The organism is Streptomyces erythrochromogenes (genome assembly GCF_040684695.1).
In the GTDB taxonomy this organism is placed as follows: Bacteria; Actinomycetota; Actinomycetes; order Streptomycetales; family Streptomycetaceae; genus Streptomyces; species Streptomyces erythrochromogenes_C.
This window is the reverse complement of the sequence record NZ_JBFBGM010000014.1, coordinates 55,874-112,961: the sequence shown is the minus strand read 5'-3', so window position 1 is coordinate 112,961 and position 57,088 is coordinate 55,874. Positions and strand designations below refer to the sequence as shown.

47 protein-coding genes, 1 tRNA gene and 1 pseudogene (1 of these 49 only partly in view) are annotated in these 57,088 nt (G+C 72.0%); 28 read left to right on the top strand and 21 right to left on the bottom strand.

Features of this window, described 5'->3' with window-relative positions; genetic code table 11:
* Positions 1–110 precede the first annotated feature (110 nt).
* Positions 111–608: pseudogene (locus AB0O53_RS21415) on the top strand (GNAT family N-acetyltransferase); the annotation flags it as partial.
* Here the strand turns inward: AB0O53_RS21415 and AB0O53_RS21410 are convergent.
* Complete coding sequence (locus tag AB0O53_RS21410) at positions 559–1,560, bottom strand: EamA family transporter (RefSeq protein ID WP_350995234.1); 1,002 nt, start codon at positions 1,558–1,560, stop codon at positions 559–561. The pseudogene AB0O53_RS21415 and the gene AB0O53_RS21410 overlap by 50 nt on opposite strands.
* A gap of 89 nt (positions 1,561–1,649) precedes the next feature.
* Between AB0O53_RS21410 and AB0O53_RS21405 the strand changes: the two genes are divergently transcribed.
* Both AB0O53_RS21405 and AB0O53_RS21400 read left to right on the top strand, forming a co-directional pair.
* Complete coding sequence (locus AB0O53_RS21405) at positions 1,650–2,555, top strand: LysR family transcriptional regulator (protein ID WP_350995232.1); 906 nt, start codon at positions 1,650–1,652, stop codon at positions 2,553–2,555.
* Positions 2,556–2,651: 96 nt separating this feature from the next.
* Positions 2,652–4,472, top strand: coding sequence for a glycoside hydrolase family 3 protein (locus tag AB0O53_RS21400; RefSeq protein ID WP_365197464.1), 1,821 nt, complete (start codon positions 2,652–2,654; stop codon positions 4,470–4,472).
* Between the two features lie 95 nt (positions 4,473–4,567).
* Here AB0O53_RS21400 and AB0O53_RS21395 read toward each other — a convergent pair whose 3' ends face one another.
* Positions 4,568–6,001, bottom strand: a complete 1,434-nt coding sequence (locus AB0O53_RS21395; RefSeq protein WP_350995228.1) for an aminopeptidase — start codon at positions 5,999–6,001, stop codon at positions 4,568–4,570.
* 84 nt (positions 6,002–6,085) lie between these two features.
* Positions 6,086–6,340 carry a hypothetical protein gene (locus AB0O53_RS21390; protein ID WP_350995226.1) on the bottom strand — a complete coding sequence of 85 codons (255 nt, stop codon included), beginning with the start codon at positions 6,338–6,340 and terminating at the stop codon, positions 6,086–6,088.
* Positions 6,341–6,734: 394 nt separating this feature from the next.
* On the opposite strand from AB0O53_RS21390, the gene AB0O53_RS21385 reads away from it, so the two are divergent.
* Positions 6,735–7,289, top strand: a complete 555-nt coding sequence (locus tag AB0O53_RS21385; RefSeq protein WP_350995224.1) for an EF-hand domain-containing protein — start codon at positions 6,735–6,737, stop codon at positions 7,287–7,289.
* 47 nt (positions 7,290–7,336) lie between these two features.
* Here the strand turns inward: AB0O53_RS21385 and AB0O53_RS21380 are convergent, their stop codons facing one another.
* From AB0O53_RS21380 to speB, 3 genes are all read right to left on the bottom strand, one after another.
* Positions 7,337–11,194, bottom strand: coding sequence for an ABC transporter ATP-binding protein (locus tag AB0O53_RS21380; protein WP_365197460.1), 3,858 nt, complete (start codon positions 11,192–11,194; stop codon positions 7,337–7,339).
* A 203-nt stretch (positions 11,195–11,397) separates the two neighbouring features.
* A complete protein-coding gene (locus tag AB0O53_RS21375; RefSeq protein WP_350995220.1) occupies positions 11,398–13,083 on the bottom strand; it encodes a thiamine pyrophosphate-binding protein in 1,686 nt (561 codons plus the stop codon).
* Between the two features lie 18 nt (positions 13,084–13,101).
* Entirely contained in the window at positions 13,102–14,064 is a 963-nt protein-coding gene (gene speB, locus AB0O53_RS21370; protein ID WP_030655465.1) for an agmatinase, read from the bottom strand.
* Between the two features lie 116 nt (positions 14,065–14,180).
* On the opposite strand from speB, the gene AB0O53_RS21365 reads away from it, so the two are divergent.
* The 3 genes from AB0O53_RS21365 (at position 14,181) to tesB (ending at position 17,746) form a co-directional block, all read left to right on the top strand.
* Positions 14,181–15,581, top strand: coding sequence for a helix-turn-helix domain-containing protein (locus AB0O53_RS21365; RefSeq protein ID WP_350995218.1), 1,401 nt, complete (start codon positions 14,181–14,183; stop codon positions 15,579–15,581).
* 125 nt (positions 15,582–15,706) lie between these two features.
* Entirely contained in the window at positions 15,707–16,864 is a 1,158-nt protein-coding gene (locus AB0O53_RS21360) for an acyl-CoA dehydrogenase family protein (RefSeq protein WP_031145399.1), read from the top strand.
* Between the two features lie 6 nt (positions 16,865–16,870).
* Entirely contained in the window at positions 16,871–17,746 is an 876-nt protein-coding gene (gene tesB, locus AB0O53_RS21355; RefSeq protein WP_364845009.1) for an acyl-CoA thioesterase II, read from the top strand.
* Positions 17,747–17,774: 28 nt separating this feature from the next.
* On the opposite strand, the gene AB0O53_RS21350 is transcribed toward tesB, so the two are convergent.
* The 3 genes from AB0O53_RS21350 to AB0O53_RS21340 all read right to left on the bottom strand — a co-directional run bounded on the left by AB0O53_RS21350 (position 17,775) and on the right by AB0O53_RS21340 (position 20,177).
* On the bottom strand, positions 17,775–18,635 hold the full coding sequence (locus AB0O53_RS21350) for a DUF4253 domain-containing protein (protein ID WP_365197456.1): 861 nt from the start codon (positions 18,633–18,635) through the stop codon (positions 17,775–17,777).
* Between the two features lie 85 nt (positions 18,636–18,720).
* A complete protein-coding gene (locus AB0O53_RS21345) occupies positions 18,721–19,542 on the bottom strand; it encodes a phosphatase (RefSeq protein WP_350995212.1) in 822 nt (273 codons plus the stop codon).
* A 56-nt stretch (positions 19,543–19,598) separates the two neighbouring features.
* Positions 19,599–20,177: an SACE_7040 family transcriptional regulator gene (locus AB0O53_RS21340; RefSeq protein WP_350995211.1), complete on the bottom strand. Its 579-nt coding sequence runs from the start codon at positions 20,175–20,177 to the stop codon at positions 19,599–19,601.
* 98 nt (positions 20,178–20,275) lie between these two features.
* Between AB0O53_RS21340 and AB0O53_RS21335 the strand changes: the two genes are divergently transcribed.
* From AB0O53_RS21335 to AB0O53_RS21320, 4 genes are read left to right on the top strand one after another with little or no spacing between them, the layout of a single operon-like run.
* Positions 20,276–21,907 carry a carboxyl transferase domain-containing protein gene (locus tag AB0O53_RS21335; protein WP_350995210.1) on the top strand — a complete coding sequence of 544 codons (1,632 nt, stop codon included), beginning with the start codon at positions 20,276–20,278 and terminating at the stop codon, positions 21,905–21,907.
* A 24-nt stretch (positions 21,908–21,931) separates the two neighbouring features.
* A complete protein-coding gene (locus AB0O53_RS21330; RefSeq protein WP_350995208.1) occupies positions 21,932–23,953 on the top strand; it encodes an acetyl-CoA carboxylase biotin carboxylase subunit in 2,022 nt (673 codons plus the stop codon).
* Between the two features lie 11 nt (positions 23,954–23,964).
* Entirely contained in the window at positions 23,965–24,882 is a 918-nt protein-coding gene (locus AB0O53_RS21325) for a hydroxymethylglutaryl-CoA lyase (protein ID WP_350995420.1), read from the top strand.
* Positions 24,883–24,889: 7 nt separating this feature from the next.
* Positions 24,890–26,050, top strand: a complete 1,161-nt coding sequence (locus AB0O53_RS21320; protein ID WP_365197452.1) for an acyl-CoA dehydrogenase family protein — start codon at positions 24,890–24,892, stop codon at positions 26,048–26,050.
* Positions 26,051–26,107: 57 nt separating this feature from the next.
* Here AB0O53_RS21320 and AB0O53_RS21315 read toward each other — a convergent pair whose 3' ends face one another.
* The 8 genes from AB0O53_RS21315 to AB0O53_RS21280 form a co-directional block, all read right to left on the bottom strand.
* The gene (locus tag AB0O53_RS21315; RefSeq protein WP_403139228.1) at positions 26,108–26,812 is read right to left on the bottom strand and encodes a twin-arginine translocation signal domain-containing protein; all 705 of its coding nucleotides are present in this window, start codon (positions 26,810–26,812) and stop codon (positions 26,108–26,110) included.
* 22 nt (positions 26,813–26,834) lie between these two features.
* The gene (locus tag AB0O53_RS21310) at positions 26,835–27,155 is read right to left on the bottom strand and encodes a hypothetical protein (RefSeq protein ID WP_365197448.1); all 321 of its coding nucleotides are present in this window, start codon (positions 27,153–27,155) and stop codon (positions 26,835–26,837) included.
* Positions 27,156–27,184: 29 nt separating this feature from the next.
* Positions 27,185–29,389, bottom strand: coding sequence for a glycoside hydrolase domain-containing protein (locus tag AB0O53_RS21305; protein ID WP_350995200.1), 2,205 nt, complete (start codon positions 29,387–29,389; stop codon positions 27,185–27,187).
* A 68-nt stretch (positions 29,390–29,457) separates the two neighbouring features.
* Complete coding sequence (locus tag AB0O53_RS21300) at positions 29,458–30,651, bottom strand: ABC transporter permease (protein ID WP_350995418.1); 1,194 nt, start codon at positions 30,649–30,651, stop codon at positions 29,458–29,460.
* 77 nt (positions 30,652–30,728) lie between these two features.
* Positions 30,729–31,418, bottom strand: a complete 690-nt coding sequence (locus tag AB0O53_RS21295) for an ABC transporter ATP-binding protein (protein ID WP_350995198.1) — start codon at positions 31,416–31,418, stop codon at positions 30,729–30,731.
* Positions 31,415–32,866, bottom strand: a complete 1,452-nt coding sequence (locus tag AB0O53_RS21290) for a permuted SH3 domain-containing protein (protein ID WP_365197445.1) — start codon at positions 32,864–32,866, stop codon at positions 31,415–31,417. Before AB0O53_RS21290 ends, AB0O53_RS21295 begins: the two co-directional genes overlap by 4 nt.
* A gap of 39 nt (positions 32,867–32,905) precedes the next feature.
* Positions 32,906–33,382 (bottom strand): hypothetical protein, encoded by a 477-nt coding sequence (locus AB0O53_RS21285; RefSeq protein WP_350995194.1) that lies wholly within the window; start codon positions 33,380–33,382, stop codon positions 32,906–32,908.
* A gap of 121 nt (positions 33,383–33,503) precedes the next feature.
* Complete coding sequence (locus AB0O53_RS21280) at positions 33,504–34,397, bottom strand: hypothetical protein (protein ID WP_350995192.1); 894 nt, start codon at positions 34,395–34,397, stop codon at positions 33,504–33,506.
* Positions 34,398–34,630: 233 nt separating this feature from the next.
* Between AB0O53_RS21280 and AB0O53_RS21275 the strand changes: the two genes are divergently transcribed.
* From AB0O53_RS21275 to AB0O53_RS21250, 6 genes are all read left to right on the top strand, one after another.
* Entirely contained in the window at positions 34,631–35,671 is a 1,041-nt protein-coding gene (locus AB0O53_RS21275; RefSeq protein ID WP_350995190.1) for an ABC transporter substrate-binding protein, read from the top strand.
* 106 nt (positions 35,672–35,777) lie between these two features.
* Positions 35,778–36,677 (top strand): siderophore-interacting protein, encoded by a 900-nt coding sequence (locus tag AB0O53_RS21270; protein ID WP_365197440.1) that lies wholly within the window; start codon positions 35,778–35,780, stop codon positions 36,675–36,677.
* Positions 36,678–36,824: 147 nt separating this feature from the next.
* Positions 36,825–38,315 (top strand): pyridoxal phosphate-dependent decarboxylase family protein, encoded by a 1,491-nt coding sequence (locus AB0O53_RS21265; protein WP_350995186.1) that lies wholly within the window; start codon positions 36,825–36,827, stop codon positions 38,313–38,315.
* Positions 38,299–39,600: a lysine N(6)-hydroxylase/L-ornithine N(5)-oxygenase family protein gene (locus tag AB0O53_RS21260; protein WP_350995184.1), complete on the top strand. Its 1,302-nt coding sequence runs from the start codon at positions 38,299–38,301 to the stop codon at positions 39,598–39,600. The genes AB0O53_RS21265 and AB0O53_RS21260 overlap by 17 nt, the downstream gene beginning before the upstream one ends.
* The gene (locus AB0O53_RS21255) at positions 39,597–40,184 is read left to right on the top strand and encodes a GNAT family N-acetyltransferase (protein WP_365197436.1); all 588 of its coding nucleotides are present in this window, start codon (positions 39,597–39,599) and stop codon (positions 40,182–40,184) included. The genes AB0O53_RS21260 and AB0O53_RS21255 overlap by 4 nt, the downstream gene beginning before the upstream one ends.
* A gap of 2 nt (positions 40,185–40,186) precedes the next feature.
* A complete protein-coding gene (locus AB0O53_RS21250) occupies positions 40,187–41,968 on the top strand; it encodes an IucA/IucC family protein (protein WP_350995416.1) in 1,782 nt (593 codons plus the stop codon).
* 136 nt (positions 41,969–42,104) lie between these two features.
* Here the strand turns inward: AB0O53_RS21250 and AB0O53_RS21245 are convergent, their stop codons facing one another.
* Positions 42,105–43,694 (bottom strand): beta-N-acetylhexosaminidase, encoded by a 1,590-nt coding sequence (locus AB0O53_RS21245; RefSeq protein WP_350995180.1) that lies wholly within the window; start codon positions 43,692–43,694, stop codon positions 42,105–42,107.
* 52 nt (positions 43,695–43,746) lie between these two features.
* Here AB0O53_RS21245 and AB0O53_RS21240 point away from each other — a divergent pair, with 52 nt between their 5' ends.
* The 3 genes from AB0O53_RS21240 (at position 43,747) to glmS (ending at position 46,896) form a co-directional block, all read left to right on the top strand.
* Positions 43,747–44,634, top strand: a complete 888-nt coding sequence (locus AB0O53_RS21240; RefSeq protein WP_350995179.1) for a DUF4429 domain-containing protein — start codon at positions 43,747–43,749, stop codon at positions 44,632–44,634.
* A 97-nt stretch (positions 44,635–44,731) separates the two neighbouring features.
* Positions 44,732–45,007: a hypothetical protein gene (locus tag AB0O53_RS21235; RefSeq protein ID WP_030025937.1), complete on the top strand. Its 276-nt coding sequence runs from the start codon at positions 44,732–44,734 to the stop codon at positions 45,005–45,007.
* A gap of 71 nt (positions 45,008–45,078) precedes the next feature.
* On the top strand, positions 45,079–46,896 hold the full coding sequence (gene glmS / locus AB0O53_RS21230; RefSeq protein ID WP_350995178.1) for a glutamine--fructose-6-phosphate transaminase (isomerizing): 1,818 nt from the start codon (positions 45,079–45,081) through the stop codon (positions 46,894–46,896).
* 75 nt (positions 46,897–46,971) lie between these two features.
* Here glmS and AB0O53_RS21225 read toward each other — a convergent pair whose 3' ends face one another.
* Both AB0O53_RS21225 and AB0O53_RS21220 read right to left on the bottom strand, forming a co-directional pair.
* A complete protein-coding gene (locus AB0O53_RS21225) occupies positions 46,972–47,541 on the bottom strand; it encodes an acetate uptake transporter (RefSeq protein ID WP_350995176.1) in 570 nt (189 codons plus the stop codon).
* A 98-nt stretch (positions 47,542–47,639) separates the two neighbouring features.
* Positions 47,640–48,173, bottom strand: coding sequence for a universal stress protein (locus AB0O53_RS21220; protein WP_030655530.1), 534 nt, complete (start codon positions 48,171–48,173; stop codon positions 47,640–47,642).
* A gap of 435 nt (positions 48,174–48,608) precedes the next feature.
* On the opposite strand from AB0O53_RS21220, the gene AB0O53_RS21215 reads away from it, so the two are divergent.
* The 4 genes from AB0O53_RS21215 to AB0O53_RS21200 all read left to right on the top strand — a co-directional run bounded on the left by AB0O53_RS21215 (position 48,609) and on the right by AB0O53_RS21200 (position 51,362).
* Entirely contained in the window at positions 48,609–48,926 is a 318-nt protein-coding gene (locus AB0O53_RS21215; protein WP_350995174.1) for a hypothetical protein, read from the top strand.
* A gap of 376 nt (positions 48,927–49,302) precedes the next feature.
* Positions 49,303–50,475: a helix-turn-helix domain-containing protein gene (locus AB0O53_RS21210; protein ID WP_031145357.1), complete on the top strand. Its 1,173-nt coding sequence runs from the start codon at positions 49,303–49,305 to the stop codon at positions 50,473–50,475.
* A gap of 105 nt (positions 50,476–50,580) precedes the next feature.
* Positions 50,581–51,183 (top strand): oligoribonuclease, encoded by a 603-nt coding sequence (gene orn / locus AB0O53_RS21205; RefSeq protein WP_350995172.1) that lies wholly within the window; start codon positions 50,581–50,583, stop codon positions 51,181–51,183.
* A gap of 106 nt (positions 51,184–51,289) precedes the next feature.
* Positions 51,290–51,362, top strand: a tRNA-His gene (locus tag AB0O53_RS21200).
* An 88-nt stretch (positions 51,363–51,450) separates the two neighbouring features.
* Here the strand turns inward: AB0O53_RS21200 and AB0O53_RS21195 are convergent.
* The gene (locus AB0O53_RS21195) at positions 51,451–52,494 is read right to left on the bottom strand and encodes a LacI family DNA-binding transcriptional regulator (protein WP_350995170.1); all 1,044 of its coding nucleotides are present in this window, start codon (positions 52,492–52,494) and stop codon (positions 51,451–51,453) included.
* 105 nt (positions 52,495–52,599) lie between these two features.
* Between AB0O53_RS21195 and AB0O53_RS21190 the strand changes: the two genes are divergently transcribed.
* The 4 genes from AB0O53_RS21190 to AB0O53_RS21175 form a co-directional block, all read left to right on the top strand.
* Positions 52,600–53,949, top strand: coding sequence for an ABC transporter substrate-binding protein (locus AB0O53_RS21190; RefSeq protein ID WP_350995168.1), 1,350 nt, complete (start codon positions 52,600–52,602; stop codon positions 53,947–53,949).
* Positions 53,950–54,046: 97 nt separating this feature from the next.
* Complete coding sequence (locus AB0O53_RS21185) at positions 54,047–54,952, top strand: carbohydrate ABC transporter permease (RefSeq protein ID WP_350995414.1); 906 nt, start codon at positions 54,047–54,049, stop codon at positions 54,950–54,952.
* Positions 54,949–55,773, top strand: a complete 825-nt coding sequence (locus tag AB0O53_RS21180) for a carbohydrate ABC transporter permease (RefSeq protein ID WP_350995166.1) — start codon at positions 54,949–54,951, stop codon at positions 55,771–55,773. Before AB0O53_RS21185 ends, AB0O53_RS21180 begins: the two co-directional genes overlap by 4 nt.
* Positions 55,770–57,088, top strand: partial view of a GH1 family beta-glucosidase gene (locus AB0O53_RS21175; protein WP_350995164.1) — the 5' portion only. The gene runs 85 nt beyond the window's last position; only the first 1,319 of its 1,404 coding nucleotides appear in the window; its start codon is at positions 55,770–55,772; its stop codon lies beyond the right edge, outside the window. Before AB0O53_RS21180 ends, AB0O53_RS21175 begins: the two co-directional genes overlap by 4 nt.

The following is a 57,088-nucleotide window of genomic DNA, read 5'->3' as shown; positions in this document are numbered from 1 at the left end:
CGCGGGGCGGGCCCGCGGGGCATCCCCCCGGCCCGGCCCGCGCGCTATCCTCGGGCGCCATGGACACGCCCGCGGCACCCCGGACATCTGCGGACCCCGAGGCGAAGGGGGTCCGCCTGCGCGACCCGGGGCCCGGCGAACTGGGCTGGATCGTGCAGCGGCACGGCGCGCTGTACGCCGCCGAGTACGGCTGGAACGCGGAGTTCGAGGGCCTGGTGGCCCGGATCGTCGCGGACTTCGCCGAGGACCACGACCCGTACCTGGAACGGGTCTGGATCGCCGAGCTGGACGGCCGCCCGGTGGGCTCGGTGATGTGCGTGCGGGAGGACGGCGCACCCGGCACCGCCCGGCTGCGGCTGCTCCTGGTCGACCCCGAGGGGCGCGGCCGCGGCATCGGCGGTCTGCTGGTCGCCGCGGTGGTCGCCTTCGCCCGCTCGGTCGGCTACCGCGAGCTGGTGCTGTGGACCAACGACGTACTGGCCGACGCCCGCGAGCTCTATCTGCGGGCCGGGTTCACCCTGGTCGCGGAGCGCCCGCACCGCTCGTACGGGGTCTCCCTCATCGGCCAGGACTGGCGTCTGCCGCTGCAGGACGACTCCCGGCGCTGACGGCCGCGGCCGCGGCGGCCTGCGTACGGGCCTCCGAAGGGCAGGGCGCAGGGGCGGACGTACGGGCGGGCGCAGGGGCGGGCGTACGGGCCGTCGGCCGCGCGGGGGCCAGCGACGTCAGCGCCACCCCGCCGACCAGCAGCACCGCCGCCGCCCAGCGCAGGCCCGACACCTGCTCCCCCAGCACCAGGGCCGCCGAGGACATCCCGAAGACCGGCACGAGCAGGCTGAACGGGGCCACCGACGAGGCCGGGTAGCGGCGCAGCAGGTAGCCCCAGGCCCCGAACCCGAACACGGTCGAGACCCACGCGACGTACGCGATGACGCCCACCCCGGACCAGTCCAGGGACCGCAGCGCGGCCAGGTCCCGCTCGGGCCCCTCCAGCAGCAGGGACAGCCCGAACAGCGGCAGCACCGGCACCGTGCACACCCACACCATGAAGTTCAGGGCGTCGGGCGGGGAGGCCTTGCGGGTCAGCACGTTGGAGACGCCCCAGCAGGCGGCGGCCGCCACGACCAGGGTGAAGCCGAGCACCGGCCCGGAGGTGCCCCCGTCCACGGCGGCGACGGCGATCCCGGCCAGTGCCACGGCCATGCCGACCAGCCGCACCCGGCCGGGCCGCTCGCGGAGCACGACCGCGGCCAGGACGGCGGTGAAGACGGCCTGGACCTGGAGGACGAGGGAGGAGAGCCCGGCCGGCATGCCCGCGTCCATGCCGGTGAAGAGCAGGCCGAACTTGGCGATGCCGAGGGCGACCCCGACCCCGACGATCCACTTCCAGGCGACCTTGGGCGGACCGACGAAGAACACGGCGGGCAGGGCGGCGACGAGGAAGCGCAGCGCGGACAGCAGCAGGGGCGGGAAGTGGCCGAGTCCGATCTCGATGACCACGAAGTTGAAGCCCCAGACGGCGGCGACGAGCACGGCGAGTGCGGTGTGTACGGGACGCATGGACCGAGCATCGGCCCGGCCGACCATGTAGCACCAGCGCGGATCTCTTCATCCATGGATGAAGCACTGCTAACGAATAAGATGGGGGCATGCTCGATCTCGCCCGGCTGCGCGCCCTGCACGCCGTATCCGTCCACGGCTCGGTCGCGGGCGCGGCGGCCGCCCTCGGCTACACCCCCTCCGCGGTCTCGCAGCAGATCGCCAAGCTGGAGCGGGAGACCCGCACCACCCTGCTGGAGCGGCGCGGGCGCGGGGTCGCCCTCACCGAGGAGGCCCGCCACCTGGCGGACACCGCGCAGGAGTTGCTGGCGATCGTGGAGCGCGCCGAGACCACCCTGGAGGAGCGGCGCGGACAGCCGAGCGGGCTGCTGACGGTCGCCGCGTTCGCCTCGGCCGCGCGCGGGCTGCTGCCGGGGGTGCTGGCCGATCTGGCCCGCCGGCACCCGGCCCTGGACGTACGTCTCACCGAGGTGGACCCGCACCTGTCCGTGGACCTCGTGGCCCGCGGCGTCACCGATCTGGCCGTGGCCCACGACTGGGACATCGCCCCGCTGCCCGCGCCCGAGGGGGTCGAGCAGGCCCTCATCGGGGACGACCTCTGCGACCTGGTCGTGCCGGCCGGCCACCCCTTCACCACCCGCGGGACCGTCCGGCGCTCGGACCTCGGCGGCCAGCGCTGGGTGTGCCAGCCGCCCGGACGGGTCTGCCACGACTGGCTGATGCGGACGCTGCGCACCGCCGGCTTCGAGCCGGACATCGCGCACGTCGCCGAGGAGAACCACACCATCGTCGCCCTCGTCGCGGCCGGACTCGGGGTCGCGGTCGTCCCCCGGCTGGGCACCGGCACCCTGCCGCCGGGGGCCGTGGCCGTACCCCTGGAACCGGGCCCCGTCCGCAGGCTGTACGCCCTCTGGCGCACCGGGGCCGCCCGCCGCCCGGCCATCACCGAGACGGTCCGGACCCTCCAGGAGCACTGGGCGGCGCCCGCACCGTGACGACGGCTCGGCCGGGCCGTCGCACGGCCGGCCGCCGAGGGGCGACACGCCGCGACACGCCCGGCCGGGGCGGACGGCAGGGGTAGGGTCCGGGCCGTGCCGAACCACGCCTCCCGCCGGACCCTGCTCGCCGCGGCCGTCGCCGTCGCCGCCACGGCCGCGGGGGCGGCCGCCTCCGCCTCGGGCCCCGCCCGCACCACCGCCGCCGACGACGCCGTCAACCCGGACGGGCCCGCGGGCCGCCGGCCCGACCGGGACCGGCTGCGCCGCGCGGTGGACCGGATGAGCCTCGCCGAGAAGGTCGGGCAGCTCTTCGTCTCCCGGGCGTACGGGCATTCCGCGACCGACCCCGACCCGGCGGACGCCGAGCAGAACCGGGCGGCGTTCGGCGTGCCCACCGCCGCCGAGCTGGTCTCCCGCTACCACCTCGGCGGGATCGTCTACTTCGCCTGGGCCCACAACACCCGCGCCCCGCAGCAGATCGCGGCCCTGTCCTCCGGTCTCCAGCAGGCCGCCCTCACCACCGGCGCCCGGATCCCGCTCCTGCTCTCCACCGACCAGGAGCACGGCGCCGTCGCCCGGATCGGCCGGCCCGCGACGCTCTTCCCGGGGGCGATGGCGCTCGGCGCCTCCGGTTCCGCCGCCGACGCCCGGCGCGCCGCCCGCATCGCGGGCACCGAGCTCGCCGCCCTGGGCATCCGGCAGGACTACGCACCGGTGGCCGACGTCAACGTCAACCCCGCCAATCCGGTCATCGGCGTGCGCTCCTTCGGCTCCGACCCGCACGCCGTCGCCGAACTGGTCGCCGCCCAGGTGCGCGGTTACCAGGCCGCCGGGGTGGCCGCCACCGCCAAGCACTTCCCCGGCCACGGGGACACCGAGACCGACAGCCACGTCGGCCTGCCCGTCATGCGGCACACCCGCGCCGCCTGGGAGGAGCTCGACGAGCCGCCCTTCCGGGCCGCGGTGGAGGCCGGCGTGGACGCCATCATGACGGCCCACATCGTCTTCCCCGCCCTGGACCCCTCCGGCGACCCGGCGACCCTCTCCCGGCCGATCGTGACCGGCATCCTGCGCGAACGCCTCGGCTTCCAGGGGGTGGTGGTCACCGACGCCCTGGACATGGCCGGGGTGCGCCAGAAGTACGGCGACGACCGCGTGCCCGTACTGGCCCTCCTGGCGGGCTGCGACCAGCTGCTGAACCCGCCGGACCTGCCGCTGGCCCACCGCAGCGTGCTGGAGGCCGTCGCGTCGGGAGAGCTGACCGAGGCCCATGTCGAGGAGTCGGTGCTGCGGATCCTGGAACTGAAGTACCGCCGCGGGCTGTTCGACGAGGCCCGCCCCTCGGCGGCGACGGTGGACGCGATGGTCGGCGCACGCGAGCACCTCGACGCCGCCGACCGGATCGCGGCCGCCACGACGACCCTGCTGGCGAACCCCGGCAAGGTACTGCCCTTCGACGCCGGGGCCGCACCCCGGCTGCTGGTCACCGGGACGGACCCGGCCTCCCCCAGCGCGAGCACCGGCCCGCCCACGGTCGTCCTGGCCCGGGAGCTGACCGCGCTGGGCTGCCGGGCCGCGGCGGTGGCGCCCGCCCGCGCGGTGGCCGCGGCGCCGGGGAACGCGGCGGTGCTGGTGTGCACGTACAACGTCCCCGAGGGGGACGGTCCGCAGCGCGCCCTGGTGACGGAGCTGCTCGCCACGGGCGTGCCCGTGGTCCTGGTGGCGCTCCGCAACCCCTACGACCCGGCCCGGCTGCCGGCCTGCGCGGCGGAGCTGGCGACGTACTCCTGGGGGGACGCGGAGATGCGCGCGGCGGCCCGGGTCCTCACCGGGGCGGCCCGGCCCACGGGCCGGCTGCCCGTCCCGGTCCCGGGCCGCTACCCGCTGGGCCACGGGCTCCCGCTCGGCTCCTGAGGCTCCGCGACGGCGGGAGGGCGTGCCCGCGGGATGCGGACACGCCCTCGTCGTTCACCTGCGTCGCGTTCTTACGTCCTCACGCCTTCACGTCCCTACGGGCGCAGCTGCGGCTCGCGCTCCAGGTCGCGGCGGTCGAGCTCGGCGTCCGGGGCCGCCAGCGGGGCCGCCCGGCCCGTGTCGGCGAGCGCGGCGGCCGGAGCCACCCCGGCCCACTGGAGGATCTTGGCGGTGGCGAGGGTCTTCTCGCCGTCGAGGAGCTTGGCGACGTTCGCCCCGTGGTTGGCGCCCGGTGCGATCATCACGTAGCTGTCGCGCGCCGTGTACCCGATGCGGAACGGCTCGGCGCCCCACGGGTCGTTCTGGCCGTAGACGAACAGCATCTGGTGGGCGTTGTCGCGGACCCACTTGTCGATGTCCGCCATGGCTCCCGGCTGGAAGGTCATGGGGATGTCGCGGGGCACGAAGTTGCGCGGCGGCTGGTAGCCGTAGCGGCTCAGGTTGCCCAGGTGCGGCTGCTTGATGTCCGGGGAGCCGAGCTGGGTGCCCGCCTGGTAGTAGTACGGCGTGTACGTCTCCAGGCCCTGGTCGGAGTAGGCGGAGAAGCCGGAGATCGCGTCGATCGAGTCCCAGATCTCCTGGTCGGTGGCGGTGGCCGCGGCCGGGACGGAGGCGCAGTCGGCGAGCAGGCTGTACTGCCAGAAGGCCCACACGTAGTCGAGGACGACGGCCTCGTAGGCCTTGTCGAGGTTGCCGACGGTGGTGAAGGTCCAGCCGTTCTCGGCGGCGGCCGCCGCGTACTTGGCCTCCAGCGGCTCGCGGCGCACGAGCGCCTCGCGCTGCACCGCGTTCAGCCGGTCGCGGCACTCCTTGGTGCCGACCTTGGCGAAGAACCGGTCGTAGGCCGAGTCCTCCTTGTTGACGACGTCGTTGGGCGCGACGTAGGCGACGACGCCGTCCATGTCGCGCGGGTAGAAGCGCTCGTAGTACGTCGCCGTCATGCCGCCCTTGCTGCCGCCGGTGGCCAGCCAGTTCTTCTTGTAGATCTTCTTCAGGGCGGTGAAGATGCGGTGCTGGTCGCTGGCGGCCTGCCAGATGTCCAGGTTGGCCCAGTTGGCCGCGTCGGGCCGGGAGGGAGTGAAGAACCGATACTCCATGGACACCTGGTTGCCGTCGATGATGGTCGTCGGCTCACTGCGGCGCGGGCTGGTGTTGACGTTGTAGCCGGAGGTGAAGAACACCGACGGCCGCGAGACGTCCTTGTGCAACAGGGTCAGGCGCTGCTTGAAGGTGCCCTTCCACGGCTGCCGGTGGTCGACCGGCTGCTCGTAGTTGAGCACGAAGAATCGGTAGCCGGGGTACGGCTTCTCCTCGATCAGGCTCATCCCGGGAATGCCGAGAATCTGGTCCTTGATGTCCGCGGCGGCCGCCGGCTCCGCGGCGGTGGCCGCTTGTGCCGTGGATCCGGCCGCACCCATGGTGCCGATGAGCACCACGAGCGACAGCAGCCATCCGAGCGTCTTGCGCATTCGCCCTCCCCTTGAGTTCACTTCGGTCGCCGTGAACCTAGCCGGGCCAACACGCAGCTGAACAGACCCAGTTGGGACTGTCCCTCAGCACAGGATCCAGCCGGAGTCGGCCGAGCCCGCTCCCACGCTCCCCTTTACATACACACAGCGGCTGATGGCCCCCACGGTGACGGGCCCGGCGTAACGGGTGAATCGCCCCGCGTCGCGCACCGGAGCACCGCCGCGCGGCTGGATGCTGACCGCCATCCGCCGCCGTTCGCCGGGCGTCCGGGCCACGGCCGTCGCGCAGGCCCGGGTGCGGCTCTTGTAGACGCGCAGCTCGCCCGCGTCGAACGACACCGTCCGCACCAGCCGGCCCGCGCACCCGCCACCGCCCGCCGCCTGAACGGGCGCGCCGGCGAACAGCCCGCCGACACAGAGCCACAGGGCCGTTGTGAGCGCTCCCAGCGACGCGGCGCGACGACCCCGCCCGCTTTGCCCCTTCATCATCCAGTCCCCCGATCGGTCGTACGCACGGAGTGCGCACGCACGTACGACGCCGCGGCGCCCCGAAAGGTTGCCGTCGCCAAGGACCCGGCCGCACCGCCGCGGCCCGGCCCTCCCTCGTACGGGTGCTTCCACAACTCCCCGGCGTGACTGCGGGAGTTCACGATCCGCCGGGACATTACGCTAGGTGACCGCAAGCCCGCACCACGTATCCGCAGACGCGGACGCCGCCGTGAAAGGCACTCTCATGACCAACGACCTGCTCGACCGCAAGCTGGCGCGCGCCTTCACGCACCTGGACGCCGACCGGAGCGGGGTGATCGACGCCGACGACATCATCGCGCTCGGCACCCGGCTGCTGACCGCGCTCGCGGAGCCGGCCGACTCCCCCAAGGCCGCACTGGTGATGGGCGGGCTGGCCGACTTCTGGCAGGACCTCTTCACCGAGCTGGACCTGGACCGCGACGGCAAGGTCACGCCCGAGGAGTACAAGCAGGGCATGACCCGGCTGTACGCGCAGGGCGGGCCGGCCTACGACCGCTCCTTCCGCCCGATGATGCGGGCGATCCTCACGATCGTGGACACCGACGGCGACGGGGTCATCAGCCCGGAGGAGTTCCACCGGGCCCAGGAGGCCTTCGACACGGACCTGGGCCCCGCCCACACCGAGGCGCTGTTCCGGCGGATCGACGCGGACGGGGACGGCACCCTGACGGTGGACGAACTCCTCGGCGCGGTACGCGAGTACTACACCGGCACCGACGAGGACGCCCCGGGGAACCTGCTGTTCGGCGAGTTCTGACCCCCGGGGCCCGGTCCGACCGGGTCCGACCCGGCCCGGTCCGCGGCTTAGGCCGCGGCGCGCTCGTCCTCCCCGACGAAGGTGCGCCACAGCTCGGCGTACCGGCCGCCGCGCGCCAGGAGTTCGGCGTGCGAGCCGTCCTCGACGACGCGGCCGCGGTCCATGACGACGACCCGGTCGGCGCGCGCGGCGGTGGTCAGCCGGTGCGCCACCACCAGCGTGGTGCGCTTGCCCGCGAGCCGGTCCGTGGCCTGGTTGACCTGGGCCTCGGTGGCGAGGTCCAGGGCGGCGGTCGCCTCGTCGAGCAGCAGCACGTCCGGGTCGACGAGCTCGGCGCGGGCCAGCGCGATCAGCTGGCGCTGTCCCGCGGAGAGGTTGCGGCCGCGCTCGGCGACGGTGTGCAGGTAGCCGCCGTCGAGGGTGGCGATCATGGCGTGGGCGCCGACCGCGCGGGCGGCGGCCTCCACCTCGGCGTCGCTCGCGGCCGGCCGCCCGTAGGCGATGGCGTCGCGCACGGTCCCCGGGAAGAGGTAGGACTCCTGGGGGACGACGCCCAGCCGGTGGCGGTACGCCGTCAGGTCGAGCTCCCGCAGGTCCGCGCCGTCGGCGGTGATCCGGCCGGCGGTCGGGTCGTAGAACCGGGCCACCATCTTGACCAGCGTGGACTTTCCGGCGCCGGTCTCGCCGACGAAGGCGACGGTCTGTCCGGCGGGTATGCGCAGGCTGATGCCGGCCAGGGCGTCGCCCTTCTCGCCGCGTTCGGCGGCCGTCCCGTACTGGAAGCGGACGTCCTCGAAGGCGATCTCGCCGCGCAGCCCGGGCAGCTCGCGCGGGTCCTGCGGCCGCGGGGTGGTGGTGGGCTCGCGCAGCAGCGCCTGGATGCGGCCGAGGGAGACGGTGGCCTGCTGGTAGCCGTCGAAGACCTGGGAGAGCTGCTGGACCGGGGCGAAGAACAGGTCGATGTAGAGCAGGTAGGCGACCAGCGCGCCGGTGGTGAGCGTCCCGGCCTCCACCCGGCCCGCGCCGACGATCAGCACGGCGGCCGCGGCGGCCGAGGACAGCAGCTGGACGAACGGGAAGTAGACCGATATAAGCCACTGGCCGCGAACCCGGGCCTCGCGGTAGGAGTCGCTGCGCTCGGCGAACCGGGTGGCGCCCGAGCCCTCGCGGCGGAAGGCCTGGACGATCCGCAGGCCGGAGACGGACTCCTGGAGGTCGGCGTTGACCAGGCTGACCCGGTCGCGGGCGAGCTCGTAGGCGGCGACGGACCTGCGGCGGAAGACGATCGTCCCGACGACCAGGACGGGCAGGGTCGCGAAGACGATCAGCGCGAGTTCGACGTCGAGGACGAGCAGGGCGACCAGGATCCCGAAGAAGGTGAAGACGGAGACGACGGCCGTGACCAGCCCGGTCTGCAGGAACGTGGACAGCGAGTCCACGTCCGTGGTCATCCGGGTCATGATCTTGCCGGTCAGCTCGCGCTCGTAGAAGTCGAGGCCGAGCCGCTGGAGCTGCGCGAAGATCTTGACGCGGAGGGAGTACAGGACCCGCTCGCCGGTGCGGCCGGTCATCCGGGTCTCGGCGAACTGCGCGGCCCACTGGGCGACGACGACCACGAGGGCGAGCCCCGCGGCCGCCCAGACCGCGCCGAGCACGGCCGCTTCCACGCCCTGGTCGATGCCGTGGCGGATCAGGATCGGCAGGAGCAGTCCGGATCCCGCGTCCACGGCGACGAGGGCGAGGCTGATGGCGAGCGGCGCCCAGAACCCCTTGAGCAGGCGGCGCAGGCCGTAGCTCTCCTCGGCCGCGGCGGCGCGGTCCTCGTCCACGTCCGGCCGGTCGTCGGCGGGCGGCAGCACGGCGACCTGCGCCAGCAGCTCGGGGGTGGCGGGGGTCCCGGCCACCGCGCCGGCCATGGAGTGTCCGGCTCCGGGCGCCCTCGCCCCGGCGGCGGGAGCGGTGGCGGGGCCCGCCACCTGATCGGGCTCCTCGCGGCGGCGCCAGAGTTCGGGGGTGATCCCGGCGGGGACCCGGCGCTTGGCGTTGACGGGCTCGGAGTCGATCTCGGCCTCGAGCTCGATGTCCCGTTCGAGGTCGCGGTCGAGCTCGCTCTCGAACTCGGCGATCGCGAGGGCGTCCGGGGTCCGCGGCGAGCCGGCGCCCAGCGCGTCGGGGTCGGTGAGCAGCCTGCGGTAGAGCGGCGAGCGCTTCTGGAGCTCCTCGTGCGTGCCGATCTCGGCGAGGCGCCCGTGGTCCAGTACGGCGATCCGGTCGGCCAGCGCGAGCGTGGAGCGGCGGTGGGCGATCAGCACGGTGGTCCGGCCGGCCATGACGGCGCGCAGGGCCTCGTGGATCTCGTGCTCGACGCGGGCGTCCACGGCGGAGGTGGCGTCGTCGAGGAGCAGCAGCCGGGGGTCGGTGAGGATGGCGCGGGCCAGGGCGATGCGCTGGCGCTGGCCGCCGGAGAGGGTCAGGCCCTGCTCGCCGACCTTGGTGTCGTACCCGGCGGGCAGCACCCGGACGAAGCCGTCGGCCTGGGCGGCGCGGGCGGCGGCCTCGATCTGCTCGTCGGTGGCGCCGGGGTGCCCGTAGGCGATGTTGGCGCGGATGGTGTCGGAGAAGAGGAAGGAGTCCTCGGGGACGAGGCCGATCGCGCCGCGCAGGGAGCCGTAGGTCAGCTCGCGCACGTCGTGGCCGCCGATGCGGACGGTGCCGCGGTCGGCGTCGTAGAAGCGCGGCATGAGGAGCGAGACGGTGGACTTCCCGCTGCCGGAGGCGCCGACGACGGCGACGGTCTCGCCCTCCGCGACGGACAGCGAGAACCCGTCGAGGACGGGCCGTTCGGGGTCGTAGCCGAAGTGGACGTCCTCGAACTCCACGGTGGCGGGCGCGTCGGCGGGCAGCTCGCGCGCGCCCTCCCGGATCGCGGGCTCCGTGTCGATGAGCTCGAAGACGCGGTCGGCGCCGGCGCGGGCCTGCTGGGCGACGGTGAGGACCATGGCGAGCATGCGGACGGGGCCGACGAGCTGCGCGAGGTAGGTGGAGAAGGCGACGAAGGTGCCGAGGGTGACCCGCCCCTCGGTGGCCAGCCAGCCGCCGAGCGCCAGCATGGCGACCTGGGCGAGCGCGGGCACGGCCTGGAGGGCCGGGGTGTAGCGGGAATTGAGCCGGATGGCCCGCATCCGTCCGGCGAACAGCCGGCGCCCGGCCTCGCGGAGCTTGCCGGTCTCCTGCTCCTCCTGGCCGAAGCCCTTGACGACGCGTACGCCGGTCACGGCTCCGTCGACGACGCCCGCGACGGCGGCGGCCTGGCTCTGCGCGTACCAGGTGGCGGGGAAGAGCTTCTTGCGGCTGCGCTTGGCGATGAACCACAGGGCGGGGGCCATCAGCAGCGCGACGACGGTCAGCAGCGGCGACAGCCACAGCATGATCCCGAGGGATATCCCGAAGAGCAGGAAGTTCCCGATCGTCATCGGGAGCATGAAGAGGAGGCCCTGGATGAGCTGGAGGTCGGTGGTGGCGCGTCCGACGACCTGCCCGGTGGACAGCTCGTCCTGCCGCCGCCCGTCGAGGCGGGAGATGGTGTCGTACATGTCGGTGCGCAGGTCGTGCTGCACGTCGAGGGCGAGGCGTCCGCCGTAGTACCGGCGTATGTAGGTGAGGACGTACACGAGCAGGGCGGCGGCTATGAGCATCCCGGCCCAGGGGCCCATGGGCTTGGTGTGGTCCCCGATGACGTCGTCGATGATCACCTTGGTGACCAGCGGTACGAGCGCCATGACGGCCATGCCCGCCAGGGACGAGCCGAGCGCGAGCAGCACGTTGGCCTTGTACCGCCACGTGTAGGCGGTCAGCCGCCCGACCCAGCCCTGTTTCTCCCCCGCCGCTGTCTGTCCCGCCGCCACGTAGGCCTCCCCGTTCGGTCCTGTCCTGCCGGAAGCGGGAACGCCCCGACCGGCGGATTTCATCCCGCCGCAACAATTCGAACGTGTACGCCGGTCGCCTCCGGCGCACGCGGAGAGGCCCGGCACGTGGGCCGTCCGGGTCGTACGCCGCCCCGTGCGCCCTCCCGCGCGGCCGGGCCGGACGGCGCGGGAGGGGAGGGGGCTCAGAGGTGGGTCGGGGCGAACATCCTGAGGGTGGCCGCAAGGACCAGGACCGACGGGCCCGGGGTGGCGAGGGCCTTCTTGAGGTCGGCCGTCAGGGATTCGGGGGTGGTCGTGGCGGCCGGGACGCCGAAGGACTCCGCCAGGGCGACGAAGTCGGGGCGGACGAGCTCGGTGCCCGTGGTGCGGCCCTCGAAGGCGTCGGTCATGTACTCGCGCAGGATGCCGTAGCCGCCGTCGTCCACGATCAGCCAGGTGACGTCCAGGTCGTGCTGGCGGGCCGTGGCCAGTTCCGCCAGCGAGTACATCGCACCGCCGTCCCCGGAGACGGCGAGCACCGGGGTGTCCGGCTCCGCGACGCAGGCGCCGAGCGCCGCGGGGAAGGCGTAGCCGAGGCCGCCGGCGCCCTGGGCCGAGTGCATGGTGTTGGGGTGCTTGGCGTCGAAGGCCGACCACGCCCAGTAGGACAGGATCGTCATGTCCCAGAAGGACGGGGACCGGGCCGGCAGCGCGGACCGGATCGAGGTCAGCAGGGACTGCTCCAGCGCCAGGTCCTGGTCGGCGAGGCGGGCCGCGATGTCCTCCAGGACCATGCGGACCCGCTCGGGGGCGTGGTCGTCCTGCCGTTCGGTCACGGTCTCCAGCAGGGCCTGGAGGGCGAGGCGGGCGTCGGCGTGGATGCCCAGGGCCGGGTGGTTGGACTCCAGCTTGCCGAGGTCCGCGTCGATCTGGACGATCCGGCCCGTGGGGAAGAAGGTGTGGTAGTTCGACGACAGTTCGCCGAGGCCCGAGCCGACGACGAGGAGTACGTCGGCGTCCTCCAGGAAGTCCGTCATGTGGCGGTCCTCCAGCCAGGACTGGAGGGACAGCGGGTGCGTCCAGGGGAAGGCGCCCTTGCCGCCGAAGGTGGTGACCACGGGGGCGGACAGCCGTTCCGCGAGCTGCCGGAGCTTGCCGGAGGCGTCCGAGCGGACGACCCCGCCGCCCGCGATGATCACGGGGCGGGAGGCCCGCGAGAGCCAGTGGGCCGCCACCGCGGTCAGCTCGGGGCGGGGGGCGAGCTCGTGCGGGGTCGCGTCCATGCCCGTGACCTGCGGAATGACCGTCTCCGACCGCAGGACGTCCTCCGGGATCTCCACCCAGACGGGCCCGTGCGGGGCCGTGAGCGCGGACTCCCAGGCCTCGGCGACGACCGAGGGGATCTGCGAGGCGGTGCGCGCCTCGTGGACCGACTTGACCACGTCCCGGAAGGACGCGGCCTGGTCACGCAGCTCGTGCAGGTGGCCGCGCCGCCCGCCGCCGAGGCCCGCGACCGGCACCTGGGAGGAGATGGCGAGGACGGGGGCCGAGGCCGCCGCCGCCTCCGCCAGGGCCGGCAGGGCGGTGAGGGCGCCGGGGCCGGTGGACAGCAGGAGGGGCGCCGCCTCGCCGGTGATCCGGCCGTACGCGTCGGCCGCGAAGCCGGCGTTGTTCTCCACGCGGAGGGTGACGAGGCGCAGATCGGAGCGCCCCACCGCGTCGAAGAGGCCGAGGGCGTGCTGCCCCGGCAGTCCGAACACGGTGGTGGCGCCCAGCGAACGCAGCGTCTCCACGACCAGGTCCCCGCCCGTCCGGCCCGGCGGCGGGGCCAGGGCGGCGGCCGTCTGGGCCTCGGTGGGACGGAGTACCAGGTCGTGGTCGTGCGTCACGGGGGTGTGGTGCCCTTCTTACTTCGCCTTCGCCGCCGCGATCTGGCGGCTCATGATCGTGGTGAGCTCGTACGCGGTGTGCGAGGCCGCGACCGAGGTGATCTCGGCGTGATCGTACGCCGGGGCGACCTCGACCACGTCGGCGGAAACGAGGTTGCAGGAGGACAGTCCGCGGATGATCTCCAGGAGCTCGCGGGAGGTCATGCCGCCGGCCTCGGGGGTGCCGGTGCCGGGGGCGTGCGCCGGGTCCAGGACGTCGATGTCGATGGAGATGTAGAGCGGGCGGTCTCCGATGCGCTGGCGCAGCTGGTCGGCGACCTCGTCGGCGCCGCGGCGGTAGACGTCCGCCGAGGTGACGATGCCGAAGCCCATCTTCGCGTCGTCGTCGAGGTCCTGCTTGCCGTACAGCGGGCCGCGGGTGCCGACGTGGGAGAGGGCCTCGGTGTCGAGGATGCCCTCCTCGACGGCGCGGCGGAACGGGGTGCCGTGGGTGTACTCGGCGCCGAAGTAGGTGTCCCAGGTGTCCAGGTGCGCGTCGAAGTGCAGCAGGGCGACCGGGCCGTGCTTCTTGGCCACGGAGCGCAGCAGCGGCAGGGCGATGGTGTGGTCGCCGCCGAGGGTCATCAGGCGGGAGCCGTTGCCGAGGAGCTCGTCGGCGGCGGCCTCGACCGTCTCGACGGCCTCGTTGATGTTGAAGGGGTTCACCGCGATGTCGCCGGCGTCCGCGACCTGCGCGAGGGCGAAGGGGGAGGCGTCCTGCGCCGGGTTGTAGGGGCGCAGCAGGCGCGAGGCCTCGCGGATGGCGTTGCCGCCGAAGCGGGCGCCGGGACGGTAGGAGACGCCCGAGTCGAAGGGCACGCCGACGACGGCGACATCGGCGGAGCCGACCTCGTCGAGGCGGGGCAGCCGGGCGAAGGTCGCCGGGCCCGCGTAGCGCGGGATGCGGGAGGAGTCGACGGGTCCGCGCGGCTGCGTGCTCATGGCTGTGCCTCTTTCTCTGGCCTGACGTGTGCGGTCCTTCGAGCGTAAGCGCGCCGCCGGAGGGTGGGGAGTGTACGTTTCATCCATCTGGCCCTGCTGATGTGTACGGAGTATCCATGCCTGCCGGTCCCCGTGATCCGGAGTACGGCCACGGGCCCGCCGGGGAGCCGCTCACCCCGCCGGTGCCCCTCGCCTCGCTGCTCGCCGACCGGGACCTCGGCCTGCGCCACCTCGCCGGTCCGGCCGCCGCCGGGGTGCACGGCGTGCACGCCTCCGAGATGCCCGACCCCACCCCCTACCTGCTGGGCGGCGAGCTGCTCCTGACCGCCGGGGCGGGCCCCGCCGAGGATCCCGACGGGTACGCGGCCCGGCTGGCCGGGGCGGGGGCGGCCGCCCTCGGCTTCGGCGTGGCCCCGGTGCACGAGGAGGTCCCGGCCGCGCTGGCCGAGGCCTGTGCCCGGCACGGGCTGCCGCTGCTGGAGGTTCCCCCGCGGACCCCGTTCTCGGCGGTCGCCCGCGCGGTGGGGCGGCTCACGGCGGAGGCCCGGACCCGAGAGCTGCGCCGGACCACCGAGGCCCAGCAGGCCCTGGCGGCGGCCGCGGCCCGGCCCGATCCGGTCCCGGCGGTGCTGGCCCGGCTCGCCGCGAGCCTGGGCGGCTCGGTCGCCCTGTGGCCGGGCGGCCGGACCGCGGGCCCGGACCTGCCCGAACCGGCCCGGGAGGCGCTGTCGGCGCTGCTGGCCCGGGTGGGCCGCGAGGGCGGGCCCGCCACGGCCACGGACCGGGCGGGCGGACACCACCTGGCCGCCTATGCCCTGACCGGGCGGGCCGCGCTGGGCACCGCGACCCCGGCCCGCACGCCCGGCGACCACACCGTGGCCTCGGTGGCCGCGGTCCTGCTGACCCTGCTCACCGCCGAGCGGCCGGCCGGGACGGAGGCCGCGGCCCTGACCCGGCTGCTGCTGGACGGGGATCCGGCCGCGGCCCTGACCGCCGGGCCCTGGTACGCCGTCCACGCCCGCGGCACCGGGGATCCGCGGGCCCTCGCGGCCGCGCTGGGCACCGTACTGCTGGACCCGCACGAGGGCGGCGCGCGGCTGCTGACCGACCGGGAGCCGGGGGGCGCGCAGCCCGGATGGCGGCTGGGGGTGAGCGCCCCGGCGGGGCCGGAGGCCCTGGCCGCGGCCGACGCCCAGGCCGGGCGGGCCCTGCGGCGCGCGGAGGCGGCCCGTACCCCGCTGGCCCGGCACGCCGACGCCGGCCTCGCGGGCCTGGTCGGGCAGGCCGAGGCCCGCGCCCACGCCGAGGCCCTGCTCGGCCCGCTCTCCCCCGCGCTGCGCGAGACCCTGCGGGCCTGGCTGGCGCACCACGGCAGCTGGGACCGCACGGCGGCCGCCCTGGGGGTGCACCGCAACACCGTGCGCCAGCGTGTGGCGCGCTGCGCGGTCCTGCTGGACCGGGACGTGGACGACCCGGACGTGCGGATGGAGCTGTGGTTCGCGCTGCGCCGGGAGTGATCCGGCCGGGGGTGTGACGTACGCGCGTGCGACCGAGTCTGGACAGCCTGGTCAACTCGTCGGTAACTTAGTCTGAGCAAGCGCTTAATTTAGGCGGCGGACCGCCGCGACGAAGGGAGCCGGCCGTGCGCCGTACGGTGTTCAACGAGGACCACGAGGCGTTCCGCGAGACCATCCGCGCCTTCATCGAGGCCGAGGTCGTCCCCGTCTACGACGAGTGGTTCGCCGCCGGCCAGGCGCCGCGCGACTTCTACTACAAGCTCGGCGAGCTGGGCGTCTTCGGCATCAACGTGCCCGAGGAGTTCGGCGGCGCGGGCCTGGACACCCACAAGTTCGAGGCCGTCCTCTACGAAGAGACCTCCCGCGCGGGCGTGAACTTCGGCGGCTCCGGCGTGCACGTGCTGCTCGCCCTGCCCTACATCAAGATGCTCGCCGACGACGAGCAGAAGAAGCGCTTCCTGCCGAAGTTCGTCTCCGGCGAGGAGATGTGGGCCCTCGCCATGACCGAGCCGGGCACCGGCTCCGACGTCGCGGGCATGAAGACCACCGCCAAGCTCTCCGAGGACGGCACCCACTACGTCCTCAACGGCTCCAAGACCTTCATCACCGGCGGCGTCCACGCCGACCGCGTGATCGTCTGCGCCCGCACCTCCGCCCCGAGCGAGGACGACCGCCGCTTCGGCATCTCCCTCTTCGCCGTGGACACCAAGTCCGAGGGCTACTCCATCGGCCGCAAGCTCGACAAGCTGGGCCTGAAGACCTCCGACACCGCCGAGCTGGCGTTCGTCGACGTGAAGGTCCCGGTCGAGGACCTGCTCGGCGAGGAGGGCAAGGGCTTCTACTACCTCGGCCACAACCTGGCCTCCGAGCGCTGGGGCATCGCCTTCGGCGCCTACGCCCAGGCCGCCGCCGCCGTCCGGTTCGCCCAGCAGTACGTCACCGAGCGCACCGTCTTCGGCAAGCCCGTCGCGCACTTCCAGAACACCAAGTTCGAGCTGGCCGCCTGCCAGGCCGAGGTGGACGCCGCCCAGGCCGTGGCCGACCGCGCCCTGGAGGCCCTGGACGCCGGCGAGCTGACCCCGGCCGAGGCCGCCTCCGCGAAGCTGTTCTGCACCGAGGTCGCGCACCGCGTCATCGACCGCTGCCTCCAGCTGCACGGCGGCTACGGCTACATGAACGAGTACCCGATCGCCCGCCTGTACGCCGACAACCGCGTCAACCGCATCTACGGCGGCACCAGCGAGATCATGAAGTCGATCATCGCCAAGTCGATGGGCCTGTAAGTCCCCTTGAACGAGGCACTGACGGATCTCCTCGATCTGCTCGACCTGGAGCAGATCGAGGAGAACATCTTCCGCGGCACCAGCCGCACCTCCCTGGTGCCGCGCGTGTTCGGCGGCCAGGTGGCCGCGCAGGCCCTGGTCGCGGCCGGACGCACGGTGCCCGCGGACCGTCTGCCGCACTCGCTGCACTCGTACTTCCTGCGCACCGGCGACTCCGGCGCGCCGATCGTCTACTCCGTGGACCGGATCCGCGACGGGCGGTCCTTCACCACCCGGCGCGTGGTCGCCGTCCAGCACGGGCAGCCGATCTTCCACCTCTCCGCGTCCTTCCAGACGTACGAGGAGGGGCTGGAGCACCAGGTCCCGATGCCGGCCGCACCGGACCCGGAGTCCCTGCCGACGGCCGCCGAGGCGCTGCCCCCGTACCGCGAGATCTTCCGCGACCCGGGCACCGTGGAGCGGCTGCTGGAGGCGCGCGGGGCGGTGGACCTGCGGTACGCGACCACCCCGCCCTGGGGCACGGTCGGCGAACCGCTCCAGCCGCGCTCGCAGGTCTGGTTCCGCACCCAGGGCAAGCTCGCGGACGACCCGCTCCTGCACACCTGCCTGGCCACCTACGTCTCCGACATGACCCTGCTCGACGCGGTCCTGCTCGCGCACGGGCGCGGCGGCTGGGCGGTCGGCGACGTGGTTGGGGCCTCGCTGGACCATGCGATGTGGTTCCACCGGCCCTTCCGCGCGGACGAGTGGCTGCTGTACGACCAGGAGTCCCCCTCGGCCCACGGCGGCCGGGGCCTGGGCCAGGCCCGCATCTACACCCAGGACGGCCGGCTGGCGATCACGGTCATCCAGGAGGGCGTGGTCCGCATCCCGCGTGCCTGACCGCGCGCCCGACTCCGCGGCAGGCCGGTCAGTCCCACCAGAACGCCCAGTGGCCGCATCCGGTGACGGCCTCGTCGGTGTAGGCCCGGATGCTGCCGGAGCCCTGCCAGATGTTGTCGGGCGAGAGCGCGAAGTGCTCCGCCGCGACGGGCAGGGCGCGGGCGGTCGTGGGCGGCGGGGCCGCCACCGACAGGTGGAGCTCGTCGAATCCGAGGGCGACGAGCCGGGCGCCGAAGCGTGCCTCCCAGGACCGGAGCACCACGCTGATCAGGGCGGTGTCGTTCTCGAAGTTGGTCGGCCCGCCCCAGCCCAGCGCGGTGGGTACGTCGGCACCCCGGGCGGCAGGGACCAGCGCCAGCCTCGGGCCCGGCAGGACTCCGCCCACGATCAGCTCGTCCGCCAGCTCGCAGGCGGCGGCCTGCGGATCCGGGACGTCGGGACCGTCGGGCGGGCCGGGCACCGCCAGCCCGGGCCAGTCCCGGCCGAAGGGCGCGACGATCTCCTCGCCCTCCTCCCCCTCCTCCGGGTCGGGAACCACCCTGCTCCAGAACTCGCGCAGCACGGGCTCGACGTGGTGGTCGTCCGGGTCGGACATCCGCTCCGGCGCGAACTCCCGGTCCTGCCACCAGCGTTCCAGCCCGGGGCGGTCCTGCAGCAGCACCGCCTGCAGTCCGGCGGCGGCGAGCTGCGGGCTGCGGTGCGCGGCGAGCGCGCCCACGCCCACCGCCTCGTCGGACACCCACACCAGCGGCTCGGAACCCTTCCCCCACCGGCGCCGCCCGGGCCTCAGCACGACCCCGCCGGCTGGCAGGTCCAGCCCGAGGGAACGCCCTCGGGGGTCATCGGCCAGGACGTGCAGCGGATCGCGCTTCCTCGGGGGCTTCACCATGCGGCGACGCTAACCGCGCCCACTGACAACGCGCCCCGACCGGCGGGGCCGGGCGGGGGTTCTCCGTGGCTGCGCGGCAGGGGTGTCAGTGCAGGCCCGCCGCGTGGAGGAGGTAGGCCACCATCGGGTCGTAGAAGCGCGGGTCGCGGACGTGGTCGTCCAGCGGGACCGCCACCTGGAGGGTGCCCTCGGCCTCGCCGATGAAGAGGGCCGGGTCGTTGCAGTCGGCGTAACCGACCGCGTCCAGGCCGCGCTGGGCCGCACAGCCCGCCCAGCCGTGGTCGGCGACGACGAGGTCCGGCTGCGGGCGGCTCGAAGCCGTCAGGCCGTCCAGGATCGCGGTCATCGGCTCCGGCGAATGGGTGTGCCACAGGGTCGCGCCCCGCTCCAGCACCGCGACGTCCGCGAACTGCCACACCGAGCCCTCGTCGGCCGTCAGCCCCTGCGGAATCACGACGATCTCGCAGCCCGCGGCGCGCAGGGCCGCCGCCGTGGCCCGGTGGACGTCCAGCAGGCCGCCCGGGTGGCCGGTGGCGAACAGCACGCGCTGCCGGTCGGCCGCCGCCTTGCGCAGGCGCGCGGCCAGCCGGTCCAGGCCGGCCACGGTCAGCTCGGGGTCGATGGTGTCCTGGCCGTAACGGAAGCCCGGGTCGTCCACGACGCCGCAGCGCTCCGCCATCACGGCGAGCACGTCCTGCTCGTCGGTCCAGCGGTCGCCCAGTTCCAGGCCCAGCCAGTAGTGCCGGTCGCCGTTGGCGAGCTTGCGGTAGTGGGAGAGGTTGTTCTCGCGCGGCGTCGCGACCTGCCCCGCGATCCGCGTGCGGACCAGATGGTCGACGAGTTCGGCGCGGCTCGGCGCTTCAACAGATCGGTCGGACGGCTCTATCGGCTTCGGCATACGGGCCATTCTGCCGCCGCCGGGCCGGAGGCGGCGCGTCCATTCCGGTCGGCGGACGCCCCGGGTCATGCCGACAGCGCCCCGAAGGCCCCGTGCGCGAGCCGGCGCAGCAGCGACTCCACGGCCTCCCGGCCGAGCGCGGCCAGGTGCGGGGTGGAGTTGAGCAGGCCGAAGACCGCGTGCACGGCGACCCGCACCTCGGCCTCGCCCACCTCGGGGTGCAGTTCCCGTACGACGTCCACCCACAGCTCCACGTACTGCCGCTGGAGCTGCCGTACGAGCTTGCGGTCCGCCTCGCGCAGCCGGTCGAGCTCCCGGTCGTGCAGGGTGATCAGCGCCCGGTCGTCGAGCGCGAAGTCGATGTGGCCGTCGATGAGGGAGGACAGGACCCGGCCCGGGTCGCCCGCCGCCTCCGCGACCCGGTGGCGGCCGCCGGTGAGCAGCCGCTCGCTGATGCCGACCAGCAGCTCGGCGAGCATGGCGTCCTTGCCCGCGAAGTGCCGGTACAGGCCGGGGCCGCTGATGCCGACCGCGGCCCCTATCTCGTCCACGCCGACGCCGTGGAACCCGCGCGCGGCGAAGAGGCGGGCGGCCTCGCTGAGGATCTGCTCGCGTCGGGTCGGGGCGGCCGCTCTGGTGCTCATGGGAAACCATTCTAGACAGGGCCGTTAGCGGTCGTTAACCTGAGCTCACGAGCGTTAACGCTCATTAACCGCCTGGAACGAGCAAGGGAGCTCGACCGATGCAGCAGGCACCAGTGCTGACGAGCGCCGCGGACCCGGCGTCCGAGGCCTGGCGGACCAACGAGGCCGCCCACCGCGAGCTGACCGAGGGCCTGCGCGCCCGGCTCGACGCGGCCCGGCTCGGCGGCGGCGAGAAGGCCCGCGCCCGCCACACCGCCCGCGGGAAGCTCCTCCCGCGCGACCGCGTGGACACCCTCCTCGACCCGGGCTCCCCCTTCCTGGAGCTGGCGCCACTGGCCGCCGAGGGCATGTACGGGGGCTCCGCCCCCGCCGCCGGGGTCATCGCGGGCATCGGCCGGGTCAGCGGCCGCGAGTGCGTGATCGTCGCGAACGACGCCACCGTCAAGGGCGGCACGTACTACCCGATGACCGTGAAGAAGCACCTGCGCGCCCAGGAGGTGGCGCTGGAGAATCGTCTCCCCTGCCTCTACCTGGTCGACTCCGGCGGCGCCTTCCTGCCGATGCAGGACGAGGTCTTTCCGGACCGCGAGCACTTCGGCCGGATCTTCTACAACCAGGCACGCATGTCGGGCGCCGGCATCCCGCAGATCGCCGCCGTCCTCGGCTCCTGCACCGCGGGCGGGGCGTACGTGCCGGCCATGAGCGACGAGGCCGTCATCGTCCGCAACCAGGGCACGATCTTCCTCGGCGGCCCGCCGCTGGTGAAGGCCGCCACCGGTGAGGTCGTCTCCGCCGAGGAGCTCGGCGGCGGCGAGGTCCACTCCCGCGTCTCCGGCGTGACGGACCACCTCGCGGAGGACGACGCGCACGCGCTGCGGATCGTACGGAACATCGTGGCGACCCTGCCCGAGCGCGGGGCCCTGCCCTGGTCGGTCGAGGCCCCGGAGGAGCCGAAGGTGGACCCGGCCGGGCTGTACGGCGCGGTCCCCGTCGACTCGCGCACCCCCTACGACGCCCGCGAGATCATCGCGCGGGTCGTGGACGGCTCCCGCTTCCAGGAGTTCAAGTCCGAGTTCGGCCAGACGCTGGTCACCGGCTTCGCCCGGATCCACGGCCACCCCGTCGGGATCATCGCGAACAACGGCATCCTGTTCGCCGAGTCCGCCCAGAAGGGCGCGCACTTCATCGAGCTGTGCGACCAGCGCGGCATCCCGCTGCTCTTCCTCCAGAACATCTCCGGCTTCATGGTCGGCCGCGACTACGAGGCGGGCGGCATCGCCAAGCACGGCGCCAAGATGGTGACGGCCGTGGCCTGCGCCCGGGTCCCGAAGCTGACGGTGGTGGTCGGCGGCTCGTACGGCGCGGGCAACTACTCGATGTGCGGGCGGGCGTACTCGCCCCGCTTCCTGTGGATGTGGCCCAACGCCAAGATCTCCGTCATGGGCGGCGAGCAGGCGGCCTCGGTCCTCGCGACGGTCAAGCGCGACCAGATCGAGGGCGCCGGCCAGGAGTGGCCGGCCGAGGACGAGGAGGCCTTCAAGGCCCCGGTCCGCGCCCAGTACGAGGAGCAGGGCAACGCCTACTACGCCACGGCGCGGCTGTGGGACGACGGGGTCATCGACCCCATGGAGACCCGGCAGGTGCTGGGACTGGCCCTGACCGCGTGCGCGAACGCCCCGCTGGGCCAAAAGGATCAGACGCAGCCGGGCTTCGGCATCTTCCGTATGTGACGTTGTGACGTGAGGACCTCACTGATGTTCAGCACTGTTCTGGTCGCGAACCGCGGCGAGATCGCGGTCCGGGTCATCCGCACCCTGCGGGAGCTCGGCATCCGCTCCGTGGCCGTCTTCAGCGACGCGGACGCGGACGCCCGCCACGTACGGGAGGCCGACACGGCCGTCCGGATCGGCCCGGCGGCGGCCGCGGAGAGCTATCTGTCCGTGGAGCGGCTGCTCGACGCCGCGCGGCGGACGGGCGCCGAGGCCGTGCACCCCGGCTACGGCTTCCTCGCCGAGAACGCCGGCTTCGCGCAGGCCTGCACCGATGCCGGCCTGGTCTTCATCGGGCCGCCCGCGAGCGCCATCTCCCTCATGGGCGACAAGATCCGCGCCAAGGAGACCGTGAAGGCGGCGGGCGTGCCCGTGGTCCCCGGCTCCTCGGGCAGCGGCCTCTCGGACGCCGAACTGGTCGCGGCTGCCTCGGAGATCGGCATGCCGGTGCTGCTGAAGCCCTCGGCGGGCGGCGGCGGCAAGGGTATGCGGCTCGTGCGCGACGAGGCGGTGCTCGCCGAGGAGATCGCGGCGGCCCGCCGCGAGGCCCGTTCGTCCTTCGGCGACGACACCCTGCTCGTCGAGCGGTGGGTGGACCGGCCCCGGCACATCGAGATCCAGGTGATGGCGGACGCCCACGGCAACGTGGTCCACCTCGGCGAGCGGGAGTGCTCGCTGCAGCGCCGGCACCAGAAGGTCATCGAGGAGGCCCCCTCGGTCCTGCTCGACGAGAAGACCCGGGCGGCGATGGGCGCGGCGGCCGTCGACGCGGCCCGCTCCTGCGGGTACGTCGGCGCGGGCACGGTGGAGTTCATCGTCCCCGGCGGCGACCCCTCCTCCTACTACTTCATGGAGATGAACACCCGGCTCCAGGTCGAGCACCCGGTGACCGAACTGATCACCGGCCTGGACCTGGTGGAGCTCCAGCTGCGGGTCGCCTCCGGCGAGGCCCTTCCCGTCGCCCAGGACGACATCCGGCTGACCGGGCACGCCATCGAGGCCCGCGTCTGCGCGGAGGACCCGGCGCGCGGCTTCCTGCCGTCCGGCGGTACGGTCCTGGCCCTGTCGGAGCCGTCGGGCGGCGCGGTCCGTACGGACTCGGGCCTGACGGCGGGCGTGCCGGTGGGCTCGACGTACGACCCGATGCTGTCCAAGGTCATCGTCCACGGCCCGGACCGGGCGACCGCCCTGCGCATGCTGCGGGGGGCCCTGGCCGACACGGTGATCCTGGGCGTGCAGACGAACGCCGGTTTCCTGCGGCGGCTGCTGGCCCACCCCGATGTGGTGTCGGGCGACCTGGACACCGGTCTGGTCGAACGCGACCTCGCGGAGCTCCTCCCGGAGGGGGTCCCGGACGAGGTGTACGCCACCGCAGCCCTGCTGGCGGGCACCGCGCCGGAGCCGCGGGCGGCGGGATGGGTCGACCCCTTCGACGCCGCGAGCGGCTGGCGCCTGGGCGGCACCCCCGCCTGGACGTTCCACCACTTCCGTCTCCCGGGCCAGGAGCCGGTGGAGGTCCGCACCCGCCCCCTGGGCGCGGACACCGAGGTCCTCGTCTCCGCCCCCGACGGGGCGGATTCAGCCGCACCGGCCCGCGGCCGGATCGTCAGCCGCACCCCCGGCACCGTCACCGTCGAACTCGACGGCGTCACCCACCGCTTCAGCCACGCCGCCTCCCCGGAGGGGACCTGGCTCGGACGCGACGCCGACTCCTGGCACGTCCAGCGGCACGACCCCGTCGTGGCCAACCTCAGCGGCGCCGGCCGGGCAGGGGCCGACACCCTCGCCGCCCCCATGCCCGGCACCGTCACCGTCGTCAAGGTGGCCGTCGGCGACAAGGTGGCGGCCGGTCAGAGCCTGCTGGTCGTCGAGGCGATGAAGATGGAGCACGTCATCTCCGCCCCGCACGCCGGCACGGTCACCGAGCTGGACGTCTCCCCCGGCACCACCGTCGCGATGGACCAGGTGCTGGCCGTCGTCACCGCGGACGAGGAGGAGGGCGCGTGATCGGGCTGCCCATGAGCGTCCCGGCCCCCGGCCTGCCGGCCCGGGTCCGCATCCACGAGGTCGGCGCCCGCGACGGCCTGCAGAACGAGAAGACGGCCGTCCCCACGGAGGTCAAGGCGGAGTTCGTCCACCGCCTGGCCGCCGCGGGCCTGACCACCATCGAGGCCACCAGCTTCGTGCACCCCAAGTGGGTGCCCCAGCTGGCCGACGCCGAGCAGCTCTTCCCGATGCTCGCCGACGTGGATGCCGCGCTGCCCGTCCTCGTGCCGAACGAGCGCGGCCTGGACCGCGCGCTCGCGCTCGGGGCCACCCGTATCGCCGTGTTCGGCTCGGCCACGGAGACCTTCGCCTCCCGCAACCTCAACCGCACCGTCGCCGAGTCCCTCGCGATGTTCGAGCCCGTCGTGGCCCGGGCCCGGCAGGGCGGGGCGCACGTCCGCGGCTACCTGTCCATGTGCTTCGGCGATCCCTGGGAAGGCGCCGTGCCGGTCCACCAGGTCGTCACCGTGGCCAAGGCCCTGCTCGACCTCGGCTGTGACGAGCTGAGCCTCGGCGACACGATCGGCGTCGCCACCCCGGGCCACGTCCAGGCCCTGCTCTCCGCGCTGAACGAGGCCGGTGTCCCCACCGACCGCATCGGCGTGCACTTCCACGACACCTACGGCCAGGCCCTGTCCAACACCCTCGCCGCGCTCCAGCACGGCGTCACCACCGTCGACGCCTCCGCGGGCGGCCTCGGCGGATGCCCGTACGCGAAGAGCGCCACGGGCAACCTCGCCACCGAGGACCTGGTGTGGATGCTCGACGGTCTCGGCATCGAGACCGGGGTCGACCTGGCCGCCCTCACCGCCACGAGCGTGTGGATGGCCGAACGGCTGGGACGTCCCAGCCCCTCCCGTACCGTCCGCGCCCTCTCCCACAAGGAGTAGTCACACCATGTCCCTCGACCACCGGCTCACCCCCGAGCACGAGGAACTCCGCCGCACCGTCGAGGCGTTCGCCCACGACGTCGTCGCCCCGAAGATCGGCGACCTGTACGAGCGGCACGAGTTCCCCTACGAGATCGTCGCCGAGATGGGCCGCATGGGCCTGTTCGGCCTGCCCTTCCCCGAGGAGTACGGCGGCATGGGCGGGGACTACCTCGCCCTGGGCATCGCCCTGGAGGAGCTGGCCCGCGTCGACTCCTCGGTCGCCATCACCCTGGAGGCCGGGGTCTCCCTCGGCGCCATGCCCCTCTACCTCTTCGGCACCGAGGAGCAGAAGCGCGAGTGGCTGCCGAAGCTGTGCTCCGGTGAGGTGCTGGGCGCCTTCGGCCTGACCGAGCCCGGCGCGGGCTCCGACGCCGGCGGCACCCGTACGACCGCCGTCAAGGACGGCGACGAGTGGGTCATCAACGGCTCGAAGTGCTTCATCACCAACTCCGGTACGGACATCACCGGTCTGGTCACCGTCACGGCCGTGACGGGCCGCAAGGCGGACGGCCGCCCGGAGATCTCCTCGATCATCGTCCCGTCCGGCACCCCGGGCTTCACGGTGGCCGCCCCCTACTCCAAGGTGGGCTGGAACTCCTCGGACACCCGTGAGCTGTCCTTCGACAACGTCCGGGTGCCCCTGGCCAACCTGGTGGGCGACGAGGGCCGCGGCTACGCGCAGTTCCTGCGGATCCTCGACGAGGGCCGGATCGCCATCTCCGCGCTCGCCACGGGCCTCGCGCAGGGCTGTGTGGACGAGTCGGTGAAGTACGCCAAGGAGCGGCACGCCTTCGGCAAGGCCATCGGCGACAACCAGGCGATCCAGTTCAAGCTGGCCGACATGGAGATGCGCGCCCACATGGCCCGCATCGGCTGGCGCGACGCGGCCTCCCGGCTGGTGGCCGGCGAGCCGTTCAAGAAGGAGGCGGCGATCGCGAAGCTGTACTCCTCCACGGTGGCCGTGGACAACGCCCGTGACGCGACGCAGATCCACGGCGGGTACGGCTTCATGAACGAGTACCCGGTGGCGCGCATGTGGCGCGACTCCAAGATCCTGGAGATCGGCGAGGGCACCAGCGAGGTGCAGCGCATGCTGATCGCCCGCGAACTGGGCTTCGCCGGCTGAGGCAGCAGGTGCCGGATGTACGGCACGGGCCCGGGGCCCGTGCCGTACATCGGCGTATCAGCGGGCGGTCACGCCACCGGAGCGCTGGGTACCCGCCAGCCGGTCGGCGCGGCTGCGCCGGGTCGGCGCCTGGACGTCCACGGCGACTCCGGCACCGGCGCTGGGCGTCTCGTCCCAGAGCCGGATCTTGTCCGCGGCGTTCTTGATCCGCTCGTCGTCCGGTCCGCCGTCGAGGTAGAACAGCGACTCGTCGACCTGCTTGTCGTCGCCGCCCCAGCGCACGACTCCCTCGCAGTCGGCGAGGATGTCGCGCAGCACCAGTTCCTGGAACTCGAAGAGCCCTCCCTCGGCGGAGGCGCCCGGACGGACGCGCACCGCGGTGCCGGAGGCCAGGTTGGATTCGGGGCGGTCCTTGCGGAGCCCCTCGATCGCGCGCCAGCCGGCCAGGTCGACCGCGCTGAGCTGCTCGATCTCGTAGTGGAAGCGGCGGACCACGTGGAGGAGCAGCGCCTCCGCGTCACCGATCCGGACGTCGACCTTGAGCCCGGTGCCGGCGACGGTGCGGGTCCACACGGTGGAGACGTTGTTCGCCTCCTTCTCGATGGTCCACCCGTTCGCGGACACCGGGAGCTTCTTCGGCTGCTCCTCGTCCTTCTTCGGCGCGGCCGAGGCCGTGCCCGGGAGCAGGGAGCCCATGGCGGTCGCGGCACCGAGCACCGCGGCACCCTTGACCACGGACCGTCGCGTCATCGCGTTCTGCATGCTGTTCATCTCTTTCTCGTCCTCACAGAAAGATCATGAGCGCGAACGAGGGGACCAGGGTCGCCAGGACGCACACCGGCCAGTACACCCGCGCCGCCGCCGTGTTCCGCCGCCGCACGAAGCGGTTGACGAGCCACCACAGGAGGGCGAACACGGTCACGACCGGCGCCGCCAGCACCACCCAGACCAGTACGCCGTCGTCCTCCGAGGAATCCCGCAGGGTCCAGCCGAGGTCGGCGAGCGGCCCGTTGACGGCGATGTACCAAAGGAGCCAGACCGGCACGACGGCCGGCACGCCCATCAGCAGGTTCGCCCCTGCGGCTATCCACCATTGCTTTCGCATGCGCCCAGTATTCACGCTCATGATCGGGGTCACTTGGTGCGGGAGAGCCGGTTGTAGTTCTCGAGCACGCTGTACAGGCCCATCAGCTGCTTGCCGTACTCACGCGCGTCCGGGTCGGTGATGGGGCCGTTGTAGCGGGCGAGCAGGTCCTGGGTGTGGGCGGCGCTGGTGTTCAGGCCCGGACGGGGAATGCCGAGCTGGTGGGCGTTGTACACCGTCAGGTAGCCGGCCGTGCGGATGTTGTACGTCTCATCCGTGCTCAGGTTGGTCCAGACCGACTTCAGGTCGGCGCTCTTGGTCAGCGGCGTCCCGTTGATGATGCCCTGCTGCATGCAGTAGTTGCGCGCCTCGATGGCCACCCACGCGAAGATCTGGCCCCAGCCCGTGCTGGAGTCCTCCTTCAGCCCGTTGCGGACGGCCATGTCGGCCACCACGTCGCCGGGGTTGAGCTTGCGCAGCTCCCACATCACCGGTGCCTGGATCAGGGCCTTGCGCAGCCGCAGCTGCCGGGCCAGGGAGGTGAAGAGCCAGTCCGCGCTCAGGACGAGGTCGAACGCCTTGGTGGTGGTGATGCCGCCGGTGGTGGCCCAGTCCTTGTCCCAGCCGTCGCCGCCCGTCTCCGGAACGCCGATCTTCGTCAGGTACTGGCGGACATCGGTGAGCATGGAATCGCGGTAGGCGGTCTTGTCCAGGTCGACGTCCAGGCCGTCGGAGGAGGCTCCGGCGTTGAAGTCGGCCTGGCCGAGGTCGCGGCCCGAGGCGATGTTGTTGTCGATGTTGATCGAGCCGGCGCCCGAGCCGACGGTGATCGTGGCGATCTGGTCGAACGCCCAGTTGGTCGGCATCGGGTAGCCGAGGTTCCCGGAGAAGCCGCTGGACATGTCGGAGACGAAGCTCGTCTCCGCGAAGCCGGCGTCCGCAACCCGCTGGCACACGTTGCGCGGACCGTAGACGCCCACCCTGTAGCCGGAGTTCTCGGCGATGGTGCGCATCACCCCGCGGAAGTGCGGAACGATGTATTCGGTGATCTCGCCGTCCATCGCGTCGTAGTCGACCGCGAAGTAGATGATCGTGCCCGGCTTGAAGCCGTGGTACTGGGCCCATTCGATGGCCTTGAAGGCGTCGCCCGTGCCCTGGTTGTAGCTGAAGTAGTCGGCGGACCGGCTCCACGTCTGGAAGATCGGGAAGCAGCGCAGCCCGTTCGCCTTGATCGTGGCGAGCTCGCCGGGCTGGATCGCCTTCTCCGGCAGGGACGTGGTCGACGGGTTGTAGAGGTACCGGCCGACGTACTTGTAGCCGGCGGCCTTCAGGGCCTCGGCGCGGGCCTGCGTGATCATCGTGACGCCGTCGCACGCCGTGCCCTTGCGGGTCTGGTCGCCGTAGGAGACGAGCAGCGAGGCCCACGTCTGGAAGTCGCCGGACCCGGTGACCGGCAGCTTCATGAACGACTGGAAGCTCTCCACACCGGTCTTGACCGCACCGGTGAAGTCCCCGAAGGGGACGGCCCGCTTGTTGAGGACCATCGCGGCGGTGAACAGCTGCGCCCACGTGCCCGTGGCACCGGCCGAGACCGTGTGGGACTTCAGTCCGGCCTGGGTGCCCGGCCCGAAGGCGCCGTTCGCGGTGCCGTCGGCCATGCCCAGCTCGTACTGGACGGCGAACAGCATCGACTTGGCGACGTCGCGGGAGTGGTGGCCGTCGCAGGGGATGGCGTAGAAGTCCTTGCGCAGGATGTACCGGCCGTTCAGCCACTGCTGGATGGTGCGGATGGTGTCCGAACCGCCGTTGACGGTGACGTAGGCGTCCATGTTGAACAGGCCCTTGGCGACCTTCGGCCACAGGGAGCTGCCCGGGTAGGCGGCGCTCAGGCCCATGTTCTGGATCAGCTTCGCGACGGAGGCCTTGACCCGGGAGTTGTACTTGCCGTCGATCTCACCGCCGTCGTAGCCCTTGCAGTACAGGGCGGACTGGATGATCCGGCAGAAGTTAGCCGAGGGGACGGTGGTCTCGTCGAGCTTGCCGTACTTCGATCCGATCGTGCCGAGCGTCGTCGGTCCGAAGGAGTCCGAGAGGGAGGTGATGCCCATCTCGTACTGGAGCGCCCGGGTCAGCGCGTACATCGTGGTCCAGCTGGTGACGCCGTTCTCGTCCAGCTTGGATATGCCGAGCGTCGCACCGTTGCCGTAGGTCGTGTTCACGAATCGTTGGGCGAGACGAACCATCTCGTCGGCCATGAGCTGTCTCCTGACATTCGAAGGTGTGCGGACGGAAAGCGGTGGGGCCTGCGGACGCCCCGGTGGGGCTAGCGGCGCAGGGCTTCGACCGGTTGGATGCGGCTGGCCCGCCAGGCCGGATACACCCCCGCGACCAGGCCCGTGACCAGGCCGATGACGGGTGCGAGGGCGGCGGTGGCCGGGTGGATGACGGGGGTCCAGTCACGGGCGACGGCGACCGCGACGACGGTCAGGGTGCCCAGCGAGGTACCGACGAGGCCGCCGAGCGCGCCCAGCGCCCCCGACTCCGCGAGGAACTGGGCGGTGATGTGGCGGCCCCGGGCGCCCAGGGCCCGGCGCAGTCCGATCTCACCCGTGCGTTCCATCACCGCCACCAGCGTCGTGTTGGCGATGCCGACGGTCCCGATGAGCAGACAGATCGAGGCGAGCAGCAGGAACAGCTGGTCCAGATCGCCCGTGACCTTGCTCCTCAGGGCCTTCGGGTCGATCGGGGGAACGGCCTTGAAGTACTCGGCGTGCGCGGGGTCGAGGGCCGTCGCCACCTCACCGGCCACCTGGGCGGCCGCCCCGATCCGCGTCTCGATGAGCATCGTCGCGCCGCCCTGCGGAGGACCCCAGACCTGCTGTGCGGTGCTGCGCGGAACGACGACCGACATCAGGAGGTCCGCCTTGCGCTCCACGTCCGAGGCGATGCCGACGACGGTGAACGGTTCGTCGCCGATGAAGACGACGGGCCGGGTCTCCAGGGTGGTGATCCCCAGATCGGCCGCGACGCCCGCACCGACCACGGCCACCCGCTGGCCGGTGGCGTCGTGCCAGGAGTCGTAGAGGCGGCCCTCCGCCAGCTCGGGCCCGGCCGCGCGCAGTACCCCGGAGGAGGCGGCGACCACCTGGATACGGCGTCCTCCCGGCGTGGCGGCGACGGGTGAGGACCGCACGGTGGCCCCCTCGGCCAGCCGTACGGGCCAGTACACGCCGCCGTTCTCCACACCGTTGAGGGCGCCGACGCGGGCGTCGGCGTCCGGCGGGAACGCGAGGTCCACGAACTCGTTCTTCTGCCGGGCGACGTCCTCGACCGTCACCTCCGTGGCGCTGAGCGCGTTGAAGCGGTCGTCGATCTGCGAGGAGGCGGTCGCGGTCAGTCCGAGGATGGCCACGAAGGTGCCGACTCCGAGGACGGTACCGACGGACGTCAGGGCGGACCGGACGGGTCGCTGCAGTGTTCCGGCGAGGGCTTCGGAGAGCAGGTCCCTGCGGCGCATGCGGGAGGGCACGACCTGTCGCTCCGCCCGGCGGAACACCGGGCGGGACAGGGGGCGGGGCAGGGGGCGGATCCGCTTCACAGCGCCCCGCTCTCCGTCAGGACGCCGTCGCGGATCGCCACCGCGCGGCGGCCGCGCGCGGCCACGGCGGGGTCGTGGGTGATCACGATGATGGTCATCCCCGACCGGTTGAGCTCTTCCAGCAGGCAGAGGACGGAATCGGCGTTCGAGCTGTCGAGATTGCCCGTCGGCTCGTCGCACAGCAGCAGGGAGGGGCGGCCCACGAGGGCGCGCGCCACCGCGACGCGCTGGCGTTCTCCGCCGGAGAGCGTGGTCGGCATCGCCGTCATCCGGTGTTCCAGCCCGACCCGGCGCAGGGCCTCTTCCGCGCGCTCCTTCCGGGCCGCGGCCGGCACGCCCTGGTAGAGCAGGGCCATGGCCACGTTCTCCCAGGCACTGCGGTGCGGCAGGAGGTGGAACGCCTGGAAGACGAAGCCGATGCGCCGGCCCCGCAGGGCCGTGCGGTCGGTGTCGTGGAGCGCGCCGGTGTCCAGTCCGTCGAGGAGGTAGCTGCCGGAGGTCGGCGCGTCGAGCAGCCCGACCACGTTCAGGAACGTCGACTTCCCCGATCCCGAGGGGCCGACGACCGTCAGGAACTCACCGCTGTGCACGACGAGGTCGACCTCGCCGAGCGCGGCTACGGGCGGCGGGCCGGGATAGGTCAGTGACGCCCCCCGCAGTTCGACGACCGGCTGCCGCGCCGTCACCGCGGCGCACCCGGCCGCCGCGCGGACGACAGGCCGGTGACGACCTTGTCCCCTTCGGTGAGCGATCCGCCGTCGAGGGGACGCACCTCGACGTGGCCGTCGCCCGTCACCCCGGTGGTCACTTCGGCCCTGCGGCGCGCGCCGTCCTTCCCCAGCACCTGGACGTAGGTCCCCCCGTCCGTTCCCGCGGAGACCGCCGAGACCGGGACCACCAGGACCGGCCCTCCGGTCGATCCCGCCTCGACGGTGAGGCGGACGCTCTGCCCGGCGAGCGAGGGGTCGAGCCCGGCCTCGGGCTTGACCACCATCAGGTAGCCCTGCGCCTGGCCCTGGCCCTCTGCCGGCCCGCGGTCCGCGGACGCCCCCTCGCCGGCCGCGGCGGGGCGGGCCACGGCGTCCGCCACGGACGCCACCTGGGCCTGCCCCTTGATGCCGGAGCTCTCGGAGAGGATCTGCACCGGCTGCCCCTTGCGGACCAGTCCCTTCTGGTGGGGCTGCAGGTAGCCGTTGACCACGAGGGCCCCGGCGGACACCGTCATGGCCTTTCCGGACGGTTCCGCCCCCACGCGCGCGAGGAGCGCGTCCACCCGGGCGGGGAAGCCGCCGAGGAAGACGACCTCCGAAACGGGCACCATGGGCCCGGCCACGGCCTGGAGGTCGGCGAGGGTCTTGCGTGCGTCGTCGAGGTCCGTCTGGGCGCGCTTGGTCTCCTTGCCCAGGTCCTTGGCGGGGTCCCCGGCAGGTTCCTTGTCCGGGTTCTTGGACGGCTGCGCTCCGCCCGGTGCCGGGGTGGTGTGCCCGCCGTCGCGGATGTCCTGGAGGCGGCGCTCGGCCTCGGTGACGGCCTTCGCCGCGTCCCGCACGGCCGACGCGCCGTCCTGCTGCGCCTCGGTGGGTTCGTACCCGATGCTTTCGTAGTAGGCGGAAAGAGCCGCCTTGGTACCGGCGCCGAAGCTGCCGGACCGGTCGCCGCCCGTCGCGTGCCCCAGCTCGGCCAGGGCGCTCTGCAACTGGGCGACGTCCTGGCCGTTCATGCCCGGCTTGATGTCGCGGTAGGCCGGGAGCGTGCCCTTGAGGGCGAACACCGGACGGCCGGAGACCTCCAGGAGCACGGCGCCGTGCTTGACGGAGTCCCCGGCCGCGAGCGGTGTCCTGGTGACGACGGACACTCCGGCCGAAGCCCCCTTGCCGGAGGCCTTCACGTCCACCGACTGCTCGGCCGTGACCGTCCCCCGGAGGGTCACCGAGTCCTTGAGCACCCGGCGCTCGACCGGAGCGGTGAGCAGACTCGGCGGCGGGGCCGCCGAGTCCGCCGCTGCCTGAGCCGGGGACTTGACCAGCTGGGCTGCCGCCGTTCCCGCTCCGGAAAGCAGGATCGCGCCGAGGGCTATGCCCGCGACCCAACGCCGACGCTTCGTCAGTCCCCTGTCCCGACAGCTGTCCGCCACTACCTACGCCTCTCTCTCAACGCGACAACAGAACGTGCGTCAGCTCCACTTGAAGGAGGCGTTCTGGTTGTACGTGTTGGACAGGTTGCGGCTGACCGGGGTCGGAACGCCCGGCTGCAGGCCGTCGGAGGCGCCCTGCCACCAGCTGTTGTAGTAGACGACCGCACCGTAGGAGGTGTGGGCGTTCGAGATGGAAGCGGCGTTGTTCTTGATGCCCTCGCCCGAGCCCTTGCCCGTCCCGGAGCAGAACGTCAGCGGGTACTTGGTGGGGTCCTCGAACTGGAAGACCTCGGAGGCGGCGAGGTTGCCGTGCGAGTACCCGAGCTTGCGGTACGCGCCCTGCTGGTTCGAGTTGAAGCGGAACGTGAACTTGAACTCCGTTCCCGAACAGGCTGACTGGGACAGGTAGTTGCGGTTCTCGCTCACGTCGACGGCACTGGCGGTCCCCGGAGCGGTGATGACGGCGACGAGGGCGGCCGCAGCCACCGCGCCGGCGGTCATGGACTTCTTCACCATGGTTCTCTTCCTTGTTCGATGCAGGATGGACAGCCCCCACGGCAGCCCGGAAACGCGGACGGCCGTGACGGCATGGAGGAAATTCGGGAGTCGGGCGGACTCCGGGGGGGGGAGGGCTGCTTCAGCCCTTGTCGCCGAGCACCTTGGAGGCGTTCTTCACGGAAAGGGCGAGGTCCGACTTAACCTTGTCGAGCCGCTCGGAGTTCTGCTCGATCAGCGACTTCTGGATGGTGACCTCCGCGGCGTACCAGACCTCGGCCACCCGCGACTTCGCGCGGCACGCCAGATCGGCCCCGGCGGTCGAGAGCTCAGCCTCCGAGGGCTTCTCGGATGCGAACCGCTGGTCGTCCACCGCGTCCATGGGCTTCTCGTAGGGGAAGCCCTTCTCCTTCATGCAGGACGCCCAGTCGGCGAAGGCCTGCTTGACCTCGGGCTCCTGCTGGGCCTTGATGTACGCCTCGTTGCCGAGTTCCGTCGCGAGCATCGACTGGCCCGCGTCGGAGCCCGTGATCTCGCGCACGACCTCCCCGCCGCAGCCCCCGGCCGGGAGGTCGGCCGCAACGGAACCGGCCGCGCCCTGGCCCGTCATCACCGCTTCCTCGTCCGCGGAGAGGACCGTGCCGTCGACGGCGGCGCGTTCCTGTTCGCGGATCGCGGCGAGGTCGACGGGCGGCTTGTAGCCGTAGCGCGAGACGGTCGCCTCGTCGTGGATCCCGTAGCGCAGGTCGGTCATCGACTTCGGCCCGAACTTCGGCAGCGGCGGAGCGGGCTTGTACGAAAAGCCGTACCGCGCCATGCACTTGACGAGCAGGGCTTCCCTGGCGTCGAAGACGAGCTGCTTCTGCTTCTCGTCCGGGAGATAGGCCTGGACGGGCAGGGTCCAGGACGCCCTGTCCCCGGACGGGACATCGCCCGCGCCGCCCTCGGCGGAATCACCGCCGGCGCACGCCGAGGCCGCACCCAGAACGAACAGAGAAAAAACGCCGACGGCAGCCCGTCGCGCGTGGTGACGCACGAGAATTCCCCCTATGAAGCGCGCGAAGTGAAAGGGATTCGGTCAGCTCCCTGCACTTCTTAGCGCCCCCCGGCGCCGCATAAAGAGACATTAAAGATCGCGAATCAGCCGCACAAGTTCACAGCGAGTGAGACACCTCACCCACCCGGGGCTGTATCGATGATGAGGTTAGGCTACCCTTCCTACTCGAACGGCCCCGTGGCCGCCTGGCACGCACGAAAGCGGACGTAGACATGCCCCAGTCCCGGACCTCCTCCTTCACCCGTCGCGGCTTCGTCGCGGCAGGTGGCGCCCTCGGCCTCGTAGCGGTCCTCGCCGCGTGCGGTGGCACCGACTCGGCGAAGGGTGACGGCGACAAGGGCAGCACCGCCGCCGCGTCCTCCGGCGCCTGGACCTTCAAGGACGACCTCGGCAAGGACGTCTCCACCAAGGCCAAGCCGAAGAACATCGTCGCCTTCACCGGCACCGCCGCCGCGCTCCACGACTACGGCATCCCGGTCAAGGGCGTCTTCGGCCCGACCACGACCGCCGACGGCAAGCCCGACGTCCAGGCCGGTTCGCTGGACGTCACCAAGGTCGAGATCCTCGGCAACGTCTACGACCAGTTCAACGTCGAGAAGTACGCCTCCCTGCAGCCCGACCTCCTGGTCACCAACACGTGGGACGGCACCTACTGGTACGTGCCCGAGGCCTCCAAGGACAAGATCCTGCAGCTGGCCCCGGCCGCCGCCATCTCGGTGGGCGGCGACACCTCGCTGCCCAAGGCCCTGGAGCGCACGGCCGAGCTGGCCAAGTCCCTGGGTGCCGACCTGGGCGCCAAGAACGTCGTGGACTCCAAGGCGCGCTTCGAAGCGGCCGCCGCCAAGGTCCGTGAGGCCACCAAGGCGAACCCCGGCATCAAGGTGCTCGCCGGCTCCGGCGCGGACGCCCTGTACTACGTCTCCACCCCGAAGACCGCGGCCGACCTGAAGTACTTCGAGGAGCTCGGCGTCGAGTTCGTCGTCCCGGAGAAGCTGGACGAGGCCGGCTTCTTCGAGAGCCTCAGCTGGGAGAACGCCGGCAAGTACAAGGCCGACGTCATCCTGCTCGACAACCGCACCGGCACCCTGCAGCCCGAGCAGCTGAAGGCCAAGCCGACCTGGGGCGAGCTGCCCGCGGTCAAGGCCAACCAGGTCGTCCCGCGCGTGTCCGAGCCCATCTACTCGTACGACAAGTGCGCGCAGATCCTCGAGGACCTCGCCAAGGCCATCCAGAACGCCAAGAAGGTCTCCTGACCCATGCGGGCGCCCGGTGATCCCGGACGCCACCTCCGGGGCGTGTCCGTGCGGGCACGCCCCGGGCACGTCCGAGGCCGTACCGACTTCCAGGGGGACCCTCCGCATGACCGCCACCGCGTCCGACGCCCCGGCCGTGGCGCACTTCCGCTTCTTCGCGCTCGAAGTGCTCCGCACGCGCCGCCTGGGCCACTCGTTCCTGCGGGTCACGTTCGGCGGGGAGTCCCTCGCGGGCTTCCGTTCGGGCGGCTTCGACCAGAGCCTGTCGCTCTTCCTGCCGCCGTCCGGCCAGGAGCACACCGTGCTCCCGTCCACGGACGAGGACACCTGGTTCGCCGCCTGGCGCGGCATGCCGGAGGAGGAGCGGCCGGTGATGCGCTCCTACACCGTGCGCGAGCAGCGGCGTGACGGGGCGGACGCGGTCGAGGTCGACATCGACTTCGTCCTGCACGGGGACTCCTCCCCCGCCTCCCACTGGGCCGGGCGGGCGGCCGCCGGCCGCCGGATCCTGGCGATCGGCCCGGCCGTCGCCGAGAACAAGTCCGTGCGCTTCCAGCCCCCGGCCGGCACCGACGCGGTCTGGATGTACGCGGACGAGACCGCCCTGCCGGCCGCGGCCGCGATCCTGGACCGGCTGCCGGCGGGCACCCCGGTCCGGGCCTGGTTCGAGGTCCCGCACGAGGACGACCGGCTCGAACTCGACACGCCCGTCGACGCGGACATCACGTGGATCGTGCGCGAGGGCGGTGGTCCGGAGCGGACCGGGCGGGTGCTGGACGCGCTCCGCTCGGCGCAGCCGCCGGCCGCCGAGGCCCCGTACGTGTGGCTCGCCGGCGAGGCCGGCACCGTACGCGCGGTACGCCGCCACTTCGTGCAGGAACGATCCGTCGACCGCCGCTCGGTGCGCTTCACCGGCTACTGGCGGCTCGGCGCGAGCGAGGAGCAGCTCCTCGCCGAGGCGTACGCGGGCAAGGCTCCCAGCGAGGACCCGGCGTCCGAGCTGTAGTCAGCTCCGCCCCGCTCCCTAGCAGTTCGAGATGGACCCTGGTCAAAACCAGGGTCCATCTTCATTTGGTCATTCCGCTTAGGTTAGGCTAACCTAAACATCACACACCCCACCCTCCCCATCTCCCCCCTGCCCGGAGGAAAGTTGATGCGTCGGCATCTGCTGAACGAGACGACCGCGGATATCTACCGCCGTTCCGTCACCGAGAGCGTCGACCGCGTCGCCGCCAAACTCGCCACCACCGAACGGCCCCACACCGGCATATCCGTCGACGAACTCGCCCCGGTCATCGACGGGATCGACCTCGACACCCCGCTCGGCGACTCCTCCGCCGCGCTCGCCGAGCTGGAGGACGTCTACCTCCGCGACGCCGTCTACTTCCACCACCCGCGCTACCTGGGCCACCTCAACTGCCCGGTGGTCATCCCCGCGGTGGTCGGCGAGGCCGTCATGGCCGCCGTCAACTCCTCCCTCGACACCTGGGACCAGTCCATCGGCGGCACGCTCATCGAGCGCCGCCTCATCGACTGGACCACGGGCCGCATCGGCCTCGGGGAGAAGGCGGACGGCATCTTCACCTCCGGTGGCAGCCAGTCCAACTTCCACGCCCTGCTGCTGGCCCGCGACGAGGCCTGCCGCACCGTCATGAAGCGCGCCATGGACGCCGGGATCGGCCTGACCAAGGCCGAGCTCCTCCCCAAGCTGCGCATCTTCACCTCCGAGGCCAGCCACTTCAGCGTGCAGAAGTCGGCCGCCATGCTCGGCCTGGGCTACGAGGCCGTCATCTCCGTCCCCGTGGACCGCAACCGGCGCATGGACACCTCCGTCCTCGCGCTGGAGCTGGAGAACTGCGCCGCCGAGGGCCTCTTCCCCATGGCCGTCGTCGCCACCGCCGGCACCACCGACTTCGGGTCCATCGACCCGCTCCCCGAGATCGCCCGCCTGACCGCCGAGCACTCCGCGTGGATGCACGTGGACGCCGCCTACGGCTGCGGACTGCTGGTCTCCCCCACCCGCCGGCACCTCCTCGACGGCATCGAGCACGCCGACTCGGTCACGGTCGACTACCACAAGTCGTTCTTCCAGCCGGTGAGCTCCAGCGCGATGCTGGTCCGCGACCGCGACACCCTCAAGCACGCCACGTACCACGCGGACTACCTCAACCCGCGCCGCATGGCCGAGGAGCGGATCCCGAACCAGGTCGACAAGTCCATCCAGACCACGCGCCGGTTCGACGCCCTCAAGCTCTGGATGACGCTGCGCATCATGGGCGCCGACGGCATCGGCTCGCTCTTCGACGAGGTCATCGACCTCGCCGCCGCCGGCTACGACGTCATCACGGCCGACCCCCGTTTCGAGGTCGTCGTCGCGCCGCAGATCTCCACCCTCGTCTTCCGCTTCCTGCCCGGCGACGACGTTCCCGCGGAACTCCTCGACGAGGCCCAGCTCCACGCCCGCAAGGCGCTCTTCGCCTCCGGCGAGGCCGTCGTCGCCGGCACCAAGGTGGACGGGAAGCAGTACCTGAAGTTCACCCTCCTCAACCCGCAGACCACGACGGCCGACATCGCTGCCGTCCTCGACCTCCTCGCCGCGCACGCCGAGCAGTTCCTGGGAGAATCCCTTGCCGTCCACCACTGAGCCCCACGACTTCATCGGCATCGGCCTCGGTCCCTTCAACCTGGGACTGGCCTGCCTGACCGCGCCGATCGACGAGCTGAGCGGGCTGTTCATCGAGTCGAAGCCGCACTTCGAGTGGCACGCGGGGATGTTCCTGGACGGCGCCCACCTGCAGACGCCCTTCATGTCGGACCTGGTCACCCTCGCCGACCCGACGTCGCCCTTCTCCTTCCTGAACTACCTGAAGGACCAGGACCGGCTGTACTCCTTCTACATCCGGGAGAACTTCTACCCGCTGCGCGCCGAGTACAACGACTACTGCCGCTGGGCCGCCGACCGCCTCGACAACGTCCTGTACTCGACCTCCGTCACCGAGGTCACCTACGACGAGCGGGCCGGCGTCTACGAGGTCCGCACCGACAAGGGCGAGACCCACCGCGCCCGCCGCCTGGTCCTGGGCACCGGCACCACGCCGTACGTCCCGGAGGCCTGCGCCGGCCTCGGCGGCGACTTCCTGCACAACGCCGCCTACATGCCCAACAAGGCGGAGCTGCAGAAGAAGAAGTCCATCACCCTGATCGGCTCCGGCCAGAGCGCCGCGGAGCTCTACTACGACCTCCTCGCCGAGATCGACGTGTACGGCTACCAGCTCAACTGGGTCACGCGCTCCCCGCGCTTCTTCCCGCTGGAGTACACGAAGCTGACGCTGGAGATGACCTCCCCCGAGTACGTGGACTACTTCCACGCCCTCCCGGAGGACACCCGCTACCGGCTGGAGACCCAGCAGAAGAACCTCTTCAAGGGCATCGACGGCGACCTGATCAACGCCATCTTCGACCTGCTCTACCAGAAGAAGATCTCCATGCCGGGCGCCGTCCCGACGACCCTGCTGACCAACACCTCGCTGAACAGCACGGCCTACGACACCACCACGGGCACCTACACCCTGGGGCTGCGCCAGGAGGAGCAGGAGCGGGACTTCTCCCTCACCACCGAGGGCCTGGTCCTGGCCACCGGCTACAAGTACCGGACCCCGGACTTCCTCGACCCGGTGCGCGACCGCCTCAACTTCGACGGCCGCGGCCGCCTCGACGCCGCCCGCAACTACAGCGTCGACACCACCGGCCGCGGGGTGTACCTCCAGAACGGCACCACCCACAACCACTCCCTGACCTCCCCCGACCTGGGCATGGCCGCGTACCGCAACGCGTACATCGTCGGTGAGCTGCTCGGCCGCGAGTACTACAAGGTCGAGAAGTCCATCGCGTTCCAGCAGTTCGCCGCCCCGGAAGGCACCCACGCATGAGCACCACCGACACCCTCTACTCCCGGACGGACTCCGTCCTCGGGGACTTCGCGATCCGCCCGCTGGACCCCTTCGCCGACGCGGAGCTTCTGCACGGCTGGGTCACGCACCCCAAGGCCTCGTTCTGGATGATGCAGGACGCCACGCTGCCGGACGTCGAGCGCGAGTACATGCGCATCACGGCCCACGAGCACCACCAGGCCTACATCGGCCTGCACGAGGGCCGCCCGGCCTTCCTGATGGAGACCTACGACCCGAGCGAGCTGGAGCTGGTCGGCCTGTACGACGCCCTGCCCGGGGACGTCGGCATGCACTTCCTGGTCGCGCCGAGCGACACCCCGCTGCACGGGTTCACCCGCGCGGTCATCACGACCGTCATGGCCGCGATCTTCGCCGACCCGGCCACCGTCCGCGTCGTGGTCGAGCCGGACGTCGCCAACACCGCCGTGCACGCCCTGAACGAGGCCGTCGGCTTCCTGCCGGAGCGCCAGGTCACCAAGCCGGAGAAGGAAGCACTGCTGAGCTTCTGCACCCGCGAGCAGTTCGAGGCCGCCACCGGCATCGCCCAGGAGGTGTCGATATGAGCCTGAACCTGACCGACGCCGTCTCCCACCTCTCCCCCGAACTGTGGGACCGCGCCAACCGCGCCCTGGTCCGCAAGGCCCTCGCCGAGTTCTCGCACGAGCGCCTGCTGACCCCCGTGTCCCTCGGCGGCGACCGCTACTCGGTCGTCTCCGACGACGGCGCGGTGGAGTACCACTTCGACGCCTCCCGCCAGGTCCTGGACCACTGGTCGGTGGACGAGGTCACCATCACCCGGCTGCGGGACGGGCAGTCCCTGCCGCTGGACGCCCTCGACTTCCACATCGAGTTCCAGCAGACCCTGGGGCTGAGCGCGGAGGTCCTGCCGGTCTACCTGGAGGAGATCTCCTCCACCCTGGCGGGCTCGGCCTTCAAGTACACCAAGCCGCAGATCTCCTCCGACGTGCTGGCGAAGTCCTCCTTCCAGGACATCGAGACCGGCATGACCGAGGGCCACCCCTGCTTCGTCGCCAACAACGGCCGGCTCGGCTTCGGCGTGCACGAGTACCACGCGTACGCCCCGGAGGCCGCGGCCCCGGTCCACCTGATCTGGGCGGCCGCGCACAAGGACGTCGCCACCTTCACGGCGGGCGCCGGCCTGGAGCACGACAGCTTCATGCGCGCCGAGCTGGGCGACGCCGCGGTCGACCTGTTCTCCGCGAAGCTGCGCACCCTGGACCTGGACCCGGCGGACTACCTGTTCTTCCCGGTCCACCCCTGGCAGTGGTGGAACAAGACCACGATCACCTTTGCCGCGGAGATCGCCAACCGGCGCCTGGTGCTGCTCGGCGAGGGCGAGGACGCCTACCTCCCGCAGCAATCGATCCGCACCTTCTTCAACACCACCACCCCGACGAAGTACTACGTCAAGACGGCCATCTCCGTCCTGAACATGGGCTTCATGCGGGGCCTCTCGGCCGCCTACATGGAGGCCACCCCCGCCATCAACGACTGGCTGCACCAGCTGATCGAGTCCGACGAGGTCCTCCGGTCGGTCGACTTCTCGATCATCCGCGAGCGCGCGGCCATCGGCTACCGGCACCTGCAGTACGAGCGCGCCACCGACCGCTACTCGCCGTACCGCAAGATGCTGGCGGCCCTGTGGCGCGAGTCCCCGGTGAACTCCCTCGGGGACGGCGAGCGCCTGGCCACCATGGCCTCGCTCCTCCACGTGGACGCCGACGGCAAGTCCTTCGTCGGCGCCCTGATCGAGGAGTCCGGCCTCACCCCGGCCGAGTGGCTGAAGCCCTACCTCAAGGCCTACCTGCTGCCGCTGGTGCACTGCTTCTACCAGTACGACCTCGCGTACATGCCGCACGGCGAGAACACCATCCTGGTCATCAAGGACGGCGTCGTGCAGCGCGCGATCTTCAAGGACATCGCCGAGGAGATCGTCATCATGGACGCGGACGCGGTGCTGCCGCCCGCGGTCGAGCGGATCCGGGCGGACGTCCCGGAGGACATGAAGATCCTGTCGATCTTCACGGACGTCTTCGACTGCTTCTTCCGCTTCCTGTCCTCCATCCTCGTCACCGAGGGCATCTGCACCGAGGACGTCTTCTGGCAGGCCGTGGCCGACTGCGCCCACGACTACCAGGACTCCATGCCGGCCCTCACGGAGAAGTTCGAGCGCTACGACTTCTTCGCCGAGGAGTTCCAGCTGTCCTGCCTCAACCGCCTCCAGCTGCGCAACAACAAGCAGATGGTCGACCTCTCCGACCCGTCCGCCGCGCTCCAGCTGATCGGCAACCTCAAGAACCCCGTCGCGGCCTTCGCCCGGCGGTGAAACACGGGGCGGGGGAGGTATCGATACGGTCCCTCGACGCCTCCCCCGCCCCGACAGCGTGAGGCGTGACCGCGAAGTCAGTTGGCCCTGTTCGCGGTCGCGCCCTCGCCGTGTCCGGGCGCCGGCGGCCTCCCGGTCAGCGCGCCCACGCGACGTCCGGGGCCCGGAAGTAGCCGATGCCCTGGGCGTCCAGCCGGGGGGCCTGTGCGGCGAGGCGGCGGCTGTACGCCGTCCAGTCGAGGGCGGCCGCCGGGGACCAGCCGAGCTCCGCCAGGCCCAGTACCCGCGGGAACGCCATCAGCTCCCACTCGGCCCGCGTCGCGACGTTCTCCGTCCACAGCGGGGCCTCCACCCCGAGCACCGCGGACTCCGGCACTCCGGCCAGGTAGGCCCCCGGGTTCCAGGAGTACGACCGCGCCACCGGCACGTAGCCCGCCCAGGACAGCCCCGGCTTCGTCGCCGCCTCGTACTTCATGTCCAGGTACACCCGGTCCGCCGGGGACAGGATCAGCGGATGCCCGGCCTTCGCGGCCGCCGCCACGGCCGACCGGTCCGCGGCCGCGGTCTTGTCGTGGCCCCAGTACTGCAGGACCGCGCCCGGCGCCGGCCGCGCCGACGCCAGCTGGTGCCAGGCCACCACCGTCTTGCCGTGCCGGCCCACCACCTCCTGCGCCCGGTCCATGAAGGCCGCGTAGTCCGCCGGCGGCGTCGCGTGCGCCTCGTCGCCGCCGATGTGCAGGTAGCGGCCCGGCGTGAGCTCGGCCAGCTCGCCGAGCACGTCGTCGACGAACTCGTACGTCCGCTCCTTCGCCACGCACAGCGAGCTGAAGCCGACCTTGATCCCGGTGTACCGGGGCGGCGCCTTCCCGTCGCAGTTCAGCTCGGCGTAGGAGGCGAGCGCCGCGTTGGTGTGGCCCGGCATGTCGATCTCGGGGACCACGTCCACGTACCGCTCGCCCGCGTACGCGACCAGCTCGCGGTACTCGTCCTTGGTCCAGTGGCCGCCGGGGCCCCCGCCGACCTCACCGGCGCCGCCGTACTGCGCGAGCCGCGGCCAGGAGTCGACCGCCAGGCGCCAGCCCTGGTCGTCGGTGAGGTGCAGGTGCAGTGTGTTGATCTTGTACTGGGCGAGCTGGTCGACGTACCGCTTCACCTGTTCCACCGTGAAGAAGTGCCGTGCGATGTCGACCATGGCACCCCGGTAGGCGAAGCGCGGCCGGTCGGTGACCGTGCCGCCGGGCACCGTCCCGGGCCCGGCCACGGGCACGAGCTGGCGCAGGGTCTGGCCCGCGCGGAAGAGGCCGGCCGGGGTCCGCGCGACGAGGTCGACCCCGCTCGGCCCGGAGGTCAGCCGGTACCCCTCCTCCCCGACCCCCTCGGCCGCCGCGTCGATCCTGAGCCGGATCCCGTCCCCCCGCGCCCCCTCGACCACCGGCAGCGGCAGCCCGCTCGGGCCGCGCAGCTGCTCCGCGAGGAGCTCGCCGACTCGGCGAACCTCCCCGCCGTTCCCGCCCGCGCCCGGCCCGGTCCGCACGACCGTGCCGGGCCCGAAGGAATAGCCGGGGCCGGAGGCGCGTGCGGAGACCGGCGCCGGAAGGAGCCGTTCGAAGGGGGCGAGGACCACGGGCGGGTCGTCACCGGCGCTCGCGTCGTCGCCGCGGGCGGCGGTGCAGGAGACGGCACCGAGGACGAGGAGGGTGCCGAGCGCGCGTCGCAGGACTCTCATGTGCCCAGGTATAGGCCAACTGGCCTGCCGTGCGCGGTGGGAGAATCGCCGAATGGCGGAAATCATCCAGAAGGACGGAACCTGGACGTTCGACGGCGACGCGGTGCGCATCGTGCCCGGCCGCGACAAGGGGGTGGGTCTGCTGCGGCAGACCCTGGGCGAGGTGGTCGTGCCGTTGCGCGCGCTCGCGGGGGTCAGCCACGAGCCGGGCCGCAAGGCCGGCCGCCTGCGCCTGCGGCTGCGCGAGGGGGCCGACCCGCTGACGCAGGTGACGGGCGGGCGGCTGCCGGAGGCCTCCGACCCGTATCGGCTGAGCGTGGAACCGGACCGCACGGGGGTCGCGGAGTACTTCGTGGACGCGGTGCGCAACGCGCTGCTGCTGGAGCAGGTGGATCCGGGCCCCTCGGAGTCCTACCTGCTGCCCGGTCCCGCCGTGCCGCTGGCGGTGGGCGCGGGCGACGGGACCGTCACCTTCGACGGCGACCGGGTCGCCCTGGAGTGGAACTGGACGACCGAGGAGGCCAAGCGCTCCGGGGGGCCGCGCGAGTTCCGGGTCACGGATCTGCGGACGGTGGAGTGGGCCCCGGCGAAGGGACTGGAGAACGGCTGGCTCCGCTTCGGCCTGGCCGGCGCCGGGCAGCCCGCCGCGCCCAAGTACGACCCGTACACGGTGGAGCTGTTCGGCTTCAAGAAGGACCCGCTGATGGCGCTGGTCGCCGCGGCGGTGGCGCTGCGGCTGCCGCACCCGGCCGCGCCGGCGCCGGAACGGGGCGTCGAGGACGCCCCGCCGAAGGAGCTCGCCGCGCCGGGCGGCGGCGTCGCCGAGGACCACGACGCCCTGCTGCGCAGGCTGCGGGAGCTGGGGGAGCTGCACCAGTCGGGAGTCCTCACGGCCGACGAGTTCGCCGCGGCGAAGCAGTCCGTTTTGCGCAGATTCTGACCGGATGCATCCATTCCGCTGGTCCAGACCAGAGGGATCCTGCCCGTAATCGGGCAGGATCTTTGCGTTGGGCGGCCGGAGACGTCAGTATCTACGGGTGCTCGACCGCCGCCCGTCCTATGACGACCTCGTCGAACACCTGGTGCGCAGCACCTCGCTGCAGCGGGGCGAAGCGGCCCGGGTGGTCCTCGACGTGCTCGCCTACTTCGACGAGACGACGGAGGACTTCGTCCGGCGCCGCCACCGCGAACTGCAGGCCGGCGGAGCCGTGAACGCGGAGATCTTCGAACGGATCGCGGCCGAACTGCCGCACCGCGCGGTGGCGCCTCCGGAGCTCTCGCTCCGGCAGCTGCGCCGCATCGTCTACGGCTGAGCCGGCCGCCGCCGGAGCGGCCGCGGGCGGATGACGGGCAAGGAACCGAACTTCAGGAGGGGCAGGACCGTATGTGCGGAATCGTCGGTTACATCGGAAAGCGTGACGTGGCACCGCTGCTGCTGGAGGGCCTGGCACGGCTGGAGTACCGCGGGTACGACTCCGCGGGCATCGTCGTGAACAGCCCGAAGGCCGGCGCGCTCAAGATGGTCAAGGCCAAGGGCCGCGTCCGCGACCTGGAGGCCCGGGTCCCGAAGCGCTTCGCCGGTACCACCGGCATCGCCCACACCCGCTGGGCCACGCACGGTGCTCCGAGCGACATCAACTCGCACCCGCACCTGGACCCGGAGAACAAGGTCGCCGTCGTCCACAACGGCATCGTCGACAACGCCGCCGAGCTCCGCGCCAAGCTGGAGGCCGAGGGCGTCGTCTTCGCCTCCGAGACCGACACCGAGGTCATCACCCACCTGATCGCCCGCTCCCAGGCCGACACCCTGGAGGAGAAGGTCCGCGAGGCCGTCAAGGCGATCGACGGCACCTACGGCATCGCCGTCATGCACGCCGACTTCACCGACCGCATCGTCGTCGCCCGCAACGGCTCGCCGGTCATCCTCGGCATCGGCGAGAAGGAGATGCTGGTCGCCTCCGACGTCGCCGCACTGATCGCCCACACCCGCCAGGTCGTCACCCTGAACGACGGCGAGATGGCCACCCTCAAGGCCGACGACTTCCGCACGTACACCACGAGCGGCACGACGACGAACGCCACCCCGGAGACCGTGGAGTGGGAGGCCGCCTCCTACGACATGGGCGGTCACGACACCTACATGCACAAGGAGATCTCCGAGCAGCCCGACGCGGTCGACCGCGTGCTGCGCGGCCGGATCGACGACCGCTTCAACACCGTCCACCTGGGCGGCCTGAACCTGGACCCGCGCGAGGCGCGCGGCATCCGCCGGGTCAAGATCCTGGGCTGCGGCACCTCGTACCACGCGGGCCTGATCGGCGCCGGCCTCATCGAGGGCATGGCCCGCATCCCCGCGGACGCCGAGCCGGCCTCGGAGTTCCGCTACCGCAACCCGGTCGTGGACCCCGACACGCTCTACATCGCGGTCTCCCAGTCCGGTGAGACCTACGACGTGCTCGCGGCCGTGCAGGAGCTCAAGCGCAAGGGCGCCCGCGTCCTCGGCGTCGTCAACGTGGTCGGCTCCGCGATCGCCCGCGAGGCCGACGGCGGCGTGTACGTGCACGCCGGCCCCGAGGTCTGCGTCGTCTCCACCAAGTGCTTCACCAACACGGTCGTGGCCTTCGCGCTGCTCGCCGTGCACCTGGGCCGCATCCGGGACCTCTCGGTCACCGACGGCAAGCGGATCATCGAGGGCCTGCGCAAGCTGCCCGCGCAGATCCAGGAGATCCTCGACGGCGAGGAGGACATCAAGAAGCTCGCGGCCGAGTTCGCCGAGGCCAAGTCGATGATGTTCATCGGCCGGGTCCGCGGCTACCCGGTGGCGCTGGAGGCCTCCCTCAAGCTGAAGGAGATCTCCTACATCCACGCCGAGGCCTACCCGGCCTCCGAGCTCAAGCACGGCCCCCTCGCCCTGATCGAGCCCTCGCTGCCGACCGTCGCGATCGTCCCGGACGACGACCTGCTGGAGAAGAACCGCGCGGCCCTGGAGGAGATCAAGGCCCGCAGCGGCCGGATCCTCGCCGTCGCCCACCGCGAGCAGGAGAAGGCGGACCACACCATCGTGGTCCCGAAGAACGAGGACGAGCTGGACCCGATCCTCATGGGCATCCCGCTCCAGCTGCTGGCGTACCACACGGCCCTGGCCATGGGCCGGGACATCGACAAGCCGCGCAACCTGGCGAAGTCGGTCACCGTCGAGTAGCAGCCCCGGGCTGTCGACGGACACACGAGAGCCCCCGTGCGCACCGCGCACGGGGGCTCTTGCGTGTCGTCGTGCTCAGCTCGCCGCGACCGCGCCGCTGCGCCCTGCCTTGCCGAAGGCCATCGGCCAGTGGGCGAGGGCGGCGGTGGCGCCGTACCAGGCCAGGAGCCCGCCGACCGCGGCCGCCCAGCCCGCCACCTTGGCCAGCATGCTGTTGTCGGCGAAGGCGCCTATCGCCAGGAGCAGCAGGGAGAGGGTGAACAGGCCGTACACGCCCTGCCCGAAGAGGCCGCTCGCGGCACTCACGGTGAGGGTGATGCCGAGGAGGGCGAACAGGACGAGGAACGTTCCGGCGGCGTCTGCCGAAACCTTTCCGTCGGCTCCCGCGGCCCAGGTGAACCAGAAGGCTCCGAGGCCCGCGAACGCCGTGCCGTTGAAGCCGTTGCCGCCGCGGAACTCCAGGAGTCCGAGCACGAACAGGGCCAGACCGCCGACGTAGGTCGCGAGTGACACGGAGCTGGCAGCGGTCACGCCGTCGATGACGCCGGTGTGGCCGATACCGAATGCGAGAAGGGTGAGACCCAGGGCGATGTTCCCGAGGGTCGAAGTCGAGGCCGTGCTTCCCGCAGAGACACCATTGTCCACGGCGGGCTCCCTTCGATCTGCAGTTGTTTGCTGCGTCCCAGCAGCATTTATCTACCCTTTACACGAGGGCACAACCGCACAATCGACTTAACAACCGGTCACGGAATGACAACAACCGGTCGCTGTGCGCGCTTGGCGAGCCGCCCGGCCACCGAGCCGAAGATCCGGCCCACGATCCCGTGCGTGGAGCCGACCACGATGGCGTCGGCCGAATACTCCCGGCCGACCTCCTCCAGCTCATGGCAGATGTCACCACCGCGCTCGACCAGGATCCACGGCACTTCGGCCAGGTAGTCCGCGCAGGCGAGCTCCAGGCCGAGCACCTCGGTGCGGTGGTCGGGCACGTCCACGAAGACGGGCGGCTCGCAGCCGGCCCACACGGTGGTGGGCAGCCGGTTGGCGACATGGACGATGATCAGACCCGATCCGGAGCGGCGGGCCATACCGATCGCGTACGCGAGCGCGCGCTCACTGGACGTCGATCCGTCGAATCCCACGACGACGCCGTGCCGGAAGGCCGGGTCGCAGGGAGAGCGTGTCTGTTCCACCGCGCGCAGCTCGGCGGCCGACGCGGGGTCGGCGAGCCGTTTGCGCTTGCGGTCCGCGGGTTCGGAGAATTCGTGACCGGCCATGGGTGTCTCGGCGAAGAGGTCCTTGGAGGAAGCAACAGGGGCGATTTCGGCGACGCAGTGTGACGGAGCTCTGTCCGGGAAGCATCTTCCCAGCCCATACCCACCAGGGTACGGCGACACTCCTGTCCTGCACAGGGCATGCCGCACTTGGAGAGCGTCCCAGGGAGCATGCCGGAGCGAGCGCGCCTTGGCAATGTCCGCTGTCCCCTACAGCCAGTGACGAGACGGGGAGTTGCCACCCGTGCGCGCAGTGACCGAGCCCCTGCGGGCGGCGTTGGACATGCGTCCGACCGTTCAGGAAGAGCCCGCAGGGAGTACGCCGTGCCCGGCCATCCGGTTCACCCCGTCCAGCCAGCTCAGCCGACGCAGTCCGTCCACTTCCCCGACCCCGGCACGCACGCGACCGCCTCTGCGCGTCAGCCGCTTCACCCGTCCGTGCAGTCTTCCGGGCGCCCCCATGACGACCCCGCGGGGGACGTCGTGCGCTGGGCCGCCTTCAGCTGCCTGCTCGTCCCGGTGGTCCTCGTCGTCTACGGAACCTCCTTCGGCGGGGCAGCAGTCGCCACGCTCGGCCTGTTCGTCGTCACGGCCGCCTGCCTGGTCCTGCTGCGGCACTCGGAGCGGACCGCGGCCCGGGTCCGGGTCCGCGCGGAGGAGCGGCTTCCGTCGGCGCACCGCCGCCGGCACTCGCGCGGCGGGCCCGAGGGCCGCCACGGCTGCCGCACCTCCGGGTCCGCCTCCCCGCACGACTGACTCATTCGCACACCCACACCCGCATATTTTCAGCCAACTTCCCGGCAGGTTGCCCCCCTTGCCGGAATGTCCCCCCGACCCGCCCACCACCAGCGACGACACTCGCCAGGGGGCGATTTGGCCCTACTGGTACTAGCCACAGCCGGGATGCGCGCTTCCCACCCGGGTAGCGGAGTGGAACCCTTCCTGATCGAATGCTTTTCGCCAAGTTGAGAAGTCGACATAGCGCTGCGTGCTGAACTTGTCACGCCGACACCACGGGACGCAGTAGATTCGATCATGTATTTACGGCGGGGGATCCACGTGCAAGGCCGAGGGGAAACGTGCAGGTGCGACCAGACCAAGGAGTCGCGACACCCAAGGGGGGCTTAGCGCCATGAGCCAGGATTCCACCGCCGTCGTCGCGGACGCCGGCAGGAAGCTCGCGGGGCGTCGCCGCAGGGAGATCGTCGCGGTGCTGCTCTTCAGCGGCGGACCGATCTTCGAGAGCTCCATTCCACTATCCGTGTTCGGCATTGACCGGCAGGACGCGGGAGTTCCACGCTACCGACTGCTCGTGTGCGCCGGTGAGGACGGTCCGCTCAGGACCACCGGCGGACTCGAACTGACCGCGCCGTACGGGTTGGAGGCGATCGCCCGGGCAGGCACGGTCGTCGTTCCCGCCTGGCGCTCCATCACTTCACCGCCGCCTCCGGAGGCGCTCGACGCACTGCGTCTGGCGCACGAGGAGGGGGCCCGGATCGTCGGACTGTGCACCGGGGCCTTCGTGCTCGCGGCCGCCGGTCTGCTGGACGGCCGGCCCGCGACGACGCACTGGATGTACGCGCCGACGCTGGCCAAGCGCTACCCGTCCGTCCACGTCGATCCGCGCGAACTGTTCGTCGACGACGGCGACGTGCTCACGTCCGCGGGCACGGCGGCCGGAATCGACCTCTGCCTGCACATCGTGCGCACCGACCACGGCAGCGAGGCGGCCGGGGCCCTGGCCCGCAGGCTCGTCGTACCGCCGCGCCGCACGGGCGGCCAGGAGCGCTACCTCGACCGGTCCCTGCCGGAGGAGATCGGCGCCGACCCGCTGGCCGAGGTCGTCGCCTGGGCACTGGAACACCTCCACGAGCAGTTCGACGTGGAGACGCTGGCCGCCCGCGCCTACATGAGCAGGCGCACCTTCGACCGGCGGTTCCGCTCGCTCACCGGCAGCGCACCGCTCCAGTGGCTGATCACGCAGCGGGTGCTCCAGGCCCAGCGGCTGCTGGAGACCTCCGACTACTCGGTCGACGAGGTCGCCGGACGCTGCGGGTTCCGCTCGCCGGTCGCCCTGCGCGGTCACTTCCGGCGGCAGCTGGGGTCCTCCCCGGCCGCATACCGCTCCGCCTACCGGGCACGGCGGCCCCAGGCCGACGTCGCGCAGGTGGCGGAGATCTCGACGGGACCGGTGCCGCACCAGCGCACTCCGCAGCCCCACCGGGCGGCGGCGGCCCTGGCCGCGGCGGGCCCCACGGTCACGGAGCTGTACGCCCCGAACCGGGTCCTGCGGGAACACGCGTAACCCCCACAACGGGTACGACAGCGAAGGTCCTCCATCGGTCACCGCCGATGGGGGACCTTCCGCATATGCGGTCCGCTCCGCAGGGGACCGCATAAGGTGGGACACATGAACGATCGCATGGTGTGGATCGACTGCGAGATGACCGGGCTCTCGTTGACGGACGACGCACTTATCGAGGTGGCCGCACTGGTCACCGACTCGGAACTCAACGTGCTCGGCGAGGGCGTGGACATCGTGATCCGCCCGCCGGACGCGGCCCTGGAGACCATGCCCGACGTGGTCCGCGAGATGCACACCGCCTCCGGACTGCTCGACGAGCTGGCCGGCGGGACCACCCTCGCGGACGCCGAGGCCCAGGTCCTGGCGTACGTGCGGGAGCACGTGAAGGAGCCGCGCAAGGCGCCGCTCTGCGGGAACTCGGTCGGCACCGACCGCGGCTTCCTGCTGCGCGACATGGCCGCGCTCGAGAGCTACCTTCACTACCGGATCGTGGACGTGTCCTCGGTCAAGGAGCTGGCGCGCCGCTGGTACCCGCGGGCGTACTTCAACAGCCCCCCGAAGAACGGCAACCACCGGGCGCTGGCGGACATCAAGGACTCCATCACCGAGCTGCGCTACTACCGCGACGCGGTCTTCGTGCCGCAGCCCGGGCCCGACTCGGACACGGCCCGCACCATCGCGGCCAGGCACACGGCGCCGGGCGCGTAGCGGCCCTGCCCGATCCCTCCGGAGGGGGGTGCGGGGAAACGGTGGAGCGAGCACCCTCCCGGACCCTGTACCCTTTTCTTCGGCCGGTCGGTTTCGACCGGACATGGTGGGTGTAGCTCAGTTGGTAGAGCACCTGGTTGTGGTCCAGGTGGCCGCGGGTTCAAGTCCCGTCACTCACCCTGCGGGAAGGCCCCGGTACGCGGAAGCGGACCGGGGCCTTCTGCATGTCGCCGCAGGCCACAGCACGGCCCGGGGCCGCGGCAGCGGTCAGGACGACTCCCGGACCACCAGTCTGTTCGGCAGGACGACCGCCGGCCCGCCCGCCGCCCCGGCACTCCCCCGCCGCCCCGAGACCCGCTCCAGCAGCATCCTCGCCATGGTCCGGCCCATCTCCTCGATCGGCTGCCGGACGCTGGTCAGCGGCGGGTCCATGTGCCGGGCCACCACCGAGTCGTCGAACCCGACGAGGGCCACGTCGTGCGGGATCCGGCGCCCGGCCGCGCGCAGCTCCCGCCGGGCGCCCGCCGCCATGACGTCGGAGGAGGCGAAGACCGCGTCGAGCGAGGGGCTGCGCTCCAGCAGCTCGCGCATGGCCCGGCGGCCGCCCTCCTCGGTGAAGTCGCCGACCGCGACCAGCCGCTCGTCGACGGGCCGGCCGGCGGCGGCCAGGGCCTGCCGGTAGCCGTCGAGACGGCAGTGGGCCCCGTACACGTCCAGGGGGCCGGTGATCGTGGCGATCGTACGGCGCCCCCGGTCGAGCAGGTGGCGCACGGCCTCGGCCGCGCCCGCCAGGTTGTCGGAGTCCACGCAGGGCAGCGTCTCGCCCGCCGACCGCCGGCCGCTGATCACCGTCGGGATGCCGAGCTCGGCCAGCAGCTCCGGGAGCGGGTCCCCGGCGTGGACCGAGACCAGCAGCACTCCGTCGACGCGGTGACCGGAGAGGTACTGCGCGAGGCGGCGGCGCTCGCGGTCACTGCCGGCCAGCGTCAGCACGAGCTGGATGTCGGTCTCCGCGAGGGCTGCCCCGACCCCCCGGACCACTTCGGAGAAGTACGGTTCGGCAAAGAACCGGGCCTCGGGCTCGGGGATCACCAGGGCGATGGCGTCGTTGCGGTTGGCCGCGAGGGCGCGGGCCGCGCGGTTCGGCACGTACCCCAGCTCGGTCACCGCCGCCTCGACGGCGGCCCTGGTCTGCTCGCTGACCTTGGAGGACCCGTTGATCACCCGGGACACGGTGCCGCGCCCGACACCGGCGCGTACCGCTACCTCTTCCAGGGTCGGCCGTCCCCCGCTGCGCCCGTTCCCGTTCATGGCTTCCTCCCGGTTGTGAATCTACCCCTTGACTACTGTGGGAGCGCTCCCACACTGTGTCACACGACACCCCCACGTTGTCGCCCACCCTTCAGGGAGGAACCCATGCGAGCCCAGTCCACGGCCCGAGCACGAGCCCGAAGAACCCTCTTCACGGCGGTCGCCACGATGGGCGCCGCCGCGCTGCTGCTCGGGGGGTGCGCACAGGACCCCGAAACGGACCCCACGGCGGGCCCCTCGTCCGGCGGAAAGGGCCAGACCACCCTGACCGTGGGCGTCTTCGGGGCCTTCGGCCTCCAGGAGGCCGGGCTCTACGACGAGTACATGGCGCAGAACCCGGGGATCCGCATCGAGCAGACCTCCATCGAGCGCAACGAGAACTACTACCCCCAGCTCCTCACGCACCTGGGGACGGGCAGCGGGCTCGCCGACATCCAGGCCGTCGAGGTCAACAACATCGCCGAGATCACCGCGACCCAGGCCGACAAGCTGGTGGACCTGGGCAAGGTGGCGGGCGTGGACAAGGCCGCGTACCTGCCGTGGAAGTGGGCGCAGGGCACGGCGCCGGCCGCGAAGGGCGGGGCCACGGTCGGCCTCGGCACCGACATAGGCCCGCAGGGCATCTGCTACCGCAAGGACCTGTTCGAGGCCGCCGGGCTGCCCTCGGACCGGGAGGCGGTCGGCGCGCTGTGGGCGGGCGACTGGGGCAAGTACCTGGAGACGGGCAAGACGTACAGGGCGAAGGCCGGGGACGGCAAGGCCTTCGTGGACTCGGCGTCGGGGGTCATGGCGGCGGTGACGGGCAGCAGCGCCCAGCGGTTCTACGACGAGCAGGGCAAGGTCGTCTACAAGACCAACCCGGCGGTGCGCGGGGCCTTCGACCTGGCGGCGTCCTTCGCCACCGAGGGGCTCAGCGCGAAGCTGCAGCAGTTCACCCCGGGCTGGGACCAGGGCTTCGCCAACGGCGCCTTCGCGACGGTCTCCTGCCCGGCCTGGATGCTCGGCTACATCCAGGACAAGGCCGGCCCGGCGGGCAAGGACAAGTGGGACGTGGCGCAGGCGCCGAAGCCGAGCAACTGGGGCGGTTCCTTCCTGGTGGTCCCCAAGGCCGGCAAGAACGCGGAGGCGGCGGCGAAGCTGGCGGCCTGGCTGACGGCCCCGGAGCAGCAGGCGAAGCTCTTCGAGAAGCGGGGCAGCTTCCCGAGCGCGAGCGCCGCCTACAAGCTGCCCGCGGTGTCGGGGGCGAAGCACGAGTACTTCGGCGGCGCGCCCATCGGTGAGATCTTCTCGAAGGCGGCGCAGGGGGTGCCGGTGACCGTGGTCGGTCCGAAGGACCTGGTGATCTCGCAGAACCTGGCGGACATCGGGATGCTCCAGGTCGACCAGAAGGGCCGCAGCCCGCAGGAGGGCTGGGAGGCCGCGGTGAAGGCCATCGACAACGCCCTGGACCAGTGAGGCGCCGGTGACGGACGAGACGGCACTCCTGTCCCCCTCCGCCGCCGCCCCCGAGCGGGCGGCGGCGGAGGGGGGCGGCCGGGGCCGGCCGGGTCAGGTGTGGCGCTCGCGCCGCTACCGATGGGACCTGCGCTGGAGCCCGTACGCCTTCGTGGCGCCCTTCTTCCTGTTCTTCGCCGCCTTCGGGCTGTTCCCGCTGCTGTACACGGGCTGGGCGGCGCTGCACCAGGTGGAACTCACCGACCCGGACACCATGACGTGGGTGGGCCTGCGCAACTTCACCCGGCTGTGGGACGACGAGTTCTTCTGGAACGCGCTGCGCAACACGGTCACCATCGGGCTGCTCTCGACGGTGCCGCAGCTGGCCATCGCGCTGGGAGTGGCCCACCTGCTCAACTACCGGCTGCGGGGCTCCGCCTTCTTCCGGGTCGCCGTGCTCACCCCGTACGCCACCTCGGTGGCGGCGGCCACGCTCGTCTTCGTGCTGCTCTTCGGCCGGGACTACGGAATGATCAACTGGGCGCTCTCGGCGGTCGGTTTCGGGGCGGTGGACTGGCAGAACGGCACGTTCGCCTCGCAGTTGGCGGTCTCCACCATCGTGATCTGGCGGTGGACCGGCTACAACGCGCTGATCTACCTGGCGGCGATGCAGGCCGTACCGGGCGAGCTGTACGAGTCGGCCGCGCTGGACGGGGCCTCGCGCTGGCAGCAGTTCCTGCACGTGACGGTGCCCTCGCTGCGGCCGACGATCCTCTTCACCTGTGTGGTGTCGACGATCGGGGCGACCCAGCTGTTCGGTGAGCCGCTGCTGTTCAACGGCGGGGCGGGCGCGACGGGCGGCTCGGACCACCAGTTCCAGACGCTCGGGCTGTACCTGTACGAGCAGGGCTGGGTGAACCTGCACCTGGGGCGGGCCTCGGCGATCGCCTGGGCGATGTTCCTGATCCTGATCCTGATCGCCGGGGCGGCCCGGCTGCTGCGCGGACGGGGGGACGCGCGATGAGATCGCTGCGCGCGGGCCGGCTCACCTATGTGTTCCTCGGCCTCTTCACCGCCGGTTCGCTCTTCCCCCTGGTGTGGACGGCGATCGCGGCCTCCCGCACCAACACGCGCCTGGCCCAGACCCCGCCGCCCTTCTGGTTCGGCGGGAACCTGGGACGGAACCTGCAGATCGCCTGGACCGACGCCAACATGGGCACGGCCCTGCTGAACACGGTGATCGTGGCGGGCACCGTCACCGTCGGAACGGTCCTCTTCTCCACCCTGGCGGGCTTCGCCTTCGCCAAACTCCGCTTCCGCGGACGCCGGATGCTGATGGCGATGGTGGTGGGGACGATGCTGATCCCGCCGCAGCTGAGCGTGGTGCCGCTGTACATGCTGATCGCGAAGCTGTCGTGGACCGACCGGCTCCAGGCGGTGGTCCTGCCGTCCCTGGTCTGCGCCTTCGGCGTGTTCTTCATGCGCCAGTACCTGGTGCACGCCCTGCCGACGGAACTGGTGGAGGCAGCCCGCACGGACGGCGCCAGCTCCGTGCGGGTCATGTGGCACGTGGTCTTCCCGGCCGCCCGGCCGGCGATGGCGGTGCTGGGGATGCTGACCTTCGTCATGTCCTGGAACGACTTCTTCTGGCCGATCGTCGCGCTGACCCAGAACGGCAGCCCGACGGTCCAGGTGGCCCTGACCGGGCTGGGCCGGGGATACATCCCCGACCAGTCCGTGATCATGGCGGGTGCGCTGCTGGGCACGCTCCCGCTGCTTCTGGTGTTTCTCGTCTTCGGCCGCCAGATCGTCGGCGGCATCATGCAGGGAGCGGTAAAGGGATGACTGACACCCCTACGCACACGACACGCACGACACACGCGGCACACACGTCGAACGCGACGGATCCGGGCGGGGAACTCCGCTTCCCCGAGGGGTTCCTGTGGGGCACGGCCACGGCGGCCTTCCAGATCGAGGGCGCGGCCGCACTGCGCGGACCCTGCATCTGGGACACCTTCTGCCGCACCCCGGGCAAGGTGTACGGCGGCCACACCGGCGACGTCGCGGTCGACCACCACCGGCTGTGGCGCGAGGACATCGCCCTCATGTCCGAACTGGGCCTGGGCTCCTACCGGTTCTCGGTGTCCTGGCCGCGCGTCCTCGCCGGCGGCATCGGCTTCTACGACCGGCTCGTCGACGAGCTGCTCTCCCACGGCATCCGGCCCTGCGTGACCCTCTACCACTGGGACCTCCCGCAGGAGCTGGAGGACGCCGGCGGCTGGCCCGAGCGGGAGACGGCCTACGCCTTCGCCCAGTACGCGGCGCAGGTCGCGGACGTACTCGCCGACCGCGTGGAACTCTGGACCACCCTCAACGAGCCCTGGTGCAGCGCCTTCCTCGGCTACGCCTCGGGGGTGCACGCCCCCGGCCGCACCTCCCCCGCCGACTCGCTGCGCGCCGCCCACCACCTCAACCTGGCCCACGGCCTGGCCGCGGCGGCCCTGCCGGCCCGCACCCGGGTCGGCATCGCGCTCAACCCGAGCGCGGTGCGGCCCCTGACCGGCTCCGCGGCCGACCTGGACGCCGCCCGCCGCATCGACGCACTGGCCAACCGGATCTTCACCGGGCCGCTGCTGCACGGCGCCTACCCGCAGGACCTGCTCGCCGACACCGCCTCCCTGACGGACTGGTCCTTCGTCCGCACCGGCGACGAGGCGCTGATCCGCCAGCCGCTGGACTTCCTCGGCGTGAACTACTACACGCCCGCGGTGGTCTCCGCAGCCCCGGACGGGAACGGCCCGCGCGCCGACGGCCACGGCGCCACCTCCCACTCCCCCTGGCCCGCCGCGGACGCGGTGGCCTTCCACCAGCCGCCCGGCGAACAGACCGACATGGGATGGTCGATCGACCCGACCGGCCTGTACGACCTGCTCATGCGCTTCACCCACGAGGCACCCGGCCTGCAGCTGATGGTCACGGAGAACGGCGCGGCCTACGCCCCGGACCTGGACGACCCGCAGCGCATCGCCTACCTGGAGGCCCACCTCGCCGCCATCCACCGCGCGCTGGCGGACGGCGCCCCGGTGGGGGGCTACTTCCTGTGGTCGCTGCTGGACAACTTCGAGTGGTCCTACGGTTACAGCAAGCGCTTCGGCATCGT

Excerpts from the sequence above, each read along its gene's own strand:
- AB0O53_RS21410 (WP_350995234.1), bottom strand. The coding sequence starts at position 1,560 with ATGCGTCCCGTACACACCGCACTCGCCGTGCTCGTCGCCGCCGTCTGG.
- AB0O53_RS21405 (WP_350995232.1), top strand. The coding sequence starts at position 1,650 with ATGCTCGATCTCGCCCGGCTGCGCGCCCTGCACGCCGTATCCGTCCAC.
- AB0O53_RS21395 (WP_350995228.1), bottom strand. The coding sequence starts at position 6,001 with ATGCGCAAGACGCTCGGATGGCTGCTGTCGCTCGTGGTGCTCATCGGC.
- AB0O53_RS21385 (WP_350995224.1), top strand. The coding sequence starts at position 6,735 with ATGACCAACGACCTGCTCGACCGCAAGCTGGCGCGCGCCTTCACGCAC.
- speB (WP_030655465.1), bottom strand. The coding sequence starts at position 14,064 with ATGAGCACGCAGCCGCGCGGACCCGTCGACTCCTCCCGCATCCCGCGC.
- AB0O53_RS21365 (WP_350995218.1), top strand. The coding sequence starts at position 14,181 with ATGCCTGCCGGTCCCCGTGATCCGGAGTACGGCCACGGGCCCGCCGGG.
- AB0O53_RS21350 (WP_365197456.1), bottom strand. The coding sequence starts at position 18,635 with ATGGTGAAGCCCCCGAGGAAGCGCGATCCGCTGCACGTCCTGGCCGAT.
- AB0O53_RS21345 (WP_350995212.1), bottom strand. The coding sequence starts at position 19,542 with ATGGCCCGTATGCCGAAGCCGATAGAGCCGTCCGACCGATCTGTTGAA.
- AB0O53_RS21340 (WP_350995211.1), bottom strand. The coding sequence starts at position 20,177 with ATGAGCACCAGAGCGGCCGCCCCGACCCGACGCGAGCAGATCCTCAGC.
- AB0O53_RS21335 (WP_350995210.1), top strand. The coding sequence starts at position 20,276 with ATGCAGCAGGCACCAGTGCTGACGAGCGCCGCGGACCCGGCGTCCGAG.
- AB0O53_RS21330 (WP_350995208.1), top strand. The coding sequence starts at position 21,932 with ATGTTCAGCACTGTTCTGGTCGCGAACCGCGGCGAGATCGCGGTCCGG.
- AB0O53_RS21325 (WP_350995420.1), top strand. The coding sequence starts at position 23,965 with ATGAGCGTCCCGGCCCCCGGCCTGCCGGCCCGGGTCCGCATCCACGAG.
- AB0O53_RS21320 (WP_365197452.1), top strand. The coding sequence starts at position 24,890 with ATGTCCCTCGACCACCGGCTCACCCCCGAGCACGAGGAACTCCGCCGC.
- AB0O53_RS21315 (WP_403139228.1), bottom strand. The coding sequence starts at position 26,812 with ATGCAGAACGCGATGACGCGACGGTCCGTGGTCAAGGGTGCCGCGGTG.
- AB0O53_RS21310 (WP_365197448.1), bottom strand. The coding sequence starts at position 27,155 with ATGCGAAAGCAATGGTGGATAGCCGCAGGGGCGAACCTGCTGATGGGC.
- AB0O53_RS21305 (WP_350995200.1), bottom strand. The coding sequence starts at position 29,389 with ATGGCCGACGAGATGGTTCGTCTCGCCCAACGATTCGTGAACACGACC.
- AB0O53_RS21300 (WP_350995418.1), bottom strand. The coding sequence starts at position 30,651 with ATGCGCCGCAGGGACCTGCTCTCCGAAGCCCTCGCCGGAACACTGCAG.
- AB0O53_RS21285 (WP_350995194.1), bottom strand. The coding sequence starts at position 33,382 with ATGGTGAAGAAGTCCATGACCGCCGGCGCGGTGGCTGCGGCCGCCCTC.
- AB0O53_RS21275 (WP_350995190.1), top strand. The coding sequence starts at position 34,631 with ATGCCCCAGTCCCGGACCTCCTCCTTCACCCGTCGCGGCTTCGTCGCG.
- AB0O53_RS21270 (WP_365197440.1), top strand. The coding sequence starts at position 35,778 with ATGACCGCCACCGCGTCCGACGCCCCGGCCGTGGCGCACTTCCGCTTC.
- AB0O53_RS21265 (WP_350995186.1), top strand. The coding sequence starts at position 36,825 with ATGCGTCGGCATCTGCTGAACGAGACGACCGCGGATATCTACCGCCGT.
- AB0O53_RS21255 (WP_365197436.1), top strand. The coding sequence starts at position 39,597 with ATGAGCACCACCGACACCCTCTACTCCCGGACGGACTCCGTCCTCGGG.
- AB0O53_RS21245 (WP_350995180.1), bottom strand. The coding sequence starts at position 43,694 with ATGAGAGTCCTGCGACGCGCGCTCGGCACCCTCCTCGTCCTCGGTGCC.
- AB0O53_RS21240 (WP_350995179.1), top strand. The coding sequence starts at position 43,747 with ATGGCGGAAATCATCCAGAAGGACGGAACCTGGACGTTCGACGGCGAC.
- glmS (WP_350995178.1), top strand. The coding sequence starts at position 45,079 with ATGTGCGGAATCGTCGGTTACATCGGAAAGCGTGACGTGGCACCGCTG.
- AB0O53_RS21220 (WP_030655530.1), bottom strand. The coding sequence starts at position 48,173 with ATGGCCGGTCACGAATTCTCCGAACCCGCGGACCGCAAGCGCAAACGG.
- AB0O53_RS21210 (WP_031145357.1), top strand. The coding sequence starts at position 49,303 with ATGAGCCAGGATTCCACCGCCGTCGTCGCGGACGCCGGCAGGAAGCTC.
- orn (WP_350995172.1), top strand. The coding sequence starts at position 50,581 with ATGAACGATCGCATGGTGTGGATCGACTGCGAGATGACCGGGCTCTCG.
- AB0O53_RS21195 (WP_350995170.1), bottom strand. The coding sequence starts at position 52,494 with ATGAACGGGAACGGGCGCAGCGGGGGACGGCCGACCCTGGAAGAGGTA.
- AB0O53_RS21190 (WP_350995168.1), top strand. The coding sequence starts at position 52,600 with ATGCGAGCCCAGTCCACGGCCCGAGCACGAGCCCGAAGAACCCTCTTC.
- AB0O53_RS21180 (WP_350995166.1), top strand. The coding sequence starts at position 54,949 with ATGAGATCGCTGCGCGCGGGCCGGCTCACCTATGTGTTCCTCGGCCTC.